At 68.3% G+C, this 56086-nt stretch carries 50 protein-coding genes and 1 riboswitch (2 of these 51 cut by a window edge); of the genes, 30 read left to right on the top strand and 20 right to left on the bottom strand.

All coding sequences use genetic code 11. The features are described 5' to 3' along the window. On the bottom strand, positions 1-132 hold the start of the coding sequence (locus tag ACWPKK_RS20930; protein WP_452007872.1) for an AraC family ligand binding domain-containing protein. Its footprint begins 213 nt before the window's first position; only the first 132 of its 345 coding nucleotides appear in the window; it begins with the start codon at positions 130-132; its stop codon lies off the left edge, out of view. Positions 133-312: 180 nt separating this feature from the next. Next, a riboswitch (TPP riboswitch) is annotated at positions 313-445 on the top strand. 103 nt (positions 446-548) lie between these two features. On the opposite strand from ACWPKK_RS20930, the gene ACWPKK_RS20925 reads away from it, so the two are divergent. From ACWPKK_RS20925 to ACWPKK_RS20900, 6 genes are read left to right on the top strand one after another with little or no spacing between them, the layout of a single operon-like run. Next, the gene (locus ACWPKK_RS20925; protein ID WP_452007870.1) at positions 549-1661 is read left to right on the top strand and encodes a LuxE/PaaK family acyltransferase; all 1113 of its coding nucleotides are present in this window, start codon (positions 549-551) and stop codon (positions 1659-1661) included. Positions 1662-1675: 14 nt separating this feature from the next. Beyond that, positions 1676-3151: an acyl-CoA reductase gene (locus ACWPKK_RS20920; protein WP_452007868.1), complete on the top strand. Its 1476-nt coding sequence runs from the start codon at positions 1676-1678 to the stop codon at positions 3149-3151. Beyond that, positions 3141-3923, top strand: a complete 783-nt coding sequence (locus tag ACWPKK_RS20915; protein WP_452007866.1) for an ABC transporter ATP-binding protein — start codon at positions 3141-3143, stop codon at positions 3921-3923. Before ACWPKK_RS20920 ends, ACWPKK_RS20915 begins: the two co-directional genes overlap by 11 nt. Continuing rightward, positions 3920-4669: an ABC transporter permease gene (locus ACWPKK_RS20910; protein ID WP_452007864.1), complete on the top strand. Its 750-nt coding sequence runs from the start codon at positions 3920-3922 to the stop codon at positions 4667-4669. Before ACWPKK_RS20915 ends, ACWPKK_RS20910 begins: the two co-directional genes overlap by 4 nt. A 6-nt stretch (positions 4670-4675) precedes the next feature. Then, positions 4676-5674: an ABC transporter substrate-binding protein gene (locus ACWPKK_RS20905; RefSeq protein ID WP_452007862.1), complete on the top strand. Its 999-nt coding sequence runs from the start codon at positions 4676-4678 to the stop codon at positions 5672-5674. A gap of 10 nt (positions 5675-5684) precedes the next feature. Next, entirely contained in the window at positions 5685-6458 is a 774-nt protein-coding gene (locus ACWPKK_RS20900; protein WP_452007860.1) for a 3-oxoacyl-ACP reductase, read from the top strand. Positions 6459-6504: 46 nt separating this feature from the next. Here ACWPKK_RS20900 and ACWPKK_RS20895 read toward each other — a convergent pair whose 3' ends face one another. Beyond that, complete coding sequence (locus tag ACWPKK_RS20895; RefSeq protein WP_452007858.1) at positions 6505-7998, bottom strand: M20/M25/M40 family metallo-hydrolase; 1494 nt, start codon at positions 7996-7998, stop codon at positions 6505-6507. 284 nt (positions 7999-8282) lie between these two features. On the opposite strand from ACWPKK_RS20895, the gene ACWPKK_RS20890 reads away from it, so the two are divergent. The 8 genes from ACWPKK_RS20890 (at position 8283) to ACWPKK_RS20855 (ending at position 19411) form a co-directional block, all read left to right on the top strand. Continuing rightward, positions 8283-9662 carry an ABC transporter substrate-binding protein gene (locus ACWPKK_RS20890; protein WP_452007856.1) on the top strand — a complete coding sequence of 460 codons (1380 nt, stop codon included), beginning with the start codon at positions 8283-8285 and terminating at the stop codon, positions 9660-9662. Next, complete coding sequence (locus tag ACWPKK_RS20885; protein ID WP_452007854.1) at positions 9659-12148, top strand: ATP-binding protein; 2490 nt, start codon at positions 9659-9661, stop codon at positions 12146-12148. The genes ACWPKK_RS20890 and ACWPKK_RS20885 overlap by 4 nt, the downstream gene beginning before the upstream one ends. Before the next feature lie 21 nt (positions 12149-12169). Further along, positions 12170-13510: a sigma-54-dependent transcriptional regulator gene (locus tag ACWPKK_RS20880; RefSeq protein WP_452007852.1), complete on the top strand. Its 1341-nt coding sequence runs from the start codon at positions 12170-12172 to the stop codon at positions 13508-13510. A gap of 372 nt (positions 13511-13882) precedes the next feature. Then, positions 13883-15247, top strand: coding sequence for an extracellular solute-binding protein (locus ACWPKK_RS20875; protein ID WP_452007850.1), 1365 nt, complete (start codon positions 13883-13885; stop codon positions 15245-15247). A gap of 66 nt (positions 15248-15313) precedes the next feature. Next, a complete protein-coding gene (locus ACWPKK_RS20870) occupies positions 15314-17026 on the top strand; it encodes an ABC transporter permease (RefSeq protein WP_452007848.1) in 1713 nt (570 codons plus the stop codon). A gap of 13 nt (positions 17027-17039) precedes the next feature. Further along, entirely contained in the window at positions 17040-18173 is a 1134-nt protein-coding gene (locus tag ACWPKK_RS20865; protein ID WP_452007846.1) for an ABC transporter ATP-binding protein, read from the top strand. Between the two features lie 12 nt (positions 18174-18185). Further along, positions 18186-18890, top strand: a complete 705-nt coding sequence (gene gph, locus ACWPKK_RS20860; protein ID WP_452007844.1) for a phosphoglycolate phosphatase — start codon at positions 18186-18188, stop codon at positions 18888-18890. Beyond that, positions 18884-19411 carry a histidine phosphatase family protein gene (locus tag ACWPKK_RS20855; protein ID WP_452007842.1) on the top strand — a complete coding sequence of 176 codons (528 nt, stop codon included), beginning with the start codon at positions 18884-18886 and terminating at the stop codon, positions 19409-19411. Before gph ends, ACWPKK_RS20855 begins: the two co-directional genes overlap by 7 nt. 49 nt (positions 19412-19460) lie before the next feature. On the opposite strand, the gene ACWPKK_RS20850 is transcribed toward ACWPKK_RS20855, so the two are convergent. Next, the gene (locus ACWPKK_RS20850) at positions 19461-20867 is read right to left on the bottom strand and encodes an L-serine ammonia-lyase (protein WP_452007840.1); all 1407 of its coding nucleotides are present in this window, start codon (positions 20865-20867) and stop codon (positions 19461-19463) included. Positions 20868-21012: 145 nt separating this feature from the next. Beyond that, the gene (locus ACWPKK_RS20845) at positions 21013-22287 is read right to left on the bottom strand and encodes a serine/threonine transporter (RefSeq protein WP_452007838.1); all 1275 of its coding nucleotides are present in this window, start codon (positions 22285-22287) and stop codon (positions 21013-21015) included. 467 nt (positions 22288-22754) lie between these two features. Here ACWPKK_RS20845 and ACWPKK_RS20840 point away from each other — a divergent pair, with 467 nt between their 5' ends. Further along, complete coding sequence (locus ACWPKK_RS20840; RefSeq protein WP_452007836.1) at positions 22755-24449, top strand: LytS/YhcK type 5TM receptor domain-containing protein; 1695 nt, start codon at positions 22755-22757, stop codon at positions 24447-24449. Further along, entirely contained in the window at positions 24446-25165 is a 720-nt protein-coding gene (gene btsR, locus ACWPKK_RS20835) for a two-component system response regulator BtsR (protein ID WP_310115732.1), read from the top strand. Before ACWPKK_RS20840 ends, btsR begins: the two co-directional genes overlap by 4 nt. 10 nt (positions 25166-25175) lie before the next feature. Here btsR and ACWPKK_RS20830 read toward each other — a convergent pair whose 3' ends face one another. The 7 genes from ACWPKK_RS20830 to ACWPKK_RS20800 form a co-directional block, all read right to left on the bottom strand. Next, the gene (locus ACWPKK_RS20830; protein ID WP_452007833.1) at positions 25176-27746 is read right to left on the bottom strand and encodes an extracellular solute-binding protein; all 2571 of its coding nucleotides are present in this window, start codon (positions 27744-27746) and stop codon (positions 25176-25178) included. Further along, positions 27718-28392 carry a response regulator transcription factor gene (locus ACWPKK_RS20825; protein ID WP_324870151.1) on the bottom strand — a complete coding sequence of 225 codons (675 nt, stop codon included), beginning with the start codon at positions 28390-28392 and terminating at the stop codon, positions 27718-27720. The genes ACWPKK_RS20830 and ACWPKK_RS20825 overlap by 29 nt, the downstream gene beginning before the upstream one ends. A 34-nt stretch (positions 28393-28426) precedes the next feature. Beyond that, complete coding sequence (locus tag ACWPKK_RS20820; protein ID WP_452007831.1) at positions 28427-29254, bottom strand: universal stress protein; 828 nt, start codon at positions 29252-29254, stop codon at positions 28427-28429. Positions 29255-29358: 104 nt separating this feature from the next. Continuing rightward, the gene (locus tag ACWPKK_RS20815) at positions 29359-30879 is read right to left on the bottom strand and encodes a tripartite tricarboxylate transporter permease (protein ID WP_452007829.1); all 1521 of its coding nucleotides are present in this window, start codon (positions 30877-30879) and stop codon (positions 29359-29361) included. A gap of 27 nt (positions 30880-30906) precedes the next feature. Then, positions 30907-31389 carry a tripartite tricarboxylate transporter TctB family protein gene (locus ACWPKK_RS20810; RefSeq protein ID WP_324870154.1) on the bottom strand — a complete coding sequence of 161 codons (483 nt, stop codon included), beginning with the start codon at positions 31387-31389 and terminating at the stop codon, positions 30907-30909. A 72-nt stretch (positions 31390-31461) separates the two neighbouring features. Beyond that, on the bottom strand, positions 31462-32439 hold the full coding sequence (locus ACWPKK_RS20805) for a Bug family tripartite tricarboxylate transporter substrate binding protein (RefSeq protein WP_452007826.1): 978 nt from the start codon (positions 32437-32439) through the stop codon (positions 31462-31464). 50 nt (positions 32440-32489) lie between these two features. Next, a complete protein-coding gene (locus ACWPKK_RS20800; protein WP_452007824.1) occupies positions 32490-33461 on the bottom strand; it encodes a Bug family tripartite tricarboxylate transporter substrate binding protein in 972 nt (323 codons plus the stop codon). Between the two features lie 733 nt (positions 33462-34194). On the opposite strand from ACWPKK_RS20800, the gene ACWPKK_RS20795 reads away from it, so the two are divergent. From ACWPKK_RS20795 to ACWPKK_RS20775, 5 genes are read left to right on the top strand one after another with little or no spacing between them, the layout of a single operon-like run. After that, positions 34195-34647 (top strand): c-type cytochrome, encoded by a 453-nt coding sequence (locus ACWPKK_RS20795; RefSeq protein WP_252142242.1) that lies wholly within the window; start codon positions 34195-34197, stop codon positions 34645-34647. A gap of 16 nt (positions 34648-34663) precedes the next feature. Further along, positions 34664-36013, top strand: a complete 1350-nt coding sequence (locus ACWPKK_RS20790; protein ID WP_452007822.1) for a cbb3-type cytochrome c oxidase subunit I — start codon at positions 34664-34666, stop codon at positions 36011-36013. Next, complete coding sequence (locus ACWPKK_RS20785) at positions 36013-36825, top strand: AAA family ATPase (protein WP_452007820.1); 813 nt, start codon at positions 36013-36015, stop codon at positions 36823-36825. The genes ACWPKK_RS20790 and ACWPKK_RS20785 overlap by 1 nt, the downstream gene beginning before the upstream one ends. A 3-nt stretch (positions 36826-36828) precedes the next feature. Further along, on the top strand, positions 36829-38754 hold the full coding sequence (locus ACWPKK_RS20780; RefSeq protein ID WP_452007818.1) for a VWA domain-containing protein: 1926 nt from the start codon (positions 36829-36831) through the stop codon (positions 38752-38754). A 24-nt stretch (positions 38755-38778) separates the two neighbouring features. Further along, on the top strand, positions 38779-39471 hold the full coding sequence (locus tag ACWPKK_RS20775; RefSeq protein WP_452007816.1) for a DUF4142 domain-containing protein: 693 nt from the start codon (positions 38779-38781) through the stop codon (positions 39469-39471). Positions 39472-39483: 12 nt separating this feature from the next. On the opposite strand, the gene ACWPKK_RS20770 is transcribed toward ACWPKK_RS20775, so the two are convergent. Then, positions 39484-39792: a putative quinol monooxygenase gene (locus ACWPKK_RS20770; RefSeq protein ID WP_452007814.1), complete on the bottom strand. Its 309-nt coding sequence runs from the start codon at positions 39790-39792 to the stop codon at positions 39484-39486. A 238-nt stretch (positions 39793-40030) separates the two neighbouring features. On the opposite strand from ACWPKK_RS20770, the gene ACWPKK_RS20765 reads away from it, so the two are divergent. Both ACWPKK_RS20765 and ACWPKK_RS20760 read left to right on the top strand, forming a co-directional pair. Then, positions 40031-40450: a CopG family transcriptional regulator gene (locus ACWPKK_RS20765; RefSeq protein WP_324870778.1), complete on the top strand. Its 420-nt coding sequence runs from the start codon at positions 40031-40033 to the stop codon at positions 40448-40450. Between the two features lie 39 nt (positions 40451-40489). Then, positions 40490-41698 (top strand): extracellular catalytic domain type 1 short-chain-length polyhydroxyalkanoate depolymerase, encoded by a 1209-nt coding sequence (locus ACWPKK_RS20760; protein ID WP_452007812.1) that lies wholly within the window; start codon positions 40490-40492, stop codon positions 41696-41698. Between the two features lie 3 nt (positions 41699-41701). Here ACWPKK_RS20760 and ACWPKK_RS20755 read toward each other — a convergent pair whose 3' ends face one another. Beyond that, complete coding sequence (locus ACWPKK_RS20755) at positions 41702-42646, bottom strand: LysR family transcriptional regulator (RefSeq protein ID WP_452007810.1); 945 nt, start codon at positions 42644-42646, stop codon at positions 41702-41704. Positions 42647-42734: 88 nt separating this feature from the next. Between ACWPKK_RS20755 and ACWPKK_RS20750 the strand changes: the two genes are divergently transcribed. Continuing rightward, a complete protein-coding gene (locus ACWPKK_RS20750; RefSeq protein ID WP_452007808.1) occupies positions 42735-43412 on the top strand; it encodes an SDR family NAD(P)-dependent oxidoreductase in 678 nt (225 codons plus the stop codon). A gap of 49 nt (positions 43413-43461) precedes the next feature. Here the strand turns inward: ACWPKK_RS20750 and ACWPKK_RS20745 are convergent, their stop codons facing one another. Both ACWPKK_RS20745 and ACWPKK_RS20740 read right to left on the bottom strand, forming a co-directional pair. Next, positions 43462-44040, bottom strand: coding sequence for a hypothetical protein (locus tag ACWPKK_RS20745; protein WP_452007806.1), 579 nt, complete (start codon positions 44038-44040; stop codon positions 43462-43464). A gap of 105 nt (positions 44041-44145) precedes the next feature. Then, positions 44146-45159, bottom strand: coding sequence for a helix-turn-helix domain-containing protein (locus tag ACWPKK_RS20740; RefSeq protein WP_452007804.1), 1014 nt, complete (start codon positions 45157-45159; stop codon positions 44146-44148). Between the two features lie 235 nt (positions 45160-45394). On the opposite strand from ACWPKK_RS20740, the gene kynU reads away from it, so the two are divergent. The 3 genes from kynU to ACWPKK_RS20725 are packed head-to-tail and all read left to right on the top strand — an operon-like array spanning position 45395 to position 48281. Continuing rightward, positions 45395-46588, top strand: coding sequence for a kynureninase (kynU, locus tag ACWPKK_RS20735; protein ID WP_452007802.1), 1194 nt, complete (start codon positions 45395-45397; stop codon positions 46586-46588). Next, the gene (gene kynA / locus ACWPKK_RS20730) at positions 46585-47451 is read left to right on the top strand and encodes a tryptophan 2,3-dioxygenase (RefSeq protein ID WP_452007800.1); all 867 of its coding nucleotides are present in this window, start codon (positions 46585-46587) and stop codon (positions 47449-47451) included. The genes kynU and kynA overlap by 4 nt, the downstream gene beginning before the upstream one ends. After that, positions 47448-48281: an alpha/beta hydrolase gene (locus tag ACWPKK_RS20725; RefSeq protein WP_452007798.1), complete on the top strand. Its 834-nt coding sequence runs from the start codon at positions 47448-47450 to the stop codon at positions 48279-48281. The genes kynA and ACWPKK_RS20725 overlap by 4 nt, the downstream gene beginning before the upstream one ends. 19 nt (positions 48282-48300) lie before the next feature. Here ACWPKK_RS20725 and ACWPKK_RS20720 read toward each other — a convergent pair whose 3' ends face one another. From ACWPKK_RS20720 to ACWPKK_RS20700, 5 genes are all read right to left on the bottom strand, one after another. Further along, positions 48301-48447 carry a hypothetical protein gene (locus ACWPKK_RS20720; protein WP_452007796.1) on the bottom strand — a complete coding sequence of 49 codons (147 nt, stop codon included), beginning with the start codon at positions 48445-48447 and terminating at the stop codon, positions 48301-48303. Between the two features lie 92 nt (positions 48448-48539). Beyond that, positions 48540-49376: an oxidoreductase gene (locus ACWPKK_RS20715; protein ID WP_452007794.1), complete on the bottom strand. Its 837-nt coding sequence runs from the start codon at positions 49374-49376 to the stop codon at positions 48540-48542. Positions 49377-49513: 137 nt separating this feature from the next. Further along, complete coding sequence (locus ACWPKK_RS20710) at positions 49514-50458, bottom strand: AraC family transcriptional regulator N-terminal domain-containing protein (protein WP_452007792.1); 945 nt, start codon at positions 50456-50458, stop codon at positions 49514-49516. Positions 50459-50575: 117 nt separating this feature from the next. Beyond that, entirely contained in the window at positions 50576-51202 is a 627-nt protein-coding gene (locus ACWPKK_RS20705; protein ID WP_452007790.1) for an acetate uptake transporter, read from the bottom strand. Positions 51203-51363: 161 nt separating this feature from the next. After that, a complete protein-coding gene (locus tag ACWPKK_RS20700) occupies positions 51364-52290 on the bottom strand; it encodes a LysR substrate-binding domain-containing protein (RefSeq protein WP_452007788.1) in 927 nt (308 codons plus the stop codon). A gap of 310 nt (positions 52291-52600) precedes the next feature. Here ACWPKK_RS20700 and ACWPKK_RS20695 point away from each other — a divergent pair, with 310 nt between their 5' ends. From ACWPKK_RS20695 to ACWPKK_RS20685, 3 genes are all read left to right on the top strand, one after another. Next, positions 52601-53365 carry an SDR family NAD(P)-dependent oxidoreductase gene (locus ACWPKK_RS20695; protein ID WP_452008253.1) on the top strand — a complete coding sequence of 255 codons (765 nt, stop codon included), beginning with the start codon at positions 52601-52603 and terminating at the stop codon, positions 53363-53365. Positions 53366-53452: 87 nt separating this feature from the next. Next, positions 53453-55438 carry a transketolase gene (tkt, locus tag ACWPKK_RS20690; RefSeq protein WP_452007786.1) on the top strand — a complete coding sequence of 662 codons (1986 nt, stop codon included), beginning with the start codon at positions 53453-53455 and terminating at the stop codon, positions 55436-55438. A gap of 39 nt (positions 55439-55477) precedes the next feature. Then, positions 55478-56086, top strand: partial view of a D-2-hydroxyacid dehydrogenase gene (locus ACWPKK_RS20685; RefSeq protein ID WP_452007784.1) — the 5' portion only. It continues 357 nt past the right edge of the window; the window shows 609 of its 966 coding nt (coding positions 1-609); its start codon is at positions 55478-55480; its stop codon lies beyond the right edge, outside the window.

Genomic DNA, 56086 nt, shown 5'->3' with positions numbered 1-56086 from the left:
GTAGCGGCCGTAGCCGATGGTGACGGGTCCGCCATGGCGCTGGTCGACCACGTTGCCGACGAACACGTCGGCGTCCTGTCCGGGGGTGCGCTCCAGCGATACGTCCGTCACGGCGAATTTGCGAACGGTCATCTGCGTCTCCTTCAAGAGAGGGGCCGATCCACCCCAGCCGATATCGGGATTGCTGCGGCATGGGGCGGCAGCGGTACAACAGGTCGGAGAGCGGAAATCATCAATGCGGCGCCGTTTCCGCCGTCCGCAAAGCCGGCATCCCCGTCGTTGACAGACGGCGCGATGGTCTTCTAGGCTCCGTCCCGTTCCCAGGGGAGCCTCGTTCAGGAGGCTGAGACACCCGCCGGCCCGGTCCTTCGCGTCCGGGCGACGCGGCAACCCTTCGAACCTGATCCGGGTCATGCCGGCGTAGGGATGCGGGACGAGAAGGCCTTCGCGGCCGACGCGCTGATCCATACCCCACAGGCTTGTCCCGGATTCGTTTGTTGCTCCATCGGTCGGTGCCGCTTGGAGAAGAACGGGGCGGGGAGGGTGCGGTGAGCGCGATCTACGACAGCGTGATCTACGACAGGGTCCTGGCCTTCATGGAGGCCGACATCGGAACCGGGGCGGCGGCCGACGAGGCCTTCAACGCCCTGGCGCTGGCGGTCTTCGCCCACCAGTTCGAGCACAACCAGCCCTACCGCCGCTTCGCCATGCAGCGCGGCCGGACGCCGCGCGGGGTGAAGAGCTGGCGCGACATCCCGGCGGTGCCGATCAACGCCTTCAAGGATCTGACGCTCAGCTGCCGCCCGGCGGAGGAGTCCGCCCGCATCTTCATGACCAGCGGCACGACCAAGGGCGGCATCCGCGGCCAGATCCACCACACGACCCTGTCGGTCTACGACCGCTCCATGCTGCTCAACTTCCGCCGCCGCTTCATGCAGGGCTCAGAGGCTGGGGTGGAGCGGATGGCGATGGGCATCCTGTTTCCGACCGAGACGGCGATGCCGAACTCCTCCCTCGCCCATTACCTGGAGCTGGCGCGGGCGGAATGCGGCACGCCGGACAGCCGCCATTGGATCGGCGAAGCCGGCATCGACATCGCCGGACTCTATGACCGGCTGGACGCCGCCGAACGGTCGGGGGAGCCCTTCGCCCTGCTGGGCGCCAGCTATGGGTTTGTGCATCTGATGGATGCCATGGCGCGCGACGGCCGCCGCTTCGCCCTGCCGGAGGGGAGCCGCATTCTCGACACCGGCGGCTTCAAGGGCCAGTCGCGGGAACTGGAACCGGACGAGTTCTACGGCCAGCTGGCCGAGTTCTTCGGCGTGCCGCGCCGACGCTGCATCAACATGTACGGCATGACGGAGCTGAGCACCCAGTTCTACGACGACGGCAACGCGGTCTGCCCGTCGCTGAAGTCCGGCCCGCATTGGATCCGCAGCCGCGTCGTCGATCCGTTGTCCGGCCGGGACGTGCCGCCCGGCAGCATGGGCGTGCTGGTTCACCATGATCTGGCACACATCAACTCCGTCGCCGCCATCCTGACCGAGGATGCCGGCATCCTGCAGGAGGGCGGCTTCCGCCTGCTGGGCCGCGTCGCCGGCGCGCAGGCCAAGGGCTGCTCGCTGGCGGTGGAGGATTTCCTCGCCGCCGCGCGCGCTTGAGCGGGAGCGCGGCCTTGGCCTTCGGCGACGATCCGTCCGTCATTGAACTGGCCGGCCATTTGCCCGGCCTGCCGCCGGAGGCGGTGGAGCGGCGCGTGCTGACCTTCGGGGCGGGCGATGCGGCGCTGCGCGTGGCAGTGCCGGTGCTGGATGCGGGGCAGGTGGAGCGGGTCTCCGCGACGGTGCGGGCGGCGGCGCGCGGCTATCTGAAGACGCTGCCGACGGCCCACATCGTCGCGGTGATCGACACGGCGATCCAACGGCTGCTCGACCGCGAGGATCCGTGGCGCCAAAGGGCGGAGCGGCTGCTGCCCGTCGTCACCGGCTATGACGCCGAGATGGTCAGGCTGGGGTTGACCGGCTATCTGAAGACCTTCCGCGCCCACGAACTGCGCCGCTTCCTGGCGGAGGATTTCGCCAACCCGCTGGTGCTGGACGAATTCCAGCCGGCGCCCAAGGGCGGCTTCACCCGCGCCTTCGGCCCGGACTTGCTGCTGCATGTCTGGGCGGGCAATGTGCCGGGACTGCCCCTGTGGAGCCTGATCTCGGGCTTGTTGGTCAAGTCCGGCACTGTCGGCAAGCTGCCCAGCGCCGAGCCGCTGTTCGCGGGCTGGTTCGCGCAGCTATTGTCGGAGATCGACCCCAAACTGGGCGAGTGTCTGGCCGTGGTGTGGTGGAAGGGCGGCGACGCGGCGGCGGAGCGGGCATGGCTGGCCCAGGCCGATACGGTGGTCGCCTATGGCGGCACCGCGGCGCTGGCGGCGATCCGCGACCGGGTGCCGGTGACCACCCGCTTCCTGCCCTACGGCCACAAGATCAGCTTTGCGCTGGTGTCGCGCGCCGCGCTGGACCCGCGTCGGTCGGGGGAGACGGCGCGGCTGGCCGCCCACGACATCGCCCGCTACGACCAGCAGGGCTGCTATTCGCCGCAGACCCTGTTCGTCGAGCGCGGCGGCCGGCTGTCGCCGCAGGATTTCGCCGCCATGCTCGCCCATGAACTGGCGGTGCAGGCCCGCAAGCACCCGCGCCGTGTCCTGTCGATGGCGGAGGCCGGGGAGGTCGCCGGCTGGCGCGACGGGCAGGCGATGCGCGGCCTGGACGGGTCCGGCCATCTGCTGCTGTCGGATCCGGCGGGCGGCTGGTGCGTGTCCTGCACCGATGCGCCCGACGGGCTGGCGCCGACCGCGCTGAACCGGACGATTTCCGTGGTCGCGGTGGACGATCTGGCGGAGGTGGCGGGCCGCGTCGCCCCGCACCGTGCCGTGCTGCAGACCGCCGGCATCGCCGCGCCGCCGGAGGAGTTGTTCAGGCTGGCCGGGCCGCTTGGGGCGGCTGGGGTGACGCGGTTCTGCGCGCTCGGCACCATGACCGCGCCGGAGGCGGGCTGGCATCATGACGGCCGGTTCAACCTGCTGGATCTGGTGACGGTGACGGAGATCGAACGGTCGGCGGAAGCGCTGGCGGAGGGGCTGGCCCGCTATGCCGACTGACCCGCCGGCCTTCCTGACGTTCGAGGGTGTACGCTTCGATTACGGCGGTGCGGCCATCGTCGACGGCGTCGACTGGGCGGTCGGCCGCGGCGCCATCCACTGCCTGCTGGGGCGCAGCGGCTGCGGCAAGACCACGCTGCTGAAGCTGGCCGCCGGGCTGTTCACCCCCGCCACCGGGCGGGTGCGGCTGGACGGCGCGGCGGTGTGCGGGCCGGGCGATGCGGTGGGTTTCGTCTTCCAGGCGCCGACGCTGCTGGAATGGCTGACGGTGCTCGACAATGTGCTGCTGCCGGTGACGCTGCACCGCCGCGCCACCGCCGACGACCGCGCCCGCGCGCTGGATCTGCTGGAGCGGGTCGGGCTGACCGGGCTGTCGGAGCGGGGGCCGCGGGCGCTGTCGGGTGGCCAGCAGAGCCGGGTGGCGCTGGCCCGCGCGCTGATCGCCGATCCGGCGCTGCTCCTGCTCGACGAGCCCTTCGCCGCGCTGGACGCCCTGACGCGCGAGGAGTTGCAGGACGATCTGCTGCGGCTGTGTGCGCAGCGTGGCACCACCGCGCTGTTCGTCACCCACGACATCGCCGAGGCGGTCTATCTGGGCGACCGCGTGGCGGTGATGGCGGATGGGCAGCTTCGCCACAGCCTTTCCATCGACCTGCCGCGCCCGCGCCCGCGCGATTTGCGCTACGACCCGCGATTCAACGCGCTGTGCCGTGAGCTTCGCCATGCCATGGACGGCGCGGCCGGGCTGCGGCGGGCGGAGGCGGCGGAATGACGACCCGCATCGCCGCGATCCTGCTGCCGCTGCTGCTTCTGGCGGGGTGGGAGGGCTATTGCCGCTGGTCGGGGATTCCGGCGCTGGTTCTGCCGCCGCCCTCGGCGGTGGGAGCGGCGCTGTGGAGCGGTCTGGCGAGCGGACGGCTGCTGCCGCATCTGGCGGTGACGGCGGCGGAAATGGCGCTCGGGCTCGGCATCGGCTGTCTCGTCGGCTTCGTCGCCGGGGTGGCGCTGGCGGAGGTCGCGGGCTTGCGCCGTCTGCTCTACCCCTACGTCATCGCCAGTCAGGTGGTGCCGAAGCTGGCGCTGGCGCCGCTGTTCATCCTGTGGTTCGGCTTCGGCATGACCTCCACCGTCGCGATTACGGCGCTGATCTGCTTCTTCCCGCTGCTGGAGAACACGCTGACCGGGCTGGACCGCGTCGATCCCGCCAAGCGGGAGCTGTTCCGCATGCTGCGCGCCGGGCGCTGGCGCACCCTGACGCGATTGAAGATCCCCGCGGGCCTGCCGGTGATCCTGGCCGGGCTGCGGGTGGCGGTGGTGCTGGCGCTGGTCGGCGCCGTCGTCGGGGAGTTCATCGGCGGACGCCAGGGGCTTGGCGCCTCGATCATCGCCGCGCAGGGCATGATGGACACCCCGCTGATGTTCGCCCTGTTCGCGGTCATCACCGCGCTGGGCATGCTGGTGTATCAGGCCACGCTGCTGGTCGAGCGGTGGCTGTTGTCTCGACAGGCGAAAGGATAGCAGGAAATGGGGCTGTTTTCTCGTGCGGCGGGCGTGTCCGCCCTCGTCGGGGCGCTGCTGCTGGGCGGCATGTCAGGCGCACTTGCCCAAGCACTGGACAAGGTGACGGTGGCGGGCTGGAGCCAGCCGATCAGCGAAATCACCAACCTGCTGGCAGAGCCCGACAAAGGCTTCTTCAAGGCCAAGGGCATCGCGCTCGACTATGTGCCCGGCACCGGCGGCGGGTCGGCTATCCAGACCATGCTGACGGGCAAGGCTGACATCGCCTTCACCGATCCTGCTGCCCTCTATCTGGCGCTGGACAAGGGCGAGAAGCTGGTCGCCATCTACAACATCTACCCGCAGAACGTCTTCAACGTGGTGTCGCCCAAGGCCAACGGTATCGTCAAGCCCGCCGACCTGAAGGGCAAGCGCGTCGGCGTCTACAGCCTGTCGAGCGGCACCCGCCAGAATCTGGCCGTGCTGCTGCATCAGGTGGGCTTGAGCGAGAAGGACGTGACCATCGAGGTGACCGGGCTGCTGAACTTCGCCCCGGTGATCCAGGGGCAGGTGGACGCCACGGCGGCGACCGACACCGGCCTCTATGTCGCGCGGCTGAAGGGGCTGCCCGAGGTGAACGTGATCGAGGTGCGCGACAGCCTGAACCTGCCGAGCGACATCTTCGTGGTGACGGAGGAGACTTACCGCAGCAAGAAACCGCTGCTCGCCCGCTTCCTCGCCGCCTACCGCGACAGCGCCGCCTGGATGATCGCCAACCCGGAGGAGGCCGCCCGCCTCGCCGTCACCCGCGCCATCAACGGGTCGGACGAGGCGGTCAACCTGGGCATCATCAAGCTGCGCAACGCCTCCACCGTGTCGGAGACGACGGAACGCGAGGGGCTGGGCGCCTTCGATCCCGGCGTGATGCAGAAGGGCGCCGACACTTTCCACCAGCTGGGCCTGATCGCCCGCCCGCTCGACATGGGTGCCGTGGTGCGCACCGACCTGATTCCACCCAAGCAGTAACGGGACCATCATGGATTTCCAGGGCAAGGCCATCCTCGTCACCGGCGCCGGGCGCGGCATCGGCGCCGCCATCGCCCGCGCCTTTGCCGCGGAAGGGGCCATGGTGGTGGTCAACTACCTGCGCAACCAGACGGCGGCGGAGGCGGTGGCGGCGGAGTGCCGGGCGCTGGGCGGCGACGGGCTGCCGCTGCGCGCCGACGTGACCGACGCCGCGGCGGTCGCCGGTATGGTGGAGACGGCGGTTGCGGAGTTCGGCGGGCTGGACGTGGTCGTCAACAACGCCTTCGCGCCCTATGTCTTTGACCCCGACCGGCGGCGGCTGTTCTGGGAAACCGAGTGGGACGATTACCAGACCCAGATCGACGGGGTGCTGAAAAGCACCCACGCCGTCTGCCGGGCGGTGCTGCCCGCGCTGCGCCGGCGGGGCGGGGGCAGCATCGTCAACATGGCGACCGACCTCGTGGCGCGGCCGACCGTGCCATATCACGATTATACCACCGCCAAGGCGGCGCTGATCGGCTTCAGCCGCACCCTGGCGGCGGAGCTGGGGCCGTTCGGCATCCGCGTCAACTGCGTGGCGCCGGGGCTGGTCTATCCCACCGACGCCAGCCGGTCGACCCCGGAGCCGGTGAAGGACCGCATCACCGCCCTGACGCCGCTGGGCCGCATCGCGGCGCCGGAGGATGTCGCCGGGCCGGTGCTGTTCCTCGCCTCCGACTGGAGCCGCTTCATGACCGGCCAGACGCTGACGGTGGATGGCGGGCTGGTGATGGGCGGCACCTGACTCACCGCACCCGCCCGCCGTCACCGAAACCGGCGCCGGAGCAGCCTCAGAACGGCTGCTGGAGCAGGCCGATCAGCCCCTTCACGCCAGAGACGAAATTGCCGATGCGCAGGTTTTCGTCATAGCTGTGCTGGTTGTTGTCGGCATTCACCAAGGGCACGATGACGAAGGGCACCTTCAGCGCCTCGACCGCCGAACCGGTGGGCACCGTGCCGCCCATCATGCGGATGCGCACCGGCTCCTCGCCGTAGGTCGCCTTGTAGGAGCGGTACAGCCACTCGCCGACCTGCGATTGCATGTCGGTCCGCGCCGCGGAGCTGGAGGCGGAGACCTTCTCCGAATCCAGCGAGGCCAGCTTGTCGTGCTTCGCCCGGTCCTCGTCCGTCGGGGTTCCCTGGACCAGATGATAGCCCTGCGCCTCGATGTGCTTCTTCAGCATGCCGATCAGCTGCTCCGGCGGTGTTTCCGGAACCGTGCGGAGGTCGAGTTCGGCGACGGCGCTTTCCGGGATGATCGTGCGGGCCTTGGCGCCCACGTCGCCGGCCGCCATGCCGCGGATGTTGAGCGACGGGTACTGCAGCGCCTCCTGGTAGTTCTTGCCGACCTTCTCGGCCTCGGCGATGCCCAGGCGCTTGCGCAGCGCCGCTTCGTCGTCGGGAACGGCGGACATGATCTTTTCCGCGGCGGCGTCGATCTTCACGGAGTCATAGTAGCCGGGAATGGTCACCCGCCCGGTCTCGTCCTTCATGGACGCCAGCAGCTGCGCCAGCCGCATCGCCGGGTTGGCCGCGTAGTTGCCGAAATGGCCACTGTGCAGGCCCTGTTTCGCCCCGAAGACGGTCAGGGTCGCCTGGGCCACGCCCCGGTTGCCGAACACCAGCGTCGGCTTGTTGGTCTGGTGCATGGGGCCGTCCAGCACCAGCAGCGCGTCGCTCTTCAGCAGGTCGGAATTCTGCCGGATGACCTCGCCCAGGGTCGGCGATCCCTTTTCCTCTTCGGAATCCAGGATGACCTTGACGTTGACGCTGGGCGTCTTGCCCGTCCCCTTCAGGGCGTCGATGGCCGTCAGCAGCATCATGATCGGACCCTTGTCATCCGACGACGACCGCGCGAACAGACGCCATTCCGGATCGACCTGCTCGCCGTAGAGCTTCTCCAGCGGGATCGTCTCCCACTCGCCCTTGTCGGTCTTCTGCTTCAGCGTCGCGTCCCAGGGGCTTTTCTGCTTCCACTGCTGCGGGGTGACCGACTGGCCGTCCAGATGCGCGTAGAACAGGATGGTCTTCTTGGCGGGATCGGCGCCGGGCAGTTCCGCATACAGCATCGGCTTGCCGTCGTTCGGCAGCTGCCGCGTCTGGAAGCCCCGCTTCTGGAACGCCTGCTCCAGCCACGCGACGTTCTTCTGAATATCAGCGGCAACAACAGCATCGTTGGGAAGCGCCAGGAGCTCGACGAATTCCTTGTAATTCGCAGAAGAGTGCTTCGCCGCGAGCGTATCGGCGGACGGGGAGGCCGCGCCGGCCTGCATCGGCAAGATCATGCAGGCGCCGAGAATAAGCACCTGCTTGAGCGAAATTTTCGCTTTAACCGACATTTCTTCCCTCTCACAGTCTTGTGAAGCGACGTGTACGAATGAAGTGCCGACAACGTCAAGTTTGATTGCCGCTTTCACAGGGCTGGGCTGTGCGTGGCGCGCAGCAGCTCGCGGTTGGGACGATGGATGCAGTGGCGACTATCAAAAGGGTCCGGTCCCGTGCAAGCTGTCCGCCGGGTCGGCGGAGCGGGGGATCGGGCGGCGTGAAAGCGGCCGATGATGGGAGCGGCATGGAATGGATTTGGCGCAGCCGTGGACGGTGGCTGCCGGCGCTGTTGGCCGTCTGGCTGCTGCTGCCGGGCTCGGCGGCGGGGGCGGCGGCGGAAACGGTCACCGTCATGACGTCCTTTCCCGCCGGCTTCTACGAGCCGGTGCGGGAGGCGTTCGAACAGGCCCATCCCGACCGGCGCCTCCGGGTGATCAACGCCAAGACGACGGCGGCCATTACCCAGCTGCAGGACCGTGTCGAGGACGTCGACCTCTTCTGGGCGTCCGCCCCCGATGCCTTCGAGGTGCTGAAGGCGGCCGGGCTGCTGGCGCCGGTCGCCGCACGCCCGACCGGCGCCCCGGCGACCGTCGGCAACCAGCCGATCGACGATCCGGACGGCACCTATCTCGGTTTCGCGCTGTCGGGCTATGGGCTGGTCTGGGACCAGTCCTATCTCGACCGCCACGGGATCGCCGCCCCACGCAGCTGGGAGGATCTGCGCAAGCCCGCCTATGTCCGCCATCTCGGCATCACCGCGCCGTCGCGCTCCGGCACCATGCACCTGATGGTGGAGACCGTCCTGCAACTCCATGGCTGGGAGCGCGGCTGGGCCATGTGGCTGGAAATCGCCGGCAACATCGCGACGGTGACGGCGCGCAGCTATGGCGTGGTGGAGGGGGTGGGCAAGGGGCGTTTCGGCATCGGGCTGGCCATCGACTTTCTGGGCCAGGGGGCGGGCCAGGAGGCATCGGAGGGCGGCGGTCTGCGCTTCGCCTATCCCGCCGACAGCGTTTTCCTGCCGGCCAGCGTGGCGGTGCTGCGCAGCGCGCCCAATCCGGCGGGAGCGGGCGTCTTCATCGATTTCCTGCTGTCGCCCGCCGGGCAGGCGCTGATGCTGCGTCCGGACATCGGGCGGTTGCCGGTCCGCCCCGACGCCTACGCCGCCGCACCGGCCGGCTACCCCAACCCCTATGCCCGGGAGACCGGTGACGACCTCTTCCTCTTCGACCGGGCCTTGTCCAGCCGCCGCTATGAGCTGGTCAACCTCCTGTTCGACGAGCTGATCACCTTCCGGGTCAAGACGCTCAACCGCGTCTGGCAGCTGATCCACGAGGGCGAGAGCCGCCTTGCCGCCACTCCCGACCCGGTGGCCCGCGACCTGTTGCGCACGGCCCGCGCGGCGGCCATTGCGGTTCCGGTCGACGCCGCCGAGGCCGTCGACCCCGCCTTCTCCGCGGCGTTGCGGCGGCCGACCCGCGGCATGCGGGTCTCGGCACGGCAGGAGGAACTGGCGGCGGAATGGCGGAGCTTCTCCCAGACCCGGCTCGACGCCGCGCTGTCGGCGGCCGAACGGGCGCTGGTGATCCTGCGGGTGACGGCCGGCGAAGGGGGCTGGCCATGAGCGCGCTGGCGCAACCGTCCGTATCCGGCAGTGGGCCAGGGAGCAGTCCGGGGAGCAGGCCTGGAGCGCTGCGCTTCGGCATCCGCGCCCGGCTGTTCCTGGCCTTCGTCGCGGTGGCCGTTCTGTCGGTGGCGGCCTGCGCGCTCGGCTGGCTGTCCTACGACCGGCTGGGCGGGACGCTGGACGAGTTCGCCGAAAGCCACCTGCCGGCCCTGGGGCTCGCCGCCAAGCTTGCGGAGGAGGGCGGCGCCATCATCGCCACCGCTCCCATCCTGGCCGGCAGCCGGACCGAGGCCGAGATGGACGCGATCCGCGATACGCTGGGCCGCCGCCTGACGGCGCTGCGGGCGCTGACCGGCGCCATAGAGGGCGGCGTTCCCGGCCTGCGCCCGGTGGTGGACGCGCTCGGCCGCAATCTGGCGGAACTGGACGGCACGGTGCGCCAGCGACTGGCGCTGGCCCGCCGCAACCAGGAGGCCATCGAGCGGCTGCGCTGGCTGCATGCCGATTTCCTCGACGAGATCGACCCGCTCGTCGCCGACGCCCGCTTCAACATTCAAAGCGCGTTGGCCTCGGTGGAGAGCGGGAAGGCGTCGGCCGACGCGGTCCGCATCCTGCGGGAGGAAAACCGGCGGAGCGAGGCGGTGCTGCAGATCGGCGCCAACGGCAACCTCGCGGTCGGGCTGATCGCGCGGGCGGCGACGCTGGCAACGCCCGAGATGCTCGACGACAATGCCGGCTTCCTCGACGAGACCGCCGACCGTCTGCAGCGCGACCTTGCGGCGCTGGCCGATTGGCCGGACGGCGTGTCGCTCGGGCAGGTGGTGGCCCAGCTTCTCGGGCTCGCGCGCGGGGCGGAAGGCAGCGTGCCGGCGCTGCGCCGGGAGGAGCTGGAAACCGCCGGACGCGGGCAGGTCCTGCTGGCCGAGAACCGCGACATCGTCGCCCGGCTGAACGGGCTGATCGCCCGGCAGGTCCAGGCGGTGGAGCGCGATTCCCGCGCCGCCGCCGCGCGCTCGGCCCAGGCGGTCGCGTTCGGCCGCTCCGCCCTGCTGGCGAGTGCTGTGGTCAGCCTGCTGGTGGCGGTGCTGGTGGCATGGCTCTACGTCAACCGCAACCTGATCTCCCGCCTGACCCGGCTGGGCGACGCGGCCCGCGCCATCGCCGCCGGGGACCTGAAGGCCGACATCCCGCTGGGCGGCCGCGACGAGCTGTCGGACATGGCGGCGGCGCTGCTGGTCTTCCGCGACACCGCCATCGCGGTGGAGGAGGCTAACGCCCAGGCGATCATCGACAACGCCCAGGCCGGGCTGGCGATCACCGACGCGCAGGGCGTGATCGAGTTCGTCAACCCGCTGGCCGCCGCGCTGATCGCACCGCCTGACGGGAGCGGTGATGGGGAGGCCGCCGCCGCGCGCCTCGCCGACCGCCTGGATGCCGAGGGTGCCGGCCGCGTCGCGGCGTTCTTCGCCCAGGTGTCCGCCGGGGCCAAGGGCGTCGCGCCAACCCTGTCCATCCTGGCGACCGGGCGGCGCCCCGATGGCGGAGCGGTTCCGGTGCAAGTTGGCGTCCGCCCCTTCTGGCGGCGCCAGCAGCAGCGCTTCATCGTCACCCTGACCGACATGACCGAACGGCTGGAGGCCCAGCATCTTCTGGAGCGCACGGTGCGGGAACGCACCACCGACCTGCAGGCCACCAACGACCGGCTGGAGCGCGCCATCGCCGAGCACCAGCGCACTGCGCGCGAGCTGCGCGAGGCCCAGGCGGAGCTGGTGCAGGCCGGCAAGCTGGCGGCGCTCGGCCAGCTGGCGGCCGGTGTCGGGCACGAGCTGAACCAGCCGCTCGCCGCCATCCGCTCCTACGCCCACAACGGCCGCAAGCTGATCGGGCTGGGCCGGGTGGAGGAGGCGGGCGCCAACCTGGGCAAGATCGCCGACCTGACGGCCCGGATGGCGAACATCACCAACCACCTGAAGCGCTTCGCCCGGCGCCCCGATGCCCGTCTGGGCGCGGTGGAGTTGGAACCGGTGATCCAGGGCGCCCTGTCCCTGTTCGGCAACCGCCTGCGCGAGGAGGCGGTCGGGGTGGAGATGCAGCTGCCCGACACCGCTGCGCCGCTGCGGGTCCGCGCCGAGGAGGTGCGGCTGGAGCAGGTGCTGGTAAACCTGCTGAGCAACGCGCTGGATGCCGTGGCCGGTGCGCCGGTCCGCCGCATCCTGATCCGTGCCGAGGCCGTGGAGAAAGGCGAGGGGGAGGAGGGCGATGCCGTCCGCATCGAGGTGCGCGACAGCGGTCCCGGCATCGCCGCCGATCCGGTCGAGCAGATCTTCGATCCCTTCTTCACCACCAAGCCGGTGGGGACGGGGTTGGGGCTCGGCCTGTCGATCTCGTACAACATCGTCCGCGACTTCGGCGGCGTGCTGTCGGTGGCCGAGAGCGGCCCCGGCGGAACCGCCTTCGTCCTCACACTGTCCCGCCTCCCCTGAGCGGCGAACAAAGGCCTGCCCATGACCGTCCTGCTGATCGACGACGATCCCGAAGTGCTCGACTCCAGCCGCCAGACGCTGGAACTGGAGGGCTTCGCGGTCCAGGCCGTGACGGATCCGGCGACCGCCCTGGCCCGGCTCGGTTCCTCCTGGCCCGGCGTGGTGGTGACCGACGTGCGCATGCCGGGGATGGACGGCTTCGCCCTGCTGGAGCTGGTGCGCGCCGCCGACGCGGAGGTGCCGGTGGTGCTGGTCACCGGGCATGGCGACATCGCCATGGCGATGCGGGCGGTCCGCGAAGGCGCCTACGACTTCATCGAGAAGCCGGCCGAACCCGACCATCTGGTCGAGGTGGTGCGGCGCGCCCTGGACCATCGCGGGCTGGTTCTGGAGAACCGGCGCCTGCGGGCGCAGCTGGCCGAAGGTGGGGCGGAGGGGCGGATCATCGGCCGTTCCCCGGCCGTCGAGCGCCTGCGCGCCACCGTCGCGAACCTCGCCGACGCCGAGGTGGACGTGCTGCTGTTCGGCGAGACCGGCACCGGGAAGGAGCTGGTCGCCCGCAGCCTGCATGAGGGCGGCCGGCGGCGCGCCGGCAACTTCGTGGCGCTGAACTGCGGCGCCATGCCCGACAGCATCATCGAGAGCGAGCTGTTCGGCCACGAGCCGGGCGCCTTCACCGGGGCGCAAGCCCGGCGCATCGGCAAGCTGGAGCATGCGGCCGGCGGCACCCTGTTCCTCGACGAGATCGAAAGCATGCCGATGCATCTGCAGGTCAAGCTGCTGCGCGTGCTGCAGGAACGGGTGATCGAGCGCATCGGTGCCAACCGGACGATCCCGCTTGACCTGCGGGTGGTGGCGGCGACCAAGGTGGACCTGCTGCGGCTGGCGGCGGAGGGGAAGTTCCGTGAGGATCTCTATTACCGCCTCAACGTCGTCACCGTGCCGCTGCCCCCCTTGCGGGAGCGGCGCGAGGATGTGCCCCTGCTGTTCCGCCATTTCCTCGATGCCGCCGCGGCCCGGTCGCGCCGGACGGTGCCGCCGCTCGACCCCGCCATGCTGGCCCGGCTGACCGCCCATGGCTGGCCCGGCAATGTCCGCGAACTGCGGAACGTAGCCGAACGGGTGGCGCTGGGGCTGGGCGACGGCCTCGCCCCCGTCGGCGGCGTGGTCGCGGCAACGGCGGAGATCGAACCGCTGGCCGACCAGCTCGACCGCGTCGAGAAGCAGCTGATCGAGGATGCGCTGGCCCGCTGCGGCGGCCGCGTCGGCGAAACGGCGGAGCGGCTGGGGATCACCCGCAAGACCCTGTACCTGAAGATGCGCCACCACGGCCTGAACCGGGACGATTTCATGGAGGAGTGACGAAGCGCTTCTTGGCTACCGATGAGCCCCTCTCCCCTCGTGGGAGAGGGGTTGGGGTGAGGGGGAAAAGCGACCTTCCCGGCCTTTGTCCGGGCTGCACCCCTCATCCCAACCCGCGGGTCGGCAATACGCCGTTGGCGTTTGGCCGATCCCGCCCCACAAGGGGAGAAGGGCTTCGTTTTCCAAGCAATCGCCCTGGAGAAATTGAAGCGTGAGTGTGGTCGATGTTTCCCGCATTACCCCGATATGCGGGCTGATGTTCCCGTCCTGACCCATCGATGGCGTGCGAAGCGAGGTGGTGCAAGGGCTGACCGTCTGGCATGCCGATTGCTGATTGTCCCAGCATAAAACATCGAGGGAGGGACAACACCCATGCTTCGCACCACGCGCACCGCCACACGCACTCTGCGCAACGCCGCCGCCCTGGCCGTCCTGCTTCTGTCCGGCACCGCCGCCTTCGCGCAGGATGCCGGCGGCAAGCTGGTCATCGTCACCTCCTTTCCCAAGGACATGACGACCGCCTTCCAGCAGGCCTTCCAGAAGGCCAACCCCAAGGTCACGGTCGAGATCCTGAACCGCAATACCAACGCGGGCGTGAAGTATCTCCAGGAAACCGCGTCGAACAACGGCGTCGACCTGTTCTGGGCCTCCGCTCCCGACGCCTTCGAGGTGCTGAAGGGCGCCGGGCTGCTGCAGCCCTACAAGCCCAAGGTGGAGGGCATCCCGGCCAAGGTCGGCGCCTATCCGGTCAACGATCCCGAGGGGATGTATGCCGGCTTCGCCGCGTCCGGCTACGGCATCATGTGGAACAGCCGCTACATGAAGGCCAACGACCTGCCGGTTCCCAAGGAATGGGCCGACCTGGCCAAGCCGGTCTATTACGACCACGTCGCGATCTCCGCCCCGTCGCGCTCCGGCACGACCCACCTGACCATCGAAACGATCCTCCAGGGCGAGGGCTGGGAGAAGGGTTGGCGCACCAACAAGGAGATGGCCGGCAACTACCGCACCATCACCGAGCGCAGCTTCGGCGTGCCGGACGGGGTGAATTCGGGCGCCTTCGGCGTCGGCATCGTCATCGATTTCTTCGCGTTGTCGTCGCAGGCGTCGGGCTTCCCGGTGGAGTTCGCCTATCCCACCATCACCACCATCGTCCCGGCCAATGTCGGCGTCGTGAAGAACGCGCCCAACAAGGCCGCAGCCGAGGGCTTCGTCGATTTCCTGCTGTCGCCGAAGGGGCAGGAGGTTCTGCTTGAGCCGGCGATCCGCCGCCTGCCGGTCAACCCCGTCACCTACGAGAAGGCACCCGCCGGCTATCCCAACCCGTTCAAGGACAGCTCGCTGGGCGCCCAGGTGAATTTCGACGTCAACGTCTCGCAGGCCCGCTACAACGTGGTGGACGCGCTGTTCGACCAGTTGATCACCTTCCAGCTCGACGACCTCAAGGCGGCGACCCAGGCCATCCACAAGGCCGAGGCCGCCGTCGCCAAGAAGCCGAACGACAAGGCCAAGGCCCTGCTGGCTGAAGCGCGCGACCTCGTCGCCGCCATGCCGGTGACGGCGGAGCAGGCCGCCGACCCGCAGCTGGCCGGCGCCTTCACGGTGGAGCGCAAGTCGGCCAAGGACGCGGTGCCGGAACGCCAGGCGCAGGTCGAGCAGAAGTGGTCCGCCTTCGCCAAGGAGAACTACGCCGCCGCCCGCAAGAAGGCCGACGAGGCGCTGGCCCTGGCGCGCTGACGCGCCCTGCGTGGGGGGACGCCTCGAGGCGTTCCCCTCCCTTCTCCCCAGTTCACGGGCCTTTCCATGACGTCACTTGCGCTCACGCGCGACCGCATCGCGCGCGTGCGGCCGGGGCCGGCGCTGGCCGCGCTGCTGATCGCCGCCTTCCTGCTGCTGTTCCTGGTCGTCCCGGTGGTCCAGGTCATCTTCGTCGCGTTCCAGGACAAGACGACGGGGGCCTTCACCCTGGTGAATTTCGCTGATTTCTTCAGCAACGACCTGTTCATGCGGTCCTTCGCCAACTCCTTCTACGTCTCGGCGATGTCGGTGGTGGTGGCGAGCCTGCTGGCGCTGCCGCTCGCCTACCTGACGACGCGGTTCGAGTTCCGCGGCTCCGTGCTGATCCAGAGCCTGGGTATCATTCCGCTGATCATGCCGCCCTTCATCGGCGCGGTGGCGATGCAGTTGCTGTTCGGGCGCAACGGCTCGGTCAACCTGCTGCTGCGCGACCATTTCGGCTTCTCGATCCCCTTCATGGAGGGGCTGAACGGCGTCATCTTCGTCCAGAGCATCCATTATTTCCCCTTCATCCTCATCAACCTGTCGGCCAGCCTGAAGAACATCGACAGGGCGATGGAGGAGTCGGCGCAGAATCTCGGCTGCCACGGCTTCCGCCTGTTCCGCCGCATCGTCTTCCCGCTGGCGATGCCGGGCTACGTCGCCGGCGCCTCGCTGGTCTTCATCAAGGTGTTCGACGATCTCGGCACGCCGCTGCTGCTGAACGTCAACGACATGCTTGCGCCGCAGGCCTATCTGCGCATCTCCTCGATCGGCATCTCCGATCCGATGGGCTACGTCATCTCCGTCGTGCTGATCGCCTGCTCGCTTCTGGCGCTCTGGGTGTCGGCGCTGGCGATGCGCGGCAAGGATTACGCAACGGTGCAGCGCGGCGGCGGCGGTCTGGCCAAGCGGCGCCTGAAGCCGCTGGAAATGGTGGCGGCCTATGGCATCGTGCTGCTGATCCTGGTGCTGGTGCTGGCACCGCATATCGGGCTGGGCCTGCTGTCCTTCGCCACCATCTGGTCCTTCAGCCCCGTTCCCGACGCCTTCACGCTGAAGCATTACCAGACCGTCTTCACCGAGAGCGGGCAGTACATCACCAATACGCTGCTCTACGCCTCGCTGGCGGCGCTGCTGGACGTGGTGATCGGCACCGCCATCGCCTATCTGGTCCTGCGAACCAAGCTGCCGGGCCGGCAATGGCTGGACTACATTGCGATGGCGGCGCTGGCGGTGCCGGGCGTCGTGCTGGGCATCGGCTATCTGCGGAGCTTCTATGGCGTGCCGATGCCCTTCACCGGCCAGCCGCTGTCGAATTTCTGGCTGATCCTGGTCTTCGCGCTGGCGATCCGCCGGCTGCCTTATGCCCTGCGTGCCTGCACCGCGGCCCTGCAGCAGGTCAGCTCCTCGCTGGAGGAGGCGGCCGAGAATCTCGGCGCCACCAAGCTGCGCACGGTCGGTCGCATCGTCGTGCCGCTGATGTCCGGCGGTATCCTGGCCGGCTTCGTCACCAGCTTCGCCACCGCGGCGGTCGAGCTGTCGGCGACCATCATGCTGGTCCATTCGCAAAGCGACGCGCCGCTGGCCTACGGCCTCTACGTCTACATGCAGTCGGCGGCCGGACGCGGTCCGGGGGCGGCGCTGGGCATCTTTGCCGTCATCATCGTGGGCTTGGGCACCTACCTGTCGCACGTCGTCATCGAGCGCGGCCGCCGAGACCGCGGCCAAGAGCACTGAGGGGATCCCCATCATGAACCACCAGTTTTCCCCGGCCGCGCTCGCCGCCCAGATCGAGAGCGTCGGCGTCGACATCGAGGGCGTGAACCTGTCCTACGGCAGCAATCATGTGCTGAAGGACGTGAACCTCGCCATCAAGCCGGGCGAGTTCTTCGCCTTCCTTGGACCGTCGGGCTGCGGCAAGACCACGCTGCTGCGCCTGATCGCCGGCTTCAACACCGCCCAGCGCGGCGCGGTGCGCATCGGCGGGCGTGACATCTCCACCCTGCCTCCGCACCGCCGCGATGTCGGCATGGTGTTCCAGAGCTACGCCCTGTGGCCGCACATGACCGTGCGCCGCAACGTCGCCTTCGGGCTGGAGGAGCGGCGCGTGCCCCGCGCCGAGATCGAGCGGCGGGTGGACGCTGCCCTCGATCTGGTCGGGCTGAAGCATCTGGCCGACCGCCGGCCGTCGCAGCTGTCGGGCGGCCAGCAGCAGCGCGTGGCGCTGGCCCGCACCATCGTGATCGAGCCGAAGGTCCTGCTGCTCGACGAGCCGTTGTCGAACCTCGACGCCAAGCTGCGCGTGCAGATGCGCCAGGAACTGCTGAGCCTGCAGCGCAAGCTCGGCCTGACCACCATCTTCGTCACCCACGACCAGGAGGAGGCCAACACCATCTGCGACCGCATTGCGGTGATGGAGGACGGCAAGGTGCAGCAGGTCGGCACGCCTCAGGACCTCTACGACCATCCCGCCAACCTGTTCGTCGCCGGCTTCCTCGGCACGGCCAACGTGCTGGACGGCGAGGTGCGCAGCGACGGTGCCGCGGGCAGCGTCTTCGTCGGCAACGGCGTCACGCCGGTGGCGCTGCCGCCGTCGGTCGAGGCGGGTGCGGCCGGGGCGGGAACTGGGGGCAAGCTGATGTTCCGCCCGCAGAACCTCGCCATCCGGACCGATGGCGGACCGCCGGCTCCCGGCCATGCCCGACTGACCGGCGTCATCCGGCACCGGGAGTTCCTCGGCGCCTCCATCCGCTACGCGGTGGATGTCGGCGGGCAGCTGGTACAGGTGGACGCGCCGCATCAGGCGGGCGATGCTCTGCTCGCCCCGGATGCTCCGATCATCCTCGACCTTGCGGCCGACAAGGCCCGCTTCCTCCGCCAGTAAGGTGCCGTGACCGTGACCAACCCCGCCGACAGTCTCGACCTTCCCGCCATCCGCACCGCCATCCGTGCCGTCGCCTTCGACCTCGACGGCACTTTGGTGGACAGCGTCGCCGACCTGATGCATGCCTCCAACGCCCTGCTCGCCGAGTTGGGACGCCCGCCGGTCGATCTGCCGTCGGTACGCTCCTTCGTCGGCGACGGAGCACCCAAGCTGGTGGAGCGCGTGCTGGCCGCCACCGGCGGGGTTCCGGCTCCGGACGAGGCCGCCCGCTGCGTCGAACGTTTCCTGGAAATCTACGAGGCCGACCCGAGCGCCCACAGCGCGCTCTATCCCGGCGTCGCCGAAACGCTGGCGGCGCTGGCGGCGGCCGGCCTGCGGCTCGGCGTCTGCACCAACAAGCCGATGGCGGCGACCCTGCGGCTGCTCGACGACCTGGGCATCGCCGGCCATTTCGCCGCCGTGGTCGGCGGCGACAGCTACCCGACCCGCAAGCCGTCGCCGGAACCGGTGCTGGGACTGCTGGCCCGGCTGGAGGTCCGGCCGGAGGAAGCCGTCTTCGTCGGCGACAACGAGCACGACGTGGCGGCAGCCCGCGCGGCCGGTGTCGCGCGGGTGATGGTGGTGCCCTACGGCTACGCCCGAGTGCCGCTGGAGAGCCTGCCGCATGACGGCATTCTCGACGGCTTCGCCGATCTGGTGAAGCGGCTGTCATGCTGACCGCGGTGATCTTCTGCCGCCATGGCGAGACGGAGAGCAACCTCGGCGGCTGGCTTGCCGGTTCGCGCGACGTGTCGCTGACTGAGCGGGGCCGGGCACAGGCGTGGGAGGCCGCCGCGGCGCTGGCCGCCGGGCGGCAGCAGGTCCCGGTCGTCTACAGCAGCCCGCAACGCCGGGCGCTGGAAACGGCGGCCATTCTGGCCGAGGCCCTGGCGGTTCCGGTCGTTCCGGTCCCCGGTCTGGAGGAGCGCCGCTGGGGTGATCTGGAGGGCGGGGCCATTCCCGCCGACCTGTTGCGCGAGGAGGTGCCGAATGGGGAAAGCCTCACCGTGTTCGGCGCCCGCGTCACCGCGGCGCTGGATGGCTTGCCCGTGCCCGCGGTCGGCCGCCCGCCCCTGATCGTCGCGCATGCCGGCACCTGGCCGGTGCTCTGCCGATGGTTGGGCGTGGAGTCCGCATTGCTGTGGCCGCCGAACGCGTCGCCGGTCACGCTGACGCGGCAGGGCGCACGCGTCGGGTGACACGGGCGCCCTGTGTGGAGAGGCCATGTTCGGAGGAAGCTGGGCGGCGTCAGGCCGCCCAGTTGACGCCGTCGGCGTCCTGCGTCTGCGGCGAGACCTGCGCGACCACCTTGACCGCCAGACCGCCGCAGGAGGTTTCGCGGTATTTCGGATCCATGTCCTTGCCGGTCTCGAACATCGTCTCGATGACCTTGTCGAGCGAGACCAGCGGTTCGCTGGTGCGGTGCAGGGCCATGCGCGTCGCGTTGATCGCCTTCATGGCGCCCATGGCGTTGCGTTCGATGCAGGGGATCTGCACCTGCCCGCCGACCGGGTCGCAGGTCAGGCCCAGATTGTGTTCCATCGCGATCTCGGCGGCGATGCACACCTGTTCGGGGCTGCCGCCCATCAGGTCGGCAAGGCCGCCGGCGGCCATCGAGCAGGCGACGCCGACCTCGCCCTGGCAGCCGACCTCGGCGCCGGAGATCGAGGCGTTCCGCTTGTAGAGCGCGCCGATGGCGGCCGACGCCAGGAAGAAGCGGACGCAGGCGTCCTCGTCCACCGGCTTGATGAAATTGTGGTAGTAGGCGAGCACGGCGGGGACGATGCCGCAGGCGCCGTTGGTCGGCGCGGTGACGACGCGGCCGCCGGCCGCATTCTCCTCGTTCACCGCGAAGGCGAACATGTTGACCCAGTCGACCACGTTCATCGGGTCGCGCGACAGAGCTTCCGACGAGGCGAGTTGGCGGCGCAGGATGGCGGCCCGGCGGGGAACCCGCATCGGACCGGGCAGCACGCCCTCGGTCGTCATGCCGCGGTCCATGCAGGCGCGCATCGTCTGCCAGATGTTGGCGAAATAGTCCCGGATTTCCTGATGGCTGTGCAGGCGCAGCTCGTTCTGCAGGATCAGGCCGGAGAAGGACAGGCCGGTCCTCCGGCAGTGGGCCAGCAGGTCGGCGGCCGAAGCGTAGGGATAGGGAAGCTCCACCTCCTCGCCGCTCTGCTTGCCGAAATTCTCGTCCTCGACGACGAAGCCGCCGCCGATCGAATAATAGGTCTTGCCCAGCAGCAGACGGTCGCCGTCGAAGGCCTGGATCGTCATGCCGTTCTCGTGCCGGGGCAGGTTGGACCGGTGGAAGGTGATGGCGGCCGGCGGGAAGTCGATCGGCTTGCCCTCCTGTCCCAGCGGCAGGCTGTGCGAATTGCGCACCTGCTGCAGGAAGGCGGGGATCGTGTCGATGGCGACCGTGTCCGGCAGGTTCCCGGCGAGGCCGAGCATGAGGGCGACGTCGGTGTGGTGGCCCTTGCCGGTCAGCGCCAGCGAACCGTAGATGTCCACCGCGACGCGGGTGGTGGCATCGAACCCGCCGCAGGAGCGCAGGGCGTCCACGAACTGCTTGGCTGCCCTCATCGGTCCCACCGTGTGCGAACTGGAGGGGCCGATACCGACCTTGTAGAGGTCGAACATGCTGATCATGGCGTGCTTCCTTCCTGTGGACGGCCCCGGATACCGATGGGGAGATGCCTTGCTTGGTCTTCTCTTCGCCGCTTCAGGCGGCACCCGTCGCGGTGGACGGGGCCGCCTTGAGCGGAAACGATGGGCAGGGGAGAGACTGGGATCGTCAGAGGCTGAGCAGGGAGTAGAGGATGGCGGACATCGCGACGCTGCCGATGAACAGGACCACCACGTTGCCCGGCTGGCCGGCGTATTTGCGCATGGCCGGCACCTTGCGGATCGCGTACATCGGCATGATGAAGAGCAGGGCGGCGATGATGGGACCACACAGGGATTCGATCATGCCGAGGATGCTGGGGTTGAGCGTGGCGGCGATCCAGACGGCGGCGACCATGAACAGGGCGCTGAAGCTGTTGATCGCCTTGAGGTTGACGGACTTGCCCTGGCTGCGAAGCTGCTGGGAGATCAGGCCGTTCAGGCCTTCGCGGGCGCCGAGATAGTGGCCGAAGAAGGACTTGGTGATCGCCACGAACGCCACGGCCGGGGTCAGGAGGGCCATCAGCGGGTTGTCGAACTTGTTGCCGAGATAGGACAGGATGGAGATGTTCTGGGCCTTCGCGTCGGCCAGTTCCTGCGGGGTCAGGCTGAAGACGCAGCTGAAGACGAAGAACATGACGACCAGGACCATCATGACGACCGCATACTTCTCGATGCGGGTGGTCTGCGCTTCAGCCTCTTCGCCATACTGGTTCTGCTGGGCGACGACGAAGCGGGAAATGGCCGGGGAGTGGTTGAAGGAGAACACCAGGGCCGGGATGCTGAGCCACAGGGTCAGGCTGAACTGGCCGGCGGTCGGGGCTTGTTCGAGGATCGCGCCGTTCCAGTCGGGGGCGAGATAGAGGCCGATGCCCATCAGGACCAGCACGAAGGGATAGACCAGCCAGCTCATGACCCGGACGACCATCTGCTCGCCCAGCTTGATGACGGCCATCAGCCCGAGGATCAGGCCCAGCGACAGCAGGATGCGCGGCGGCGGCACCATGCCCAGCTGATGCACCATGAAGCTCTGGACCGTGTTGGTCAGGCCGACGCCGTAGATCAGCAGGATCGGCAGGATGGTGAAGAAGTAGAGCAGGGTGATGAGCTTGCCCGCGGTGGCGCCGAAATGCTCGGTCACCACCTCGGTGATGTCGCTGCCCGGTTTGGACGAGGACAGGATGAAGCGGCACAGGCCCCGGTGGGCCAGATAGGTCATCGGGAAGGCGATGACCGCCATCACCGCCAGCGGCCAGAAACCGCCAAGGCCGGCGTTGATGGGAAGAAAAAGGGTGCCTGCGCCAATAGCCGTTCCGAAGAGCCCAAGCATCCACATGGTGTCATGCTTGGTCCACGGCAGTGGAGGATTGCCAAGCCTCGTGGATTCCGTTGAGATGCTGACCATTTTTATGCCTCCAGCATGCCTTTGATCGTGGATGTTCAGGCCATCCCGGAAAGGCTGCGCTTTGTTGACCTGGAGGAAGCCTATCAACACTCCGTCGGCAATTCCCGACCGATCCCGGGAGCGGTGGAATAGCGAAATGAGCGGCGGAATGGAAAAATGAGCGGAGGCGGGCGGGGGCGCACACATCGCCCGATGCCCGTGGAGTCCCCTCTCCCCCCCGGGGAGAGGGTTAGGGTGAGGGGGTGACGTGGCGGGGATTCTCGGGAGGGCACGCAGTGCATCCCCCTCACCCCGACCCTCTCCCCAGGGGGGAGAGGGGGATCTGAGGTGCATGAATCCGCCCCACCGCTTCTCACTGGTCTTTCGGCCGGGGATGGTTCACACCATGCGCCTCAGCCCAGCACATGCCGTCGCTCACCTGCCCGGACCCGACGGACCGGATGCGCGGGTGTAGGGAGCTTCAACCGATGCAGATCAATCTCGTGGACCTCTCTCTGGTCCTTCTCCAGCAGATGTGCGTCTATCTGGTGGTGGCCTACCTCCTCAGCAGGACGAAGTTCTTCATTCCGCTGACGCATGTGACGATCCGGCCGCCGCACAAGCTGGCCTGCTACGTCATCTTCTCTGTGTTCTGCATGATGGGGGCCATCCTCGGCATGCCGGTGGTCCATGCCATCGCCAACACGCCGGCGATCGGCGCGGTGCTCGGCGGGCTTCTCGGCGGGCCGGTGGTCGGCGTCGCGGTGGGAATCACCGGGGGGCTGTACCGTTATTCGCTGGGCGGATCCTTCGCGCTCGCGGCCGCCCTCGGCATCGTCGCGCAAGGCCTGCTGGGCGGCCTGATGCACCGCCACCTCATCAAAAAAGGCAAGGTCCGCACCCTGTTCGATCCCGTCAAGGCGGGCGCCCTGACCTTCGTCGGGGTGGTGCTCGAACTGCTGATCGATCTCGCGGTGGCGCGGCCCTTCGGCCAGACGCTGGAGATCGTGCTGCTGATCGCGGTGCCGGAACTGATCGCCAATACGCTGGGTGCGGCGATGTTCATCGGCATCCTGCTCGACCGCCGGGCACTGATCGAACGGCAGTCCAGCCTGTTTTCCGCCAAGGCGCTGGCGATCGCCGCGCGGGCCGACGGCGTGCTGCGCCGGGGCTTCAACCAGGAAAACAGCATGACCGTCGCCCGGATCATCTATGAGGAGACCGGGGTGGGTGCCGTCGCCATCACCGACCGCGAGAAGATCCTCGCCTTCATCGGCATCGGCGACGACCATCATCTGCCCGGCACGCGGATTTCCTCGGCGAGCACGCTGGACGCCATCGCCAACAACGAGGTCATCTATGCCGATGGCAACGAGGTGGCCTATCAGTGCTCGATCAGCCCCACCTGTCCGCTGGGGGCGTCGCTGGTCATCCCGCTGGTCGGCGAGGACAGCCACGTCATCGGCACGATCAAGCTGTACGAGCCCAAGACCAAGCTGTTCTCCACCATTAACCGCACGCTCGGCGAGGGCATCGCCAAGCTTTTGTCGAGCCAGATCCTCGCCGGCCGCTACGAACAGCAGAAGGCGATGCTGGCGCAGGCGGAGATCAAGCTTCTGCATGCCCAGGTGAACCCGCATTTCCTGTTCAACGCGCTGAACACCATCGCCGCCGTCACCTGCGACGATCCGGAAAAGGCCCGCGACCTGATCGGCGACCTGTCCACCTTCTTCCGCATGAATCTCAAACGGCCCAGCCAGATCGCCCCGCTGGCCGAGGAGATCGAGCATGTGAACGCCTATCTGCAGATCGAACTCGCGCGCTTTTCCGACAGCCTGTCGGTGGACATCGACATCCCCGACAGCCTGGGCCGGGTGCGGCTGCCGGCCTTCACGCTCCAGCCGGTGGTGGAGAATTCGATCAAGCACGGCACGTCGCAGTTGCTCCGTCCCGGCCATGTTTCCATAAAGGCCCGGCAGGAGAACGAAGTTCTCGTCGTCGATGTCGAAGACAATGCCGGCCTGTACGAACCGAAACCGACAGGCCAGGGGCTCGGCATGAGCTTGGTCGACCGCCGCATCAAGAACTGTTTCGGCCCTTCATACGGTGTTACCGTTGCGTCCGAGCGGGACGTCTTCACCCGCATCACGATCCGGGTTCCTCTGGAGGCCGCTTCCAAATGATCAACGTGCTCATCGTCGATGACGAACCGCTGGCCCGCAAGGAGCTTCGCCGCGTTCTCTCGAAGACCGACGACATCAACGTCATCGGGGAATGCAGCAACGCCATCGACGCCATCGGCGTGATAAACCGGGAAAAGCCGGACGTCGTGTTCCTGGACATCCAGATGCCGCGGGTAAGCGGCATCGAGATGCTGAGCATGCTCGACCATGAAAAGATGCCGCACATCGTCTTCCTGACGGCCTACGACGAGTTCGCGGTACAGGCGTTCGAACAGCATGCCTTCGATTACCTGCTGAAGCCGGTCAACCAGGCCCGTCTCGACAAGACGCTGCAGCGCCTTCGCCGCGACCGCGAACCGCAGAAGATCGACCAGCTTCCGGGCGCCAACCAGCTGCGCCAGATCCCCTGTTTCGGGCAGCACCATGTGCAACTGGTGCGCATGGAGGATGTCGAGCATGTGGCGTCCGGCGTCAGCGGCGTCTATGTGGTCTCCACCGACGGAACCGAACGGCCGACGGAGCTTCCCCTCCACATCCTTCAGGACCGCACGCCTCTGCTGCGCTGCCATCGTCAGTATCTGGTCAACACCGACTGCATCGAGAAGATCAACTTCCTGGAAAACGGCCTTGCGGAAATCAGCACGAAACGCGGGCAGGTCATCCCCGTGAGCCGGCGCTTCTTCCCGCAGATCAAGGAGCGGCTCGGAATCCTTTGACCGGGAAACATCAGGGCAGCTGCACCGCCGACCGCCATTGCCGCAGGAAAGTCCCGCGCTTGAGCGGGTCGAGGAAGACCAGCAGTGCCGCGCTGAGCGCTATCGGCTGCAGGGGCGCCACGGTGCTGGAGCGCAGGCCGGCGGCCGACGCCTCTCGGGTGACCGAGGAGGAGAGGGCGTAAAGGGCGGAGCGGTCGGCGACCACCTCCTGCCCGCGGGTGGACAGCAGGTAATCGATGAACAGTCCGGCCAGCCGGGGGCGCGGCGCCGATTTCGGGATCACCGCCACGCGCGAGATGACCAGCGTGTAGTCCTCCGGCATCACGATGCCGATGGGGGCACCGGCCGCCACCCGCGCCCGCGCGTAGGACCCCAGGACATTGTAGGCGATCAGCGCCTCGCCCCGCTCCACCATGTCGAGAAGGTCGGCGCTGCAGCAGGCCGTCCGCACCTGGGCATTGCCCATCAGCGCCACCAGTTGCCAATATTGGCTGAACAGCAGCGCGTCGTGCGAGGCCAGGAGATAGCCGATGCCGCTGATGGTGACGTCGTAGGTGGCGACCAGCCGGCCGTAATGGGCGCGATCCTCGCGCAGCAGCCGGATCAGCGCGTCGCGGGTGCGCGGCACCCGGTCTTCGGCCAGGCGGTTGCGGTCATAGGCGATCACTGCCGGCTCGAAGGTGAAGCCGAAGGCTTCGTTCCGCCAGTTGGCCCAGCCCGGCAGGAACTGGCTGTCGGCCGGGATGTGGGGCTGGGTGTGGCCGTCATTCACCAGCTTGACCTGCAGGTCGGCGGCGGAGCTGATCAGCAGGTCCGGCTTGTCCGTCTCGGCATCCTTGACCGCGCGGGCGTACAGCTCGGACGTGCCGACGTCGACATACTCCACCGTGACGTCCGGATGCGCGCGCTGGAAGTCGAGGACCAGCGGCTCCATCGCCTGGCGGTCGGTTGCCGCGTGGATGCGCAGCCGGTCCCGCGCCGTGCCGGGGGCCGGATAGGTGATGGTCTGTGTCGCTGCTGGGGTCGCCGTTTGAGCGGCCGTCTGCGCGGGTGACCACAGCGCGGTCAATGCCGCGAAGGCCACGGCCAGCAATGCAGCCCGGCCGACGGACGGGCCGGCGACGGGATCAGACCCGGTGGCGGCGGTGATGCCGGCGAGCGCGCTGGGGAAGTCGATCCGCGCCACCAGCCCGCCGCCCGGACGGTCGAGCAGCGACAGGGCGGCGCCGTGCGCCTCGACCACGGAATGGACGATGGCCAGCCCCAGCCCGCTGCCGGCGACCCCGGCCGCCGAACTGCCGCGTCCGAAGCGGGTCAGCACCTTCGTCTTTTCCGCGTCCGGGATGCCGGGACCGCGGTCGGCCACCTCGATGCGCAGGCCACGGTCGCCGGGCCGGCGGGCCAGGGACACGTCGATGGCGCCTGCGGCGCCGGCGTATTTTACCGCATTGTCCACGAGGTTGGTCAGCGCCTCGCGCAGGCTGATGGCGTCGCCGGGGACCAGACCCGGCTCGGCCGCGGGGTCGACTTCCAGCCGGATCGGCGTTTCTCCGGCGACGGGCCGCGCCCGCTGGATCACCTGTTCCAGCAGGGCGCCGATGTCCACATCCTCCGGATTCAGCGCCTCGCTGCGGTGCATCACCATGGCGTGGTTCAATAGCTGGCTGGTGAGCTGGCTTGCCTCCACGGCGTTGCGGTGGACGCGCTGGGCGATGCGGCGCATGGCGGCGGGATCGTCCTCGTCCGCCGCAAGTTCGGCCTGCAGGCGCAGGCTGGCGAGCGGCGTGCGGATCTGGTGGGCGGCGTCGGCAAGGAAGGTCTGCATTGTGTCCAAATTCGACTTCAGCCGCTCCATCAGCTGGTTGATTGCATGGACCAGCTGCGACACCTCCTGCGGCGGCGGCATGGCGATGGGGGAGAGGTCGCGGGCGTGGCGATCGCGCAGCGCGCGCTCCAGCGAGCCGAGCGGAGCCAGCGCCTGCCGGATGCCGAACCACACCAGCCCGGCCACGGCCAGCATGGCGAAGACGATGGGCAGGAAGGCATTGGCGAGGATGTCGCGCGCCAGCGCCTGCCGTTCCTCCCGCGTCTGGGCGACGGCGATGGTCACCCAGCCGGCAAGGCCCGGCTGCGCCACGAAGCGGTCGAGCGTGGCGACGCGCACCCGTGCATCGCGATAGGTGGCGTCGGCGAATTGCGGGCGGACGCTGGCGCTGGGCTTGGCGGTCACCGGCAGGTCGTCGTATCCCGTGACCGGCGAGCCGTCCGGCGCGACGATACGGTAGAAGAGACGGTCGCGCCCGCCGCCCTGCTCCTCTCCACCCTGGGCCAGGATGCTGAGCGAGGAATAGGGCAGATCGACCAAGAACGCGCCGTCCTGCACGCGCACCGTGTCGGCGATCGACAGGGCGGACGCCGCCAGCAGGCGGTCGAAGGCGGCGTCGGCGGCGCGCCGCGCATAGGCGTCGACGAACAGGAACAGGCAGCCGGTCAGCACCGCCAGCACGCCGAGCAGCCGGATGAACAGGCGGCGGCGCAGCGAATAGGTTCCCTCACTCCCCGTTGCGGATTTCCGCCACATATCCCAGCCCCCGAACCGTGCGGATCTCCATCGACGATCCCTGCATCTTGCGCCGCAGCCGCGAGACGTACAACTCGATGGCGTTCAGCGCGGTGGGCTGGTCCAGGCTGAACAGGCGGTCCATCAGGTCCTCCTTCGACATCACCGCGCCGAGATGGCCGAGGAACAGCTCCAGCAGCCGGAACTCGCGTCCGCCCAGTTCGACCGGCTTGCCGTCGACCTGCACCAGCTTGGCCGCGGCGTCGAACAGGATGTTGCCGAACTCGGTGCGCGACGACGCCATGCCGTGGGAGCGACGCAACAGCGCGCGACAGCGTGCCTCCAACTCGCGCAGGTCGAAGGGCTTGACGATGAAGTCGTCGGCGCCGAGGTCGAGCAGGTCGATCTTCACGTCCACCTGCGACCGCGCGGTCATCATCAGAACCGGGGTGGCGTTGCGGCGCCGGCGCAACTGGCCCAGCAGCGCCTGCCCGTCGATGCCCGGCAGCATGATGTCGAGAAGGACGAGCTGGTAAGGCTCCCGGCGCAGCAACTCCTCCGCCTCGTGGCCGTCGGCCACCCAATCCACCGCATAGCCCAGCTTGCGCAGTCGATGGACGATGGCGTCGGCCAGATCCTCGGTGTCTTCGACGACGAGAATGCGCATGGGCTGCCCCTCCGTTCCGGACCTGTCCGATGCCTCAATGGGCCATCAGGATCGGCAGGGTAGGCGGCTCGCGCAGGATGTCGAGCGTCACGCCGCCCCATACCCGTTCGCGGACCCGGCTGTGCCCGTAGCCGCCCATCACCAGCAGGTCGCAGCCCAGCGCCTGGGCGTTCTCCAGCAGCGCCCGGCTGACGCCGGAGGATACGGCGATGCGCTGGACAGTGGCGACGATGCCGTGCAGGGCGAGATAGCCGGTCAGGCGGTCGGGATCGGCCGAGCGGGTGTCCGGCGGCGTGTCGGTGGACAGCACGACGACCTTGCCCGCCCGGTGCAGGAAGGGGATGGCGGTGGCGACCGCGCGGGCCGCCGCCGCCCCGCCGTCCCAGGCGACCGCGACCGTGTCGCCGAGCGCCGCCGGCTCCGCCTTCGGCGCCAGCAGAAGCGGCCGGCCGGAGCCGAACAGCGCCGCCTCGATCACCGGGCCCATCGCGTTGGTACCGTCGGACGCCTGGGCGATCACGGTGAGGTCGGCCAATCGCGCCTCTTCCGACACGGTTTCCGCCAGTGGGCCGGTCGCCTGCTGCCAGGAGGCGGTGACGCCGCCGTGACGGTCGCGGAATTCGTCGAACAGCTGGTGTGCGGCGTCCACCACCTCCGCCTGTTCGGCCTGTCCGATGCGGATCAGCTGCTCCACCAGCGCCTTGGGGATGGCGGCGCTCTCGATGGAGGTGCGGATTTCCACCTGCGGCATGACGCTGAGCCCCTCCACATGGGCGGCGAAGCGTTCGGCGACCAGGAAGGCGGAGGCGACGGCGCGGCGGTCCAGCGGACGGCCGGTGAGGGGAACGAGAACCTTCTTCATGGCGTGTTCTCCGTACAGGGACCGGCTTGCGGAATCCAGGCGGTTTCCGGATTCCAGGCTGGGAGGGGCGAGCCGGAAAGAGTGGGCGATCAGACCGCCGCCGATCAGACCGCGGAGGTCTTGCCGGCATGGTCGGACGCGGCGGTCCGGCTGCGGCGGCGCATCACCAGCGGACCGACCACCAGCAGCACGGCGATGGCGAGCAGGGCTGCGGAGATCGGATGGGTGATGAAGACGGTGGCGTCGCCCTGGCTGATGGCGAGCGCGCGGCGGAACTGCTGTTCGGCCAGCGGACCCAGGATCAGCCCGACGACGCAGGGCGCCACCGGCACGTTCAGCACCCGCATGCCGAAGCCGACCAGCCCGATCACCCACAGGATGACCAGATCGACCACATTGTTGTTCAGCGTGTAGGCGCCCAGCGTGGAGAACACCAGGATGCCGGCATAGAGCCAGGGCCGCGGGATGACCAGCAGCTTCACCCACATCCCCACCAGCGGCAGGTTCAGCAGAAGCAGCAGGACATTGCCGACATAGAGGCTGGCGATCATGCCCCAGACCAGTTCCGGGTTGCTGTCGAACAGCGTCGGGCCGGGCTGCAGGCCGTATTGCTGGAAGGCGGCAAGCATGATCGCCGCGGTGGCCGAGGTCGGCAGGCCGAGCGACAGCAGCGGCGCCAGCACGCCGGCGGCGGACGCGTTGTTGGCGGCTTCCGGGCCTGCCACCGCCTCGATGGCGCCGTGGCCGAACTCCTCCGGCTTCTTCGCCAGCCGCTTTTCGACGAGGTAGGACAGGAAGGTCGGGATCTCGCTGCCGCCGGCCGGAAGCGCGCCGATGGGGAAGCCCAGCAGGGTGCCGCGCAGCCACGGCTTCCAGGAGCGCGACCAGTCCTCACGGCTCATCCATTTGGAGCCCTTCAGCGCGTAGATCTCCTCCCGCTCGAAGCGGAAGCGCGAGGCGACGTAGAGCGTCTCACCCACCGCAAACAGCCCGACCGCGACGACGACGGTGTCGATGCCGTCCAGCAGCTCCGGCACGCCGAAGGCCAGCCGCGCCTGGCCGGTCTGCATGTCGATGCCGACCAGACCCAGCGCCAGCCCAAGGAACAGGCTGCCCAGCCCGCGAGCCAGCGAATTGCCCAGCACCGCCGTGACGGTGGTCAGCGCCAGCACCATCAGGGCGAAATACTCGGCCGGACCGAACAGCAGCGCCATCTTCACCATCAGCGGCGCGACGAAGGTCAGCGCCGCGGTGGCGATGGTGCCGGCGATGAAGGAACCGATGGCGGCGGTGGCGAGCGCCTGGGCACCACGGCCCTGGCGGGCCATGGCGTGGCCGTCGATGGCGGTGACGATGCTGCCCGACTCGCCCGGCGCGTTCAGCAGGATCGAGGTGGTGGAGCCGCCATACATGGCGCCGTAATAGATGCCGGCGAACATGATGAAGGCGGAGGTCGGCTCCAGATGGTAGGTGACCGGCAACAGCAGCGCCACGGTGAGCGCCGGGCCGATGCCGGGCAGGACGCCGACCGCCGTGCCCACGGTGACCCCGATGGCCGACCACAGCAGGTTGTAGGGCGTCAGTGCCACGAGGAAGCCGTGGCCGAGCGCGGCGAGGGTGTCCATGGATGCGTTTCCTTCCCGAAAGGACGCTTATTCGGCCGGCAGGAACCACTCGCCGACGGTGCCGATCGGCAGGTTCAGGTCGAGGCCGTAGTTGAAGACCGCGAAGGTCCCGCCGGCGAGCACGAGCCCGAACACGGCGTTCAGCAGATAGCGGCGATTGCCGAAGGCGCGCGCCACCGCGACGAACAGCATGGCGGCGGCCGGAATCCAGCCGAGATATTCGATCAGCAGGAACTGGGCGGCCAGTCCGGCCGCGACCAGCACCACCGCCCGCAGGTCCAGCTCCAGCCCGCCTTCATGCGCGATGTGTCCGGCGAAGGCCTCGCGCAGCAGCGACAGGGCGACCAGCATCAGGCCGGCCGAGATCAGGTAGGGGAACAGGGCGGGGCCGACGACGCCGCGGCCGGCGGACGGTGTCAGCATGGTCTCCACGGCGATCAGCGCGCCCAGGGCGAACAGGCCGCCGCCGAGCAAGGCTTCGCCGATCCGCAAACTGCGGCCAGTGGTCATCGCATCCTCCCCATTTCCATGCAGTGGCCGATGGGCGCCCCCTGCTTGCGGGCGCCCGCGACGGAGCCGCCGTTACTTGGTGACGCCGATGTCCTTCAGCGTCCCTTCGATGCGGGCGCGGTCTTCCTTCAGGAAGGCGGCGAACTGGTCGGCCGGCTGGTACTGGTCGATCCAGCCGCGCTGCTTCAGGATGTCCTGCCATTCGGGGCTGGCGACCGCCTTGGCCACGGCCTCCTGAAGCTCCTTCATCTCGGCCGGCTTGGCGTTGGCCTGGGCGAAGATGCCGCGCCAGTTGACGAATTCCAGGTCGACGCCCTGCTCCTTCAGGGTCGGGGTGTCGGTGCCGGGAAGGCGCTGCGGCGCGGAAACGGCGATGGCGCGCAGCTTTCCGGCCTGGAACTGCGGTGCGAACTCGTTGTAGCCGCCCATGCCCAGCGTCACATGGCCGCCCAGCGCCGAGGCCAGCAGCTCGCCGCCGCCGGCGGTGGCGACATAGTTGACCTTGGCCGGGTCGACGCCGACCGTCTTGGCGATCAGCCCGGCGAGGATCTGGTCGCTGCCGCCGGCCGAACCGCCGCCCCACGACACCGATCCGGGGTCGGCCTTGAACTTCTGCAGCAGGTCGCCGAAGGACTTGATGGGCGAATCTGCCGGCACGACGATGGCGGTGTATTCGCCGGTCAGCCGGGCCAGCGGCGCCACCTGGTCCAGCGTGACCGCCGACTTGTTGGTGACGATGGCGCCAAGCATGATCTGGCCGCCGACGAGAATGGCGGGGTTGCGCTTCTTGGCGGTGACGAATTGCGCCAGTCCGATGGTGCCGCCGGCGCCGGGGATGTTGGAGACCTGGACGCCGGAGGCCAGCTTCTGGTTCTGCAGCACCTGCTGGAGCGTGCGCGCATGCTGGTCCCAGCCGCCGCCGGGGCTGGCCGGGGCGATGATCTCCAGCCCCTTCATCTCGGCCAGCGACGGGGTGGCGGTGACGGTGCCGGCGATCAGGGCGGCGGCGGTGAACAGGCCCTTGAACAGGGTGGCGCGACGGGTGCCCATGGGGTTCCTCCTGGTAATGTTTTTTGTGGGAAGGCGGGTTACTTGAAGCCCTACTTGACGAGGCCGAGGTCGGTCAGCACGGCGCCGATCCGGCTGCGCTCCTCCTTGAGGAAGGCGGCGAAGCGGTCGGCCGGCAGGTAGAGGTCGATCCAACCGCGCTCCTTGGCGATCTGCTTCCATTCGTCGGTCTTGACCATCGCGCCGACGGCCTCGTCCATCGCCTTCAACTCGTCCGCCTTCAGGGTCCCCGGCGCCATCACGGCGCGCCAGTTCACCAGTTCAACGTCGACGCCCTGTTCCTTGAAGGTCGGGATGTCGATTCCGGGCACGCGCTGCGGCGCAGAGATGGCGAGCGCCCGCAGCTTTCCGGCCTGGAGCTGCGAGGCCATCTCGTTGTAGCCGCCGGTGGCGACGGTGATGTGGCCGCCCAGGATCGACGCCATCATCTCGCCGCCGGCCCCGGCCGCGATGTAGTTCATCTTGCCGACGTCGCCGCCCACCGCCTTGACGATCAGGCCGTAGAGGATGTGGTCGGGGCTGCCGACGGCGAAGCCGCCCCAGGACACCGAACCGGGATCGGCCTTGAATTTCCGGATCAGGTCGTCGAGCGTCTTGATCGGCGAATCCGCCGCGACGACGATCGGCTGGTATTCGCCGGTCAGGCGGCCCAGCGGCGTCACCTGATCCAGCGTCACCGGCGACTTGTTGATCAGGATGGCGCCGATCATGCCGAGGCCGCTGATCATCATGCCGGGATTGCGCTTCTTCGACGTGACGAACTGGCTGAGGCCGATGGTGCCGCCGGCGCCGGGGATGTTGACCACCTGGACGCCGGACGCCAGCTTGTGGTTCTGCATCACCTGCTGCATCGCGCGGGCATGCTGGTCGTACCCGCCGCCGGGATTGGCCGGGGCGATGATCTCCACCGACTTCAGTTCGGCCGAAGCCGGGGCGGTGAAGGACGCGGTGCCGATTGCCACGGCCGCGGCGAATGCCAGCTTGGCGGAAATGCCGAATTTCATGATGAACCCTCCCGACTGATTCCGTCCCCGATCGGACTTATCGTTTATCGCCTTGTCGATCGCCCGGACCGGACGGCTGCGCCGCCCCTCCGCCGGGCTGTCCAGGCCGCCGCTCCGGAAACGGCATGTCCGGGAGCAGGATCGATCCGCCAGCGCCGGCGCCGTGCGCGGCGCCATGGAAGGCGGGTTTGCGGTCTTCTTCCGGTGGCCGTGCAGGCTGGTCCGCCATGACGTTTCTCCCAGAGCGATCATTCGTGTTGGTGATTATTTATCAGACGAACCTGTCGTGAACCTGTCAGCCTTCGAGGGGATAGGCGAAATATCCGGGGCTGCGACAATCGGCTGAGCATGCCGGACCGGGTTCCGTCCTGTCACGCGTCGGCGAGGGCAAGCAGGCCTGTCGAGTCGTTCACCAGCGCACTGCGGTATTCGATGCAGCGGAGCCGGTCGAATCCCTTTGTTGACGCGCCATGACCTCCGAGCCATGCAATTGGTCATACAGTCAAGCTGGAGTGTCTGTTCGAAGGTGGTGCTTGTTATCCTTTGAACGACAGGGTGCGATATTGGATAGTCACCGCCAGCCCATTTGGTCCCACTCCGGAAGGCGGAAAGTTACTCCGCGAGTTCAATTCGCCCACTCTCCCCTTTTGCGCCATAGCCCCTGCGAACCATCACAGGTTTCATTAGAGGTGGATTGGCAATCCTGTTGCGAAACGACAACGAGGGGGAGGCGATGGCCGAGCGGTTCACGAAATCAGCGGCACGCAACATCTTCTATGGCGGATCGCTCTTCTTCCTGGTCACCTTCGTCGCCCTGACGATCCACAGCCACTACTACATACGAACGTCCAGCACGGACGAGGCGACGCTGTCGGACAGCGTGGCCCGCGGCAAGCACGTCTGGGAAAAGAACGCCTGCATCAATTGCCATTCGATCCTCGGCGAGGGCGCCTATTTCGCGCCGGAACTCGGCAATGTCTGGGTCCGCTACGGCGGGCGCGACGACGCCGAGAGTGCGCGCGCGGCGCTGATCGCCTGGATGCAGTCGCAGCCCAGCGGGGTCGAGGGGCGCCGCCAGATGCCGCAGTTCAATCTCACCGACCAGGAGCTCAACGACCTCGTCGATTTCCTCGAATGGACCAGCCGCATCGACACGCAAGGCTGGCCGCCGAACAACGCGGGCTGAAGGGGAGGGTCGCGGCATGAAATACGAAACCCAGCGCATCGCCTACTGGTACTTCGCCTGCGCGATGGTCCTGTTCGTCGTCCAGGTGCTGGTCGGCACGTTGGCCGGCACCGTCTATGTCCTGCCCAATTTCCTGTCCGAAACGCTGCCCTTCAACATCCTGCGCATGATCCACACCAACGCGTTGATCGTGTGGCTGCTGCTCGGCTTCTTCGGCTCGGCCTATTATCTGATCCCGGAGGAGGCGGAGCGTGACATCGAGAGCCCGATGCTGGCCTATGTCCAGCTGGCGATCCTGATGGTCGGCGCCCTTGCGGCGGTCATCGGCTACACCATGGGCATCCATGAAGGACGCGAGTTCCTGGAACAGCCGCTGTGGGTGAAGGTCGGCATCGTCATCGCGGCGCTGATCTTCCTCTACAATGTCTCGCTGACCGTGTTCCGCGGCCGTAAGACGGCGATCACCAACGTCCTGCTGCTGGGGCTGTGGGGTGTCGCCATCTTCTTCCTGTTCGCCTTCTACAACCCGGCCAACCTGGCGCTGGACAAGATGTACTGGTGGTACGTCGTCCATCTGTGGGTGGAGGGCGTGTGGGAACTGGTGATGGCGTCGATCCTGGCCTTCCTGGTCATCAAGATGACCGGCGTCGACCGCGAGGTGGTGGAGAAGTGGCTCTACGCCATCGTCGGCCTCGCCCTGTTCTCCGGCCTGCTCGGCACCGGGCACCATTACTACTGGATCGGCGCCCCGGGCTATTGGCAATGGATCGGTTCGCTGTTCTCCACGCTCGAGGTGGCGCCCTTCTTCGTCATGGTCCTCTTCGCCTTCACCATGGCCTGGAAGGGGCGGCGCGACCACCCGAACAGGGCGGCATTCCTGTGGACGCTCGGCACGCCGGTCTTCGCCTTCTTCGGAGCGGGCGTGTGGGGCTTCCTGCACACGCTGTCCTTCGTGAACTACTACAGCCACGGCACCCAGGTCACCGCGGCGCACGGGCATCTCGCCTTCTTCGGCGCCTATGTGATGCTGAACCTGTCGATCATCACCTACGCCATGCCGGGCTTGCGGGGCCGCGCGCCCTACAACCAGGTGCTCAATATGTGGAGCTTCTGGATCATGACCTCGGCCATGGCCTTCATGACCTTCACCCTGACCTTCGGCGGCGTCGTGCAAATCCATCTGCAGCGCGTGCTGGGGATGACCTATATGGAGGTGCAGGAGCAGTTGGCCCTGTTCTACTGGATGCGTCTCGGGTCTGGCGTCTTCGTGGTTCTGTCGGTTCTGCTGTTCGTCTATTCCGTCTTCGGACCGGCCCGCGAGCAGCTGCCCGCGCGCAGCCGGCCCAGCGTCGCCCCGGCGGAATGATGGGCGGAGATGCATCGGGGGACGGGGTGGCGGGCTCCGCCATCCCCTTCTACGCCCCGACCGGCAACGAGGTGGCGCTGTTCGAACATGCCCACCGCAACCGGCTGCCGCTGCTGCTGAAGGGGCCGACCGGCTGCGGCAAGACGCGCTTCGTCGCGCATATGGCGGCGCGGCTGGGGCGTCCGCTCCACACCGTGTCCTGCCACGACGACCTGACCGCCGCCGACCTGACCGGGCGCTACCTGCTGAAGGGCGGCGACACCGTCTGGACCGACGGGCCGCTGACCCGGGCGGTGCGCGAAGGCGCCATCTGCTATCTGGACGAGGTGGTGGAGGCGCGCAAGGACGTGACCGTGGTCCTGCACCCGCTGACCGACGACCGCCGCCTGCTTCCGCTGGAACGCACCGGCGAGCTTCTGGAGGCCCCGCCCGACTTCATGCTGGTCGTGTCCTACAACCCCGGATACCAGAACATCCTGAAGTCGCTGAAGCCCAGCACCCGCCAGCGCTTCATCGCCATCGAGTTCGGCTTTCCGGCTCCGGAGGCGGAGATCGCCATCGTCGCCCGCGAGAGCGGGCTTGCCGCCGACCGGGTGGCGCCGCTGGTCCGGCTGGGCAACGCCCTGCGCGCGCTCAAGGGACAGGATCTGGAGGAAGGCGTCTCGACGCGGCTGCTGGTCTATTGCGCCAGCCTGATCCGGGACGGCATGGCGCGCGACGAGGCGGTGCTGGCCGCCATGGTCGAGCCGCTAACCGACGACCCGGAGGTCAAGAAGGCGCTGCTGCGGGTGGCCGAACTCACGCTGGGGTGACGCATGGCATCCATCTGGGAACCGGAGGAGTTCGTCGGCGCGCTGTGGCACCGCCTTGTCGGCAATGCCGTGTCGTACCCGCGCCATCCGGAGGCGGCGGTCGGCCTGGACGACATGCGGACGCAGCTGGGCGTGCTGTTCAGGGCGCTGGGCGGGCCGGGGGCCGTCCGTATCGCCGCGAGCGCCGCGGAATCCTCCGGCCACCGGCTGGGCCTGAAGCAGCGGCTCGGGCTGGGAACCGAAAAGCTCGACCGTGCCCGCTATGACGGCGCCACCCTCCAGCTTCCCGACCGTCTCGACGTCTTTCCGGCGCGCGAGGACAACGCCGGCCTCTACGAATGGCTGGCCGCCTTCTTCGCCCATGCCGAGCCGCCGCCGATGCTTCCCGCAGACCTGCTGCAGGCCGATCTGGCCCGCCTGCGCGCGGCCAGGGTGGCGAGTGACCGCGCGCTGACGGCATGGCCGGGACTGCGGGTCCTGCATGAACGGCTTTGCCGGGCAATGCGCGCCGTAAGGCCGCGGCGGCGCCTGCCCGCGCAGGAGGCCGCGGTGGAAAGCGTGGTCCTCGCTCTGCTCGGTGCGGAACGGCAGCCTGCCGACACCAGGTTTACCGCCATGTTTTCCGCGGTGGCCGATGGGGCCGCGCCGCTCGACGCGTTCCAGGCGGATCCCGGCTATCGGCCGTTCCTGCCCGTGCCGTTGTGGGGCGAGGTGTCCGACGCCGCCGGAACGGGCGTGGCGGCGGACGGCGATGAGGAAGGCGGCGGCGGTGCGGAGGGGGACGGCAAGCGCCGCAAGGCCAAGCGCCGCGATACCGACCAGACCCGGCGCGACGACCCGCTGATGCTGAACCGCTTCGAAAAGATCCTGGGACTGGCGGAGATGGTGAACCTCAACCGCAAGGTCGAGGACGACGACGAGGAGAACGCGCGCAAGGCGGCCGAGGACATGGACGAGATCACGGTCGGTCAGCATGAGCGCAAGGCCTCGACCAAGCTGAAGCTCGACCTCGATCTTGCCGCCGAGGAGGTCGATGCGGCGCCGCTTCGGGCCGAGATCACCTATCCCGAATGGGACTGGAAGCGCCGCCGCTATCTTCCCGACCATTGCCGCGTGATCGCCGAGCCCGCCGCGCTGGAAGGCGAGGAGTGGCGTCCCGACGACGATGCGATCCGCCGCATCCGTCTGGTGCGCCGCCAGTTCGAGGCTATGAGGCCGCGCCGCCAGCGGATGGCCGGCCAGCCCGATGGCGACGACCTCGACCTTTCGGCGCTGGTGCGCTCCGTCGCCGACCGGCGGTCGGGCGGTTACGGCTCGGAGCGGGTCTACAGCGCGGTGCGCACCGTCGCCCGCGACCTGTCGGTCTGCGTGCTGGTCGATGTCTCCCTGTCCACCGACAGTTATGTCGAGGAGCGGCGCGTGCTCGACGTGGAAAAGGAGGCGCTGCTGGCGCTGACGCACGGGCTGGCCGCCTGTGGCGACGAGCACGCCATCCTCACCTTCACCTCGCATCGCCGGCACCGCGTGGACGTGCGCACGGTGAAGGATTTCGAGGAGCGGCTGGACGCCCGCGTCCTGCGCCGGATACAGGCGCTCAAGCCCGGCAGCTACACCCGGATGGGGGCCGCGCTGCGCCACGCCACCTTCCGCCTGAAGGACCGTCCGCACACCCACCGGCTGCTGCTGGTGCTGACCGACGGCAAGCCCAACGATACCGACCATTACGAGGGGCGCTATGCCATCGAGGACACCCGCGTGGCGGTGCAGGAGGCGCGCCGCGCCGGATTGCGGCTGTTCGGCATCACGGTGGACAAGCAGGGGCGCGACTATCTCCCCTACATCTTCGGCACCGGCGCCTACGCCATCTTCCCGCATGTCGCGCGCCTGCCGGCGGCATTGCCGGCCATCTACCGCCAATTGACCTGCTGAGTGTTCACGGGAACAGGAGCCATCATGCCTAGGATCCTCCGCGCCGCCATTCTTGGAACCGTGTTGGGAACCATCCTGGTGTCCGGCTCGGGCTCGGCCTGGGCACAGGCCAACCTCCGGCCCGACCCGACGCCGCGCCTGCCGCCGCAGCCGGGGCAATCGCTGCCGCTGGAGGACGCGCTGTTCCTCAGGCAAGCCGCGGCGGCCAGCGAGGGGCAGGCCGAACTCGGGCGGCTCGCGGCGGAGAAGGGGCCGGACGATGCCTTCAAGGCCATGGCCAGGGAGATCGCGCAAACCCACGCGAAGCTCGGCGACGCCCTGAAACGCCTGTCCTCCGCCCGCACCCTGCCGCCGGCCGATCAGGTGACTCCGCAGCGCGCCGACCGGTTCGGGGCGGCAGGGGCGGTGACCAACCCGGCGAACACGCAAGAAGGGATGGCGCAGGAGGCGGCGAAATCCCTGTCGGCGACCAGCGGGGAGGGATTCGCCAAAGGCTATCTGGAGGCACAGCTGCGCATCCACGACCGCATCGTCGACCTGTACCAGACCGAAGCGTCGCACACGCCCGACCGTGAACTCGCCACCTTCGCCATTACCAATCTGGTGTCGATCCAGAAGAACCGCGACGCCCTGCGGCAGATGGCCGGGCGTTTCGGGATCAGCGCCCCGGCCGAGGGGCAGGCCATCCAGTACGGCGACCCGGCCAAGGCGCGCTGAAACGGAGGGTGGTCAGCCGATGCGGCGCAGCAGGTCGATCCGCAGCGGCTCGCCCAGCAGCGTGTCGAACCGTGCTGCGAGGCTGGTGAAGGCGGCTCCTGCCGCATGGGCGTCGAGTGCCGCCTGATCCTGCCACACCTCGTACATCACGATGGTGCCGGGCCGCTCGCGGCTGACATGGGCGGAGTAGGCGAGGCAGCCCGGCTCCTTCAGCACGGTCGGAACGATGGCGGTGATGGCATCGGCCAGCGCCTGCTCCTGTCCGGGCTTGGCGACGAGATAGGCGACGAGCTGCACCTGATCGCTGGGCGGAACGGTCATTCTGAAGTTTTCCTTCTAGAGGGAGTTGGCCGGGGCCGGTGCGGTCGCCGGCCATGTCTGTGTTGCGGCCAGGATTAAAGCGCATCCCGCCGCGGAATAGAAAATTCATTGTTCCGATCCCAGCCAGAAAGAAACCTGATCGTTCGTACAGGTTCGGGAAAACGCGGGCGGCGGCCTTGAACGGGAAGGCAACGACATCCACTTACCATCCAGTTGGATGGTGGAAGGATGGTCGACTATGAGCGACACGGCCCGCGACCTGCGGCCCAAGGCAGGCGACAGCGAGAAGATCACGATCAATCTCGGCTATGTCGACCTGGGCCATATCGACCTGCTGGTCGATGAAGGATTCTATTCGAACCGCACCGACTTCATCCGCACGGCCATCCGCAATCAGGTCGACCGGCATGCCGAGGTCGTCCGCCAGACCGTGACGCGCAAGAGCGTCGACCTCGGCCTGCGCCATTTCAGCCGTGCCGACCTGGAAGCCGCGCAGGCCGAAGGGAGGATGCTGGACATCCGCGTCCTCGGGCTCGCCACCATCGCCCAGGACGTTTCCGCCGACCTCGCCCGCGCCACCATCGCCTCGCTGACCGTGCTGGGCGCGCTGCATGCGCCGGCCGCCGTCAAGGCGGCGCTCGCCGACCGCATCCGCTGACGCGGCCGGCACAATTCCCGAACCCGGAAAGAAACCCATATGCCCAACTCACGCCCCACCGGCTTCCTGCCCGGCATGGACGAGGTCGCCCGCCTGACCCGCGCCGGCCGGCTTGCCGAGGCGACCGGCCTCGTCCAGCGCCTGCTGCGGGGGTCGGGCGAACCCGGCCCCACGGCCGCACCCGACCCTTCAGTCATCGAGGGCGAGTTCACGCGGCTCGATCCCGCATCCCCTGCCGGCAAGGCGCCGGGAAACAGGTCCGGCCATGCGGCGAGAACTGGCCTGGGCGAGACCCTGCGCGGCCTTGCCGCCCGCCTGCGGCCGACCGGGCTGCACGGTGCGGGCACGGGTGCCCCCCGCCCCGCCGCCGACCCGCTGCCCGATGGCGCGTCTTTCGTGACGGCGTCCTACAGCGGGGCATCGGGGACCCGCGCCTACAAGCTCTATGTGCCGGCCAACCGCGGCGAGGGGCCGCGTCCGCTGGTGGTGATGCTGCATGGTTGCACCCAGTCGCCCGACGATTTCGCCGCCGGCACCCGGATGAACGCCTTCGCCGAACAGCATGGCGTGTTCGTCGCCTATCCGGAACAGCCGGCCTCGGCCAACCCCCAGCGCTGCTGGAACTGGTTCAAGCCGGAGGACCAGCGTCGCGACCGTGGGGAGCCCGACCTGCTGGCCGGCATCACCCGCCGGATCATGCGCGAGCATCCGATCGACCCCACCCGCGTCTACATCGCCGGACTGTCGGCCGGCGGCGCCGCGGCGGCGATCATGGCGGCGGCCTATCCCGATCTCTATGCCGCGGTCGGCGTGCATTCCGGCCTGCCGGCCGGTGCGGCCGGCGATCTTCCGTCCGCCCTCGCCGCGATGCGCCAGGGCAGCCGGGCGGCGCCGACTGCCACGCGGACCGGACGCAAGGTGCCCACCATCATCTTCCACGGCGACCGGGACACGGTGGTGAATCCGCAGAACGGCGATCAGGTCGCGGCCCAGGCGACCGCCGCCGTCACCGGCCTGCGCACCGAAACGCAGAACGGCGAAGCCCCCGGCCGGCGCACCTACAGCCGGACCCTGTATGCCGATGCATCCGGCCGGGCGCTGTGCGAGCAGTGGACCATCCATGGCGCCGGACACGCCTGGGCGGGCGGAAGCCCCGCCGGATCCTACACCGACCCGCAGGGACCGGATGCCACGGCAGAGATGATGCGCTTCTTCCTGGAGCATCCCCTGTCGGCGACGCCGGGCTGACGATCAGGATGAAGCCGGCGGCTCCGGCAATCCGACGTCCAGTCCTGCGACGATCTGCCGGAACCAGACCAGCGGCGGGTAGCTGGCGGTCGAGCCATGCCAGTACATCCGTGCCGTGAAGCCCGGCATCGGAAAGGGCAGGGCGGTGACCGTCAGTCCGAGCTGGGCTTTCGCGGCCTCCGCAACCCGGCGGCCGATGACCAGCACAAGGTCGCTGTCGGCGACGAGGTGCGGGGCCAGCAGGAAATGCGCGACGGTGAGTGCGACCCGCCGCTTCAGCCCCATCCGCGACAGGCAGTCGTCGACGACGCCCGCAGCGTCGCCCGTCTGCGAGACCAGCAGCGCGGGAAAGCCGGCGAACCGTTCCGCCGTCGGCGGTCCATCGTGATAGGGGTGGCCGGGGCGGGTCACCATGACGAACCCCTCGTCGAAGAGCGGGCGGTTCAGCACATCCGCCGCGCCCTCTCCTGCGACGGCCAGCGACAGGTCCACCGCGCCGTCCTTGAGCAGCGAGATGGCGGATCTGCGGTCCGCGGCGATCACCCGCAGATCGATGCCCGGTGCCGAGCGGGACAGTGCCGCCATCAGCGGCGGCAACAGGACCGCCGCCAGATAATCGCTGGCGGCCACGCGGATTTCCATTTCCGCACCCGCCGGGTCGAAGGCGATGGAGTCCTGGAAGGTAGCCGTCAACGCCGCAAGCGCCTGTCCGGCATGCACCCGGATCTCCTCCGCCCGCGGGCTGAGGCGGTATCCCCGCCCCTCCCGCACCAGCAGCGGATCACCGAAGATCTCGCGGAGCCGCGCCAGAGCGCTGCTCGTCGCCGGCTGGCTGCGTCCGATGCGAAGTGCCGCACGCGATACGCTGCGCTCCTCCAGCAGCGCCTCCAGCGCGATCACGAGGTTCAGGTCGATCGACCTTATATTCATGGCATGGATACTCGACATACCAACTACCGCTTGGACAGATAGCGGTGTCCGGCCGCACTGTCCACCGTGTTCGGCGCGACGCCGACCTTGCAGGAGGACCCCATCCATGAGCACGGCTCACAGCACCAAGCATTCCGCCATCGTCGTCGGCGCCGGTCAGGGCCTGGGCTTCGCGCTCGCCCGGCAGTTCGGACGTGAACTCGGGGAGGTCGCGCTGATCGCCCGTTCGGCCGACCGGCTCGCCCCTCTCGTCCGCGAATTGCAGGAACTGGGCATCACCGCCCACGCCCTGACGGCCGACGCTGCGGACCTCGACGGACTGCGCGGCACCATCGAACGGGCAGTGGCGGTCATGTCTCCGCTGAAGGCGCTGATCTACAACGCCGCCGCCATCCAGCCGGCGCGGCCCATGGCACTGGACCCGAAGACCCTTGCTGCCGAGCTGGTCGTGGACGTCGCCGCTCCGCTGGCCGCGGCACAGGCGGCCGCGCCGGCCCTGGAGGCCAACGGCGGCGGCAGCGTGCTGTTCACCGGCGGCGGATTCGCCCTCTATCCCTATCCGGAGATGGCCGCGCTCAGCGCCGGCAAGGCGGCCCTGCGCAACCTCACGGCAACGCTCGCCCAGGACCTGGCGCCGAAGAAGATCGACGTCGCCATCGTCACGATCTGCGGCTATCTGGCCGAGGAAGGCCGCTTCGCTCCCGCCACGGTTGCGCAAGCCTATTGGGACCGGCACGCCGCCCCTGCGGATGCCGAGCGGCCGTTCGAACTGACCTACGCGTGATCGTTATGGTGACGGGCCGCCCGTGCGTCCCGTCACCGGAACTTGCCCATCACCGGAACTTGAATGGCAGCCGGATGCCCATCGCGGCGGTGTTGAAGCCGGCGGACATGAAGGCATTGTTCATGTATTCCATGCCCTTCAGCCGGTTGATGACGATGCTGTCTTTCCTGTCCACCTGGGAGAGCGACCAGCCGCTGAACCATGGCTGTACGGTGCCGAGCGCTGTTGCCACCGGTTCCGCCAGGGTGTCGAACATGTTGGGAGCGGGGGTGTTGCCCAGCGCCGCGTTGAGGGTGGCACTTCTCTTCCCCCACCAGCTCTTGCGGCCGATGTAATAGTTGGATGCGGTGGCTATGTTGGCGGCCGATGCCTTGGTCGTGTTGCTGATGCCGTCCGATTCCAGGTTCATCGGCCCCCAGTGGCCGTCGCCCTTCGACGAGTCCTGGTCGATCAGCCATTCATGGATGACCTTCACCTTCGCCTTCGACGGCGACTGCTTGTACTGCTCCAGGCAGGTCAGGAACACCGCTTCGGCGGCACCGCCGCTGACCGCCGCCCACATCATCACCAGCGGGCGCTCGTTCAGGCTGAGCTTGGCGTCCAGAAGCCTCTTGAAGTCGTAAGCCACGGGTCTCACCTCGGATCGGCTGGTCGGTTAGAGTAATACGCTAGCGTGGCAATGGAGGACGGGCCATGACCGGGCGTCCAAATTTCCTTGACCATGCGTCCGCGCTCAGGCGCGCAGCCGGCGCAGCCAGTCCGGAAATTCGCCGCCGATGCCGCCCGCCGCGCCGATTGAGGTGGCATCCTTCACCGGCCCGGCCGATGCTCCGGCCCGCATCTCCGACGGCGAGCAGCCGAAGGCGCGGCGGAAGGCCCGGCTGAAATGCGCCTCGCTGGTGAAGCCGTAGGCGAAGGCGATTTCCCCGATGCGCCGCCGCTCGCCGGGGTCGCACAGGTGCTCGCGCACGCGCAGCAGCCGGCGCTCCTGAATGTAGCGGTTGACCCCGTGATGGGGCTCGAACAGCGTGTAGAGCGCCGAGCGCGACAGGCCGAGCGCCATGCACAGCCGATCCGGCGACAGATCCGGATTGGTCAGGTTGGCGTCGATGTAGCGCCGCGCCTGCATGATCAGGGTGGCGGCGACCTGCGGTTTTGCCTGCACCAGCGCGTCGTGGCTGGGCGCCAGACAGGCCGTGACCATGTCGCGGATGACGCGCACGATCTGCGGCGCCTCCTCCACCGTCGCCGCCGGCACCGCCTGGGCCAGGGACCGCATGTGGTCGGTCAGCAACCGCCCCATGATGCCGCCGAGGCGCATCCCATGCAGCGCGTCCGCCCGCGGCAGCATGCCGGTCATGACATCGCGGGGAACGATGATGCAGGCGCCGTCCAGCCGCATCGGCGGCAACGCCAGCGGTTGGCCCATGTCCTTGACCAGAATTTCATCCGATGCGTTTCCGGCCGCGCCGGACCGGTCGAGGCGGATGATGAAATGGTCCATGTGGTCCGACCGGATTTTCGCCGGAGACCGGTGGTAGGCCAGCGCATCGACATCCATGGTGCCGACGATCAGCGGTCCCAGATGGGCGCTGGTGGCCGTGCCGCTGAACCGCCGGCACGCATCCTCTTCGAGCGGGGCGATCTCGTAGACCGACGTCATGGCATCCCGCCATGCGCCGAAACGCTCGCGTTCCGGAAGGAAGCCGGTGGAAAAGCGCCGGAACGGAACGGTCTGCGTGGCCACGAAGGAAACCCGCAAAATTGCTTAGTGTACAACTTTCTTTCAGATAGGCGCGTTTGGGTCAATAGGCTGGTGGAGGCCCGCCGCCGCCCATTTTCCGCTGGACAGTCTCGGGTCGGCGGAGATATCCAAGCTCATAGATTATTCGGACAACTAACAAATCTTGGACGACGGCGGGTTGTGGGCGGCGTGCCGTGGATGTGCTGCCGCCTTCCGGCCTGAAGGAGCAGGCAGAGCGATGACGGATTTCCAAGCGACACGCGCCCGCTTCCGCATTCCCGACGGCGTGATCTATCTGGATGGCAACTCGCTGGGACCGCTACCGGTCGCCGCGGAAGAGCGGGTGGCCCGCACCCTGACCGCGGAATGGGGCGGCCAGTTGATCCGCGGCTGGAACAGCGCCGGCTGGATGGTGCAGCCGCGCGTCGTCGGCGACCGCATCGCCCGGGTGATCGGCGCGCCGGCCGGCAGCGTGGTGGTGGGCGACACCCTGTCGATCAAGGTCTATCAGGCGCTGGCCGCGGCCCTGGCGATGCGGCTGGACCGCCGTGTCATCCTGTCCGACAGCGGCAACTTCCCGACCGACCTCTACATGGCGGAGGGGCTGATCGAGACGCTCGGCCGCGGCCATGTCCTGAAGGTGGTGGCGCCGGAGGAGGTGGAAGGGGCGATCGGCGAGGATGTCGCCGTGCTGATGCTGACGGAGGTCGATTACCGGACCGGCCGCCTGCACGACATGGCGGCGCTGACCGCCAGGGCCCATGCGGCCGGCGTGGTGACGGTGTGGGATCTCGCCCATTCCGCCGGGGCGCTGCCGGTCGATCTGGCCGGTACGGGCGCGGATTTCGCGGTCGGCTGCACGTACAAGTATCTGAATGGCGGACCGGGGGCGCCGGCCTTCATCTATGTCGCCCCGCGCCATGCGCAGACGGCGCGGCCGGCCCTGTCCGGCTGGATGGGGCATGAGGCGCCCTTCGCCTTCGACCCCTCCTACCGCCCCGGCGAGGGGGTGGAGCGGATGCGCGTCGGCACCCCGCCGGTGATCGCGCTCGCCGCTCTCGACGCCGCGCTGGACGTCTGGGACGGGGTGGAGATGGCCGAAATCCGCCGCACCTCCATCGCGCTCTGCGACCTGTTCATCGAACTGGTGGAGGCGCAGTGCCCGGCGCTGGAACTCGCATCGCCGCGCGACGGCACGCGGCGCGGCAGCCAGGTGTCCTTCCGCCATCCCCACGGCTACCCCATCATGCAGGCGCTGATCGACCGCGGCGTAATCGGCGATTTCCGCGCGCCCGACATCCTGCGCTTCGGCTTCACCCCGCTCTACATCGGCGAGGCGGAGGTGCGCGGCGCCGTCGCCGTGCTGAAACAGGTGATGGACGGCGGGCTTTGGGACCGGCCCGAGTACCACAGGAAGGCCGCCGTAACATGAGCAAGCGTGACATGACTGGGCACGACACGAGCAAGCCTTACGATCCGGCGGCCGAGGGCGCCCAGATGGCCTTCGACGGGCGGATGTCCTACGACGACTATCTGCATCTCGACCGCATCCTGGGGGCGCAGATCCCGCGTTCCACCGCCCATGACGAGATGCTGTTCATCATCCAGCACCAGACTTCGGAGCTGTGGATGCGGCTGGCGGTCTACGAGATCCGCGCCGCGCGCGAGGCGATCCGCGAGGATCGGCTGTCGCCCGCCTTCAAGATGCTGGCCCGCGTCGCCCGCATCTTTGAACAGCTGAATTCCGCTTGGGACGTTCTGCGCACGATGACGCCCAGCGAATACACCCGCTTCCGCGACGATCTGGGCCAATCCTCCGGCTTCCAGTCCTACCAGTACCGGGAGATCGAATTCCTGCTGGGCAACCGCAACCCGGCGATGCTGCGTCCCCATGCCCACCGGCCGGAAATCCACGCCATGCTGGAACGGGAGCTGTCCCGCCCCAGCCTGTACGACGAGGCGCTGCGCCTGCTGGCCCGCAACGGCATTCCGGTTCCGGCCGAAGTGCTGGAGCGCGACGTGACGCAGACCCACCAGCCCCATGACGGAGTGACGGAGGCGTGGCGGGTCATCTACCAGTCCCCCGAAGCGCATTGGCCGCTGTACGAGCTTGCCGAGAAACTGGTGGATTTCGAGGATTATTTCCGCCGCTGGCGCTTCAACCATGTGACGACGGTGGAGCGGGTGATCGGCTTCAAGCGCGGCACCGGCGGTACCGGCGGCGTGTCCTACCTGCGCAACATGCTGGCGGTGGAGCTGTTCCCGGAACTCTGGCGCGTGAGGACGGTGCTGTGAGCGGATTGCAGGCAATCACCGATTGGGACGACGCCTACAGCAACAGCGCCTATATCCCCGGTGGCGACGCCTATCCGGCGCGCTGGGCGGAGCAGGCGGCAACCTTCCGGGCAGAGCTTTCGGCACCCGGCCGGGCGGAGTTGGACCTGCCCTATGGCGAGGGCGAACGGGACCAATACGACCTGTTCCACCCCGATGCTGCGGCAAAAGGGACTGTCGTGTTCGTCCATGGCGGTTACTGGATGGCCTTCGACAGGGGGCGCTGGTCGCATCTGGCGGCCGGCGCGCTCGCCCGCGGCTGGGCCGTCGCGATGCCCAGCTACACGCTTTGTCCCGACAGCCGCATCGCCGGCATCACCCGGCAGGTCGCGCGTGCAGTGGAGGCCATCGCGCAAACCCAGCCGGGACCATTGCGCCTGACCGGCCATTCCGCCGGCGGCCATCTGGTCAGCCGGCTTGCCTGTGCCGACGCGCCACTGTCGGCGGAGGTGCAGGGGCGGGTGGAGCATGTCGTCTCCATCAGCGGTCTGCATGACCTGCGGCCGCTGCTGAACACCCGCATGAATGGCACGTTGAATATGGACGAGGCGGAGGCTGTTGCGGAAAGCCCGGCCCTTCTGCGCCCGCGGCCGGGCACCCGCATCACCTGCTGGGCGGGTGCCGCCGAACGGCCGGAGTTCGTCCGGCAGACCGAACTGCTCGCCAACATCTGGCATGGGCTGGGGGCGGCGACCGAACTGCGGCTGGCCGCCGGGCGCCATCACTTCGACGTCATCGACGATCTGGCCGATCCGAAGTCAGATCTGTTGGCAACTTTGCTTGGGTCTTGAAGCGGTGATCGGCTGATCCTCAACCCAGCAACTCCTCCCCTCGCGGGCGGTGGGGATTGGCGGTCGGTTGGTACGCCTCATGGCGCGTATGAATCTGAAAGCTGCGGTCGCTGCCGACCAGCAGAAGCAGGCCGAGCGACGCGGCGACGATCCCGATGCAGAGCATGGCGGCATCTCCTGTCGTGATGGTATTCCTTGCCTGATTCTCCAGGAGAGTGGAGGGCAGGGGCGGGGTGGCCGCCCCCGATCCCCACGCTGTCAGGCTGCGAAATCGGTCCCAGCCGAGCGGTCCCGCCAAGCGGCGATCTCGGCACGGCGCTGCTCGATCACGCCGTCGGCCATCGCGAGCGCATCGGAGCCGGCCAGGAAATGGCGGGGCGGTTCCGGCGTGTCGGCCAGTTCGACCATGACGGCGGCCAGCTTCACCGGGTCGCCCGGCTGCTTGTGGCTGTAGCTGTCGTAAGTCGACCGCTGCTCGGCCGAGTGGGCGGCGTAATCGGCGATCTCCTTGGTGCCGTAGCGCACCGAACTTCCGTCGAGGAAATCGGTGCGGAAGAAGCCGGGCTCGACCACGGTGACGTGGATGCCGAAGGGCGCCACCTCCAGCGCCAGCGAGTCCGAGAAGCCCTCCACCGCGAACTTCGTCGAGCAATAGACCGAGGCGCCGGCAAAGCCCAGGACCCCGCCGATGGAGGACAGGTTCAGGATGCGGCCCGACCGTTGCCGGCGCATCACCGGCAGAACGGCGCGGGTGACGTGGAACAGCCCGAACACGTTGGTGGTGAACTGCCGCTCGATGTCCGCCGCTTCGATCTCCTCGAACCGGCCGAGCTGGCCGAAGCCGGCATTGTTGACCAGCACGTCGATACGCCCGAAGCGGTCGACCGCCGCCTGCACCGCCGCAACCGCCTGTGCCTCGTCGGCGACGTCGAGCGCCACCGTCAGCACGCGGTCGCCATGGCCGGCATAGGCCGCCCGCAGCTGGTCGAGCTTGCGGCCGGTGGCGACCACCCGGTCGCCGGCGGCCAGCGCCGCCTTTGCAATCTCCGCCCCGATGCCGCGCGCGCTGCCGGTGATGAACCAAACCTTGCTCATGTCCGTCTCCCATCTTCGCTGGAGGACCCGCAGTGCGCTGCGGTCCCGATGAAGAGAGGATAGGGGCGGGCGGTGCGCACCCGGTAGACCAGAGGTCCGACAGGATTGCCTGATCCTCCGGAACCGGGAGAAATCCGTCAGGCCCGCGCCGCCTGACGGGCGCCGGCATCCTCGCCGGTCATGGAGGCGCGCAGACGGGCGGCGTCGCGGATGGGCGGCAACCCGAACAGGCGGGCGTATTCGCGGCTGAACTGGGACGGGCTGCCGTAGCCCACGGCGAAGCCGGCGCTGGCGGCATCGGCCAGATTGGCCAGGATCAGCCGCCGCGCCTCCTGCAGGCGCAATTGCTTCTGGTACTGAAGCAGGCTGAGCGCCGTGACCTCCTTGAAATGCTGGTGGAATGCCGACGGGCTCATGTTGGCCTTTGCCGCGACCGTCTCGATGCGCAGAGGCTCGCGGAAATTGTCCTTGATCCACTTCACGGCGCGGCCGATCTGGGCGGTGCGGCTCTCGCCCAGCGCGATCCGATGCAGCATGGCTCCCTGGTCGGCGGTCAGCAGCCGGTAGAGCAGTTCGCGTTCGACCAGCGGCGCCAGCACCGGAATGGCGTCGGGCGTTTCCAGCAGCCGCGCCATCCGGGCCGCCGCGTCGATCATCTCCGGCGTGGCGAGGCTGGTCGTCAGGCCGAGCCCCTGGTTGACCTGCGGCGCTGCCTTCAATCCTGCTTCCAGGATCAGGCCGCTCAGCAGCGCCGGGTCCAGCGTCAGGCGCAGGCAAAGGAAAGGGCTTTCCGCCGTCGCCTGCGTCACCTGTCCGATCACCGGCAGGTCGAGCGACACGGCAATATACTGTCCGGCCCGGTAGTCCAGGATCTGGTCGCCGGCAATGGTGCGCTTCGCCCCGTGCGCGATGATGCAGACGGAGGGCTCATAAACGGTGTGGATCTGTTCGGTCGGGTTGCCGGCGCGGACCACCGCCAGCCGGGGAATTTGCGTTTCATGGACGCCGTCCCCCAGATCGGCGGTCACGCGGTCCAGGATCAGCGATAATTCGGTCTGCTTAAAATTGGATGGCAGGAACATGGATGGCAGGCTCCCATTCCGGATCGGTCCGCAGCCAGCCATCCTAGCGCCCAGATGCCGATGCTCACAGATGTCCAAGAGGATCGTGCAAGCATCGGCGAGGATTGGGTCGGACTGTCAGCGCAGGAACGGCTTTCCCATCGGCAGCACGTCGCGGCCGAAAACGTCGAGGAAGACGGCGTGCGCCATGCCGTACAGCGCCAGACCGGCACAGACCATCAACTCGTAGCCGGCGATCACCGTGAAGATGTGATCGGCGAAATGGGCCAGATCCAGCAGGACGAAGCCGGCCAGCAGCGTGATGAAGATCAGGCCCAGCACCCGGCTGATCCGCATGGCACCGATGGTCATGATCGCGGTGTAGAGCGTCCAGGCGACCAGAAACCAGCCGATGTCCGTCTCGCTGACGGTGAACAGGCCCGTCTTGTTGCCGATCAGGATCAGGCACAGCGAGATCCAGAAACAGCCGTAGGAGGTGAAGGCGCTGTAGCCGAAATTGTTGCCCGCCTTCATCTCCTGCAGGCCGGCGATCATCTGCGCCACCCCGCCGAAGATCAGGCCGAGCCAGACCACCGGGCCGATGTCGACCCAGCCGACATTGTGGAACTGCAGAAGCAGGGTCGACAGCCCGAAGCCGGCAAGTCCGACGACGGCCGGGTTGCCGTGCTTGAGCGGGGCGTGGGAAACGGTCTGACCGGCTTCGGCAGGCGAAGCCGGTTTCGCGACGAGAACGGATACTGACATTCTGGTTCCAGTCTCGCGGGCGGCAAACTTCAGCCCGCCCGCGGCAAAGATAAGGTGTTGGAGAAGGGCGGACACCGAACGCCCGCCGCCACCTTTAAGACCACGTTCCGGCGCGCCGATGAAGTGGTCATACCAGCGACATACCACCGCATCCGTATGCGTCAACCGGGCGGCGTCCGATGGCTTGGGGCCGTCTTGTCGAAGTCGATCTTCGGAACGCCCAACTCTTCGACAAGCCAGGTCACGAAGCAGCGGAAGGCTTGCTTCCGTTCGGCGCCCTTCGGCCAGACCATCCAATGCGCGACATGCCGCAGGCTTTGCGAGCGTCCCTCCAGTGGGGCCACCAGTTGGCCGGTCTGCAGTTCGCGCTCCGCCAGGCGCGTGGATTCCAGCACCACGCCGACCCCGTTCACCGCGGCGGCGATGGCCATGAAGCTGCGGTCGAAGCGCGGTCCCGCCGGGGTGGCTGCTATGGCGGAGTTGGCGTCGAACCACATCGGCCATGTGACCCGGTTGTGGTCGCTGCGGACGAGCGGGACCGACAGGAGATCGTCGATGGCGGTGACCCGCGACGCGATGGCCGGCGCGCACAGTGGGCAGACCGTCTCCTGCCCCAGTGGGATCGCAACCACGTCGGTCTGGCGCGGCTCCCCATAGACGATGGAGAGGTCGTATTCCTCGGACGGGAACCGCGGGTAGTCCGGGCTGGCCGACAGCTTCAGCTCCACCGCCGGGTAAAGACCCAGGAAGCGGCCGAGCCGCGGCGACAGCCATTGCGCGGCGAAGGACGGCGCGCAATGAACCCTGATGCGCGCCGGCCCGGCGGTCGTGATCTCCTGCAGGCCGCGTTGCAGTTGGTCGAAACCGCGGGTGACGTGCTGGAAGAGCGTCCGTCCCTCCGGCGTCGGCTCGATCTTTCGCGGCGACCGCTGGAAAAGCACCGTCCCCAGCATGCGCTCCAGTTCCCGGATCGCATGGCTGACCGCGGAGGGGGTGACCGCCAGTTCCTGAGCCGCCGCGGCAAAGCTGCCCAGGCGGCAGGCCGCCTCGAAGGCGCGTAGCTGGGTCAGCGGAAGACGGCCAGTCATAGGTGAATCCAATTCATGACCTGTTGCAAACGATGCGTTTGTCAGACGCTCCGGGGTAATGCAAGTCTTTCATCGCGCCGCAGCCATTCGAAAGAACCTGCCAAGGCACGACCCATCGGTTCGGCGCGCTATTGAGATCAAACTGCCGGATCGGGCGGAAAATCCGGCACTGCCTGAACGGAAGGCGCGGCGACGGCATTCCTGTCCCGGCGCGCTCCAGCACGGCACCAGAGATGAGCCCTCCTCACGAACTCCTTCGCTCCTCGCCGCGCCGGGGATCGGCCCCTCGAACTGAAAAGGTCCCATGACAATGCAGCAGCGTTCGCTCCTCGACGGCAAGGTCGCCGTGATCTCCGGCGCCGCCTCTCTCCGCGGCATCGGCATGGCGACCGCAAGGATGTTCGCCGAGCAGGGCGCCAGGGTCGCCATCCTCGACCTGGACGGCAAGGCCGCGGCCGAGGCAGCGGCGCTGATCGGACCCGCGCATCGCGGCTACGCCTGCAACGTCACCGACCGGGCCGCCTGCCAGGGTGCCGTGGAGCGCGTCATCGCCGATTTCGGACAGATCGACATCCTCATCAACAACGCCGGCATCACCCAGCCGGCCAAGACCGTCGACATCGATCCGGAAAGCTGGGACCGCATTCTCGATGTCAACCTGCGCGGCGTGCTTTACCTGTCGCAGGCGGTGATCCCGCACATGCAGCGGCGCGGCCAGGGCTCCATCGCCTGCATGTCGTCGGTGTCGGCGCAGCGCGGCGGCGGCATCCTCGGCGGCCCGCATTATTCGGCGGCGAAGGCCGGCGTGCTCGGCCTCGCCAAGGCGATGGCGCGCGAGTTGGGCAAGGACGGCATCCGCGTCAACTGCGTGACGCCCGGCCTGATCCAGACCGACATCAATGCCGGCAAGATCAGCGACGACAAGAAGGTGGAGATCCTGGCCGGCATCCCGCTGAACCGTCTGGGCAATGTGCAGGATGTGGCCGGCGCCTTTCTGTTCCTGGCCTCCGACCTGTCCGGCTACATCACCGGCTCCGTCATCGACGTCAATGGCGGCATGCTGATCCACGGCTGACCGCGCGGCTCCCGTCCTTTCCGATTTCCGTCCATTCCTTCAATGACCGCCGCCCCCAATGGGGATTGCGGTGAGGAGACCTTCGCCATGCCCCCCGCTGCCATCGACCCCCGCCTGATGGCCAACGCGATCCGCTTCCTGTCCATCGACGCCATCGAGCGCGCCACCGAAGGGCACCAGGGCGTGCCGCTGGGCATGGCGGAGATCGCCACGGCCCTGTTCACCCGGCATTTCAAATGCAACCCGGCCGATCCGCGCTGGCCGGACCGCGACCGCTTCGTCCTGTCGAACGGTCACGGGTCGATGCTGCTCTATTCCCTGCTGCACCTGCTGGGCTACGAGCGCATCTCGCTCGACCAGATCAGGAGTTTCCGCGAGCTCGGATCGCATTGCGCCGGCCATCCCGAATATGATCCCGACGCGGGCATCGAGGTCACCACCGGTCCCCTTGGCCAGGGCATCGCCAACGCCTTCGGCATGGCGGTCGCCGAAGCCTATCTGAACGCCAAATACGGCCCCGCCCTGGTCGACCACCACACCTACGCCTTCGTCGGCGACGGCTGCCTGCAGGAAGGCGTCGGGCAGGAGGTCATCCAGCTCGCCGGCCATCTGCGGCTGGGAAAGCTGATCTTCTTCTGGGACGACAACAGCATCACCGACGACGGCAGCACCGTGCTGTCGATCAGCGAGGACGTGGCCGCCCGCTTCCGCGTCGCCGGCTGGCATGTGCAGGAGGTCGACGGCCATGATGTCGAGGCGGTGTCGGCGGCCATCGCGCTGGCGAAGCAGGACCCGCGCCCGTCGATGATCGCCTGCCGCACGGTGATCGCCCGCGGTATCCCGCGCCTGGAAGGCCAGCGCGGCGGCCACAGCGCCCGCCTGTTCAAGGAGGATCTGGAGGCGACGCGCGCCAATCTCGGCTGGCCGTACCCGTCCTTCACCGTGCCCGACGAGGTGCTGAACGGCTGGCGCGATGCCGGTGCGCGCCATGGCGGGGAATATGACGCGTGGCACAGCCGCATCGCCGCCCTGCCGGACCGGGAGCGCGCCGAGTTCACCCGCGTGATCGAGGGCCGGCTGCCCGACGGCTGGCGCGACGCGCTGCTCGCCTACAAGAAGCGCATGGCCGACGAACGGGTTGCCCAGCCGTCCATCCAGGCGTCCGGCGACATCACCACGCTGCTGGCCGACGTCCTGCCGGAGATGATGATCGGCTGTGCCGACCTGGAGGCGCCGACCAACCACAAGCGCACGCGCACCTCCTTCACCGCCGAAGAGCCGGCCGGCACCTATGTCCATTGCGGTGTGCGCGAGCATGCGATGGGGGCGATGGTCAACGGCATGGCCGCGCATGGCGGCATCATCCCGGTCAGCGTAACCTATCTCGCCTTCTCCGACTATCAGCGGCCGACCTTGCGCATGGCGGCGCTGATGGGCCTGCCGGCGCTCTACGTCTTCAGCCACGACTCGCTGGCGGTCGGCAAGAACGGGCCGACCCACCAGCCGGTGGAGATCCTCGCCTCCTTCCGGGCCATGCCGAACATCCTGGTGATGCGCCCGGCCGACGCGGTCGAAGCCGTCGAATGCTGGGAGATCGCGCTGGAACACCGGACAGGCCCCAGCATGCTGGTCTGCTCCAAGCAGGCGCTGCCCGCGACCGGCCGTGCCTACGGGTCTGAGAACCTGACGCGCCGCGGCGCCTATGTACTGGCCGAGGCCGAAGGCGGCAAGCGTCTGGTCACGCTGATGGCCACCGGGTCGGAGGTCGCGCTGGCGCTCGATGCCCGCAAGACCTTGCAGGCGGAGGGGATCCCCACCGCCGTAGTGTCGATGCCCTGCTGGGAACTGTTCGACCGGCAGGACGACGCCTACCGCGCGGAGGTGATCGGCTATGGCACGGTGCGCGTCGGCGTCGAGGCGGCGGTGCGGCTGGGCTGGGACAAATATGTCGGCGAGACCGGCGGCTTCATCGGCATGAGCGGCTTCGGTGCATCGGGCCCGGTCGACGCCCTGTTCGAACGCTTCGGCATCACCCCGGCCCACATCGTGGCCGAGGTCAAGCGCCGGCTCTGACCGTACCGCCCCCCCTCTTTCGTGACCAAGGACATCGTGATGCGCAAGATCGTCTTCCTCGACCGCGCCACCCTCGCCCCGCAGATTCGCTTGCGCAGGCCCGGCTTTCCGCATGAACTGGTCGAACACGCCCAAACCACGCCGGATCAGGTGCTGGACCGTCTGGCCGGTGCGGAGATCGCCATCGTCAACAAGGTGCAGCTGACCGCCGACCTGCTGGAACAGCTGCCGCAGCTGAAGCTGATCGCCGTGGCCGCCACTGGCACCGATTGCGTCGACAAGGAATATTGCCGGACGCACGGCATCGCGGTGAGCAACATCCGCGGCTATGCCATCAACACGGTGCCGGAACACACCTTCGCCCTGATGCTGGCGCTCCGCCGCAACATCGTGCCCTTCCGGCAGGACGTGCTGGACGGCGAATGGCAGAAGTCGGGCCAGTTCTGTTTCTTCAACCACCCGATCCACGACCTGCAGGGCGCCCGGCTCGGCATCATCGGCGAGGGCGTGCTGGGCCAGCGGGTCGCCGACATCGCCCGCGCCTTCGGCATGGTTCCGCTGTTCGCCGCGCACAAGGGCAAGTCCGGCCTCGGCCCGCTCTACACGCCCTGGGACGTGGTGCTGGAGACCAGCGACGTCATCACCCTG

It is taken from the genome of Azospirillum largimobile (genome assembly GCF_977007025.2).
Note: the sequence above shows the minus strand (reverse complement) of the source record. Positions and strands in the feature narration are given on the sequence as shown.

What these genes read in the sequence shown, in the direction of transcription:
- ACWPKK_RS20750 (WP_452007808.1), top strand. Translation starts at nt 42,735, where the DNA reads ATGAGCACGGCTCACAGCACCAAGCATTCCGCCATCGTCGTCGGCGCC.
- ACWPKK_RS20700 (WP_452007788.1), bottom strand. Translation starts at nt 52,290, where the DNA reads ATGACTGGCCGTCTTCCGCTGACCCAGCTACGCGCCTTCGAGGCGGCC.
- ACWPKK_RS20810 (WP_324870154.1), bottom strand. Translation starts at nt 31,389, where the DNA reads ATGACCACTGGCCGCAGTTTGCGGATCGGCGAAGCCTTGCTCGGCGGC.
- ACWPKK_RS20845 (WP_452007838.1), bottom strand. Translation starts at nt 22,287, where the DNA reads ATGGTCAGCATCTCAACGGAATCCACGAGGCTTGGCAATCCTCCACTG.
- ACWPKK_RS20850 (WP_452007840.1), bottom strand. Translation starts at nt 20,867, where the DNA reads ATGATCAGCATGTTCGACCTCTACAAGGTCGGTATCGGCCCCTCCAGT.
- ACWPKK_RS20785 (WP_452007820.1), top strand. Translation starts at nt 36,013, where the DNA reads ATGGGCGGAGATGCATCGGGGGACGGGGTGGCGGGCTCCGCCATCCCC.
- ACWPKK_RS20705 (WP_452007790.1), bottom strand. Translation starts at nt 51,202, where the DNA reads ATGTCAGTATCCGTTCTCGTCGCGAAACCGGCTTCGCCTGCCGAAGCC.
- ACWPKK_RS20760 (WP_452007812.1), top strand. Translation starts at nt 40,490, where the DNA reads ATGCCCAACTCACGCCCCACCGGCTTCCTGCCCGGCATGGACGAGGTC.
- ACWPKK_RS20800 (WP_452007824.1), bottom strand. Translation starts at nt 33,461, where the DNA reads ATGAAATTCGGCATTTCCGCCAAGCTGGCATTCGCCGCGGCCGTGGCA.
- ACWPKK_RS20715 (WP_452007794.1), bottom strand. Translation starts at nt 49,376, where the DNA reads ATGAGCAAGGTTTGGTTCATCACCGGCAGCGCGCGCGGCATCGGGGCG.
- ACWPKK_RS20820 (WP_452007831.1), bottom strand. Translation starts at nt 29,254, where the DNA reads ATGAAGAAGGTTCTCGTTCCCCTCACCGGCCGTCCGCTGGACCGCCGC.
- ACWPKK_RS20910 (WP_452007864.1), top strand. Translation starts at nt 3,920, where the DNA reads ATGACGACCCGCATCGCCGCGATCCTGCTGCCGCTGCTGCTTCTGGCG.
- ACWPKK_RS20795 (WP_252142242.1), top strand. Translation starts at nt 34,195, where the DNA reads ATGGCCGAGCGGTTCACGAAATCAGCGGCACGCAACATCTTCTATGGC.
- ACWPKK_RS20815 (WP_452007829.1), bottom strand. Translation starts at nt 30,879, where the DNA reads ATGGACACCCTCGCCGCGCTCGGCCACGGCTTCCTCGTGGCACTGACG.
- ACWPKK_RS20765 (WP_324870778.1), top strand. Translation starts at nt 40,031, where the DNA reads ATGAGCGACACGGCCCGCGACCTGCGGCCCAAGGCAGGCGACAGCGAG.
- ACWPKK_RS20900 (WP_452007860.1), top strand. Translation starts at nt 5,685, where the DNA reads ATGGATTTCCAGGGCAAGGCCATCCTCGTCACCGGCGCCGGGCGCGGC.
- ACWPKK_RS20905 (WP_452007862.1), top strand. Translation starts at nt 4,676, where the DNA reads ATGGGGCTGTTTTCTCGTGCGGCGGGCGTGTCCGCCCTCGTCGGGGCG.
- kynA (WP_452007800.1), top strand. Translation starts at nt 46,585, where the DNA reads ATGAGCAAGCGTGACATGACTGGGCACGACACGAGCAAGCCTTACGAT.
- ACWPKK_RS20770 (WP_452007814.1), bottom strand. Translation starts at nt 39,792, where the DNA reads ATGACCGTTCCGCCCAGCGATCAGGTGCAGCTCGTCGCCTATCTCGTC.
- ACWPKK_RS20915 (WP_452007866.1), top strand. Translation starts at nt 3,141, where the DNA reads ATGCCGACTGACCCGCCGGCCTTCCTGACGTTCGAGGGTGTACGCTTC.
- ACWPKK_RS20890 (WP_452007856.1), top strand. Translation starts at nt 8,283, where the DNA reads ATGGAATGGATTTGGCGCAGCCGTGGACGGTGGCTGCCGGCGCTGTTG.
- ACWPKK_RS20880 (WP_452007852.1), top strand. Translation starts at nt 12,170, where the DNA reads ATGACCGTCCTGCTGATCGACGACGATCCCGAAGTGCTCGACTCCAGC.
- ACWPKK_RS20775 (WP_452007816.1), top strand. Translation starts at nt 38,779, where the DNA reads ATGCCTAGGATCCTCCGCGCCGCCATTCTTGGAACCGTGTTGGGAACC.
- ACWPKK_RS20855 (WP_452007842.1), top strand. Translation starts at nt 18,884, where the DNA reads ATGCTGACCGCGGTGATCTTCTGCCGCCATGGCGAGACGGAGAGCAAC.
- ACWPKK_RS20755 (WP_452007810.1), bottom strand. Translation starts at nt 42,646, where the DNA reads ATGTCGAGTATCCATGCCATGAATATAAGGTCGATCGACCTGAACCTC.
- ACWPKK_RS20710 (WP_452007792.1), bottom strand. Translation starts at nt 50,458, where the DNA reads ATGTTCCTGCCATCCAATTTTAAGCAGACCGAATTATCGCTGATCCTG.
- ACWPKK_RS20830 (WP_452007833.1), bottom strand. Translation starts at nt 27,746, where the DNA reads ATGTGGCGGAAATCCGCAACGGGGAGTGAGGGAACCTATTCGCTGCGC.
- ACWPKK_RS20805 (WP_452007826.1), bottom strand. Translation starts at nt 32,439, where the DNA reads ATGGGCACCCGTCGCGCCACCCTGTTCAAGGGCCTGTTCACCGCCGCC.
- kynU (WP_452007802.1), top strand. Translation starts at nt 45,395, where the DNA reads ATGACGGATTTCCAAGCGACACGCGCCCGCTTCCGCATTCCCGACGGC.
- ACWPKK_RS20895 (WP_452007858.1), bottom strand. Translation starts at nt 7,998, where the DNA reads ATGATCTTGCCGATGCAGGCCGGCGCGGCCTCCCCGTCCGCCGATACG.
- ACWPKK_RS20885 (WP_452007854.1), top strand. Translation starts at nt 9,659, where the DNA reads ATGAGCGCGCTGGCGCAACCGTCCGTATCCGGCAGTGGGCCAGGGAGC.
- ACWPKK_RS20840 (WP_452007836.1), top strand. Translation starts at nt 22,755, where the DNA reads ATGCAGATCAATCTCGTGGACCTCTCTCTGGTCCTTCTCCAGCAGATG.
- ACWPKK_RS20825 (WP_324870151.1), bottom strand. Translation starts at nt 28,392, where the DNA reads ATGCGCATTCTCGTCGTCGAAGACACCGAGGATCTGGCCGACGCCATC.
- ACWPKK_RS20865 (WP_452007846.1), top strand. Translation starts at nt 17,040, where the DNA reads ATGAACCACCAGTTTTCCCCGGCCGCGCTCGCCGCCCAGATCGAGAGC.
- ACWPKK_RS20875 (WP_452007850.1), top strand. Translation starts at nt 13,883, where the DNA reads ATGCTTCGCACCACGCGCACCGCCACACGCACTCTGCGCAACGCCGCC.
- ACWPKK_RS20695 (WP_452008253.1), top strand. Translation starts at nt 52,601, where the DNA reads ATGCAGCAGCGTTCGCTCCTCGACGGCAAGGTCGCCGTGATCTCCGGC.
- btsR (WP_310115732.1), top strand. Translation starts at nt 24,446, where the DNA reads ATGATCAACGTGCTCATCGTCGATGACGAACCGCTGGCCCGCAAGGAG.
- tkt (WP_452007786.1), top strand. Translation starts at nt 53,453, where the DNA reads ATGCCCCCCGCTGCCATCGACCCCCGCCTGATGGCCAACGCGATCCGC.
- ACWPKK_RS20790 (WP_452007822.1), top strand. Translation starts at nt 34,664, where the DNA reads ATGAAATACGAAACCCAGCGCATCGCCTACTGGTACTTCGCCTGCGCG.
- ACWPKK_RS20780 (WP_452007818.1), top strand. Translation starts at nt 36,829, where the DNA reads ATGGCATCCATCTGGGAACCGGAGGAGTTCGTCGGCGCGCTGTGGCAC.
- ACWPKK_RS20870 (WP_452007848.1), top strand. Translation starts at nt 15,314, where the DNA reads ATGACGTCACTTGCGCTCACGCGCGACCGCATCGCGCGCGTGCGGCCG.
- ACWPKK_RS20720 (WP_452007796.1), bottom strand. Translation starts at nt 48,447, where the DNA reads ATGCTCTGCATCGGGATCGTCGCCGCGTCGCTCGGCCTGCTTCTGCTG.